The following is a 56,697-nucleotide window of genomic DNA, read 5'->3' on the forward strand; positions in this document are numbered from 1 at the left end:
TTCTAGATTTTTCTACAGCCAGCTCAGCCACAGCCTGAAACGAAGAAAGGCCGGGAAGCGACGCTTCCCGGCCTTTTTCAATGCAATGACCCGCAGGCTACTTGCCGCCGGGCAGGGCCGAGGCCGGGGTCTCCTTGCGCCCGAGCTGGGTCGAGAGGCTGTATATCTCGTGCGGATCAAGGATGAGGACCACTGAACCGTCGCCCATGATGGTCGCGCCAGAGAGGCCCTTGAGGTTGAAATTGTTGAGATACTGGCCAAGGGGCTTGATGACGATCTCCTGGCGTTCCAGCAGCCGGTCCACCACCAGCCCGAGGCGCCTGTCGTTGTCGTGGATGACCACCATGGGCAGCACGTCGCGCTCGGCCATGGATTGGGGCAGACCAAGCAGCTCGGCCAGCTCGATGACGCCGAGCACCTCGCCGCGCAGGGTGACGGCCTTGCGGCTGTTGACGTCCGAGAGCTTCTCGGTCTCGATCTTGGTGGTCTCGGAAACCGCGTCCAGGGGAATGGCGAAGGTCTCACCCGCCACCTGGACCATGAGGGCGTCGATGATGGCCAGGGTCAGGGGCAGGGTCAGGGTCAGCTTGGTGCCCTTGCCCACCTCGGACTGAGTGTTGACGCTGCCCTTGAGGTTCTTGATGTTGGTCTTGACCACGTCCATGCCCACGCCGCGGCCGGAGATGTCCGTGACCTTCTCGGCCGAAGAGAATCCTGGGGCGAAGATGAGGTCCAGGGCCTCGCGGTCGTCCATGGCGTTGGCCTCCTCGGGCGTGATCACGCCCTTGCGGATGGCCACCTGCTTGAGCTTCTCGGGGTCGATGCCGCGCCCGTCGTCCTCCACCTCGATGGCCACGGAATTGCCCTTGTGGTAGGCGCGCAGCCAGACATGCCCCTTGGGCTTCTTGCCCGCCTGGATGCGCTCCTGCTCGTCCTCCAGGCCGTGGTCCACGGCGTTGCGCACCAGATGCACCAGCGGATCGCCGATCTCCTCGACCACGCTCTTGTCGAATTCCGTCTCCTCGCCTTCCATGATCAGTTCCACCTGCTTGCCGCTCTTGCGGCTCAGGTCGCGCACCAGTCGCGGAAAGCGCGAGAACACGGTCTGCACCGGGACCATGCGGACCTTCATGATGGTGTCCTGTAGATCGTCCGAGATACGGGCCATGGCGTAGGTGGTCTCGGTCAATTGCTGAGCGACCACATGCACGTCCTCGTGACCATCCTCCAGAGCGCGGGCGAGCATGGAATAGCGGTTGCGGTTGATGATCAGTTCGCCGATGACGTTCATCAGGTGATCGAGCTTGTGGTGATCCACCCGGATGGTACTCGACGCCTTGGGCTTGGCCTGCTGGGCGGCCGCCGCGCCTGAGCCGGAAGCGACTGTGCTTGGAGTGTTTGACATGGGTGCCTTGGCCGCCGGACGGGCGGGCTTGGGTGCGGGTTTGGACGCCCCCTGTGCCGGGCGCGTCTGGGGCGCGGCTGCGACGTCGCCATCGTCGTCGGGCTCGTCCTCGAAATCGGGTTCCGCCCGGGCCGGGGGTGCGGGCTTTGGCGCAGGCGCGGCCTTGGGGGCGGCCGGTGCGGACCTGGGGGCAGGCTTGGAAGCGGGCTTGGCGGCAGCGACGACGAGATCGCGCGTCGGATCTGTCACGGCTTCGCCCGAGATGTCGGCCATGGCCTTGAGCAGCATGTCCTTGAGGATGGCGAACTCCTGGTCGAGAATGTCGAGCATCAGGCTGAAGTCGATGTTGCTCTTGCGCCCCTGGTCCACCAGCCCAACGGTACGGGCCGAGTATTCCTTGATCTCGGCCAGGCCCATGTAGCCCGCCGAGTTCTGGATGGTCTGGAAGGTACGGAACAGGCCATCAACGATGTCCGGCTGCCCAGCGTCCTCGCGCAGCATGGCCAGGGCCGTGGCCGCGCTCTCAAGCTGCTGCTTGATGGTCTGAAGGAACAGGGCCACATCCTCGGGATCGTAGTCCGAGGGTGAGGCAGTGGCACCCTTGGCCCCTGCGTCGGGTGACGGGGCCGCCGCGTGCGATGCCTCGGCCGCAGGCGCAGGAGGTGTCGCCGCCCTGCCCGGATCGTGGTGCTCGCCCTTGATGGCGGCCAGGGCCTCGGCCACCACCGCCACATCGCCCTCCTCGGTCACCTTCTGAAGCAGCTGCGCCATGACCGAGGTGTCCACCGGGGTGACGCGGTTGGTTTCCACATCCACCTTGCCCACCAACTCCTCGATCAGATCCACCGAGGAGAGGAGCAGGTCGATGAGCCCCTGGCCGCACTCAATGTCGCCCTTGCGGACCTTGTTGAGCAGGGTCTCGGCCTCGTGGGTCAGGGAGTTGAGTTCCTTGAACCCGATGATGCCGCTGTTGCCCTTGAGATTGTGAAAATAGCGGAAAGTGTCGTTGATCATCTCCTCGCTGTCGTCCGGATGGCCCTCCAGTGCGAGGAGGCAGCGGTTGAGGTTTTCAATGATCTCCGTGGCCTCCTCCAGGAAGTCAGCGAGGTGGCCTTCGCCCACGGTGCTCAGTCCGTAGGGGGCGTCGTCGAAATCGGGATCGGGCTGGGGGAGAAACGATACTGTCATGGCGACCCTTTCCGTGTTGACCGCCTGGGGCGCGGGTTGCGGTTCGGAAGCGACGTCCTCGGGCTGGAATTCTTCTGCGGCGACGTATTCGACGACCGGCTCCGTGATTTCGGACTCATCGCCCGAAGCCGGGTTGGGCATCGCCTTGGCCAGGGGCGCGTCGCCTTCGTCGAGGGTGCCGGCCAGGGCGGCCTCGATCCTGGCGATGATGGGGGCGGTGTCCACGTCGCCCTCGACGCCGCGGTTCTCAAGGTTGTCCACCATGGTGCGCAGGGCGTCGGTGGCCGAGAGGATCAGGTCCATGATCCCGCCGGTGACACGCATGGACCCCTGGCGCAGCTCGTCGAGGATGCTTTCCGCCTTGTGGGCCAGACCGTTTATCCTGTTGAGCCCGAGAAAGCCGGACGCGCCCTTGAGGGAGTGCATCGGGCGGAAAATCTCGTTGAGCAGCCCGAGGTTGTCGGGTGCCTTTTCCAGTTCGAGCAGATTGGGCTCGATGGTCTCCAAGTGCTCTTTCGCCTCAACAAAAAAATCGGCTAAGATTTCTGGATCGAGAAAATCCTGGCTCATCAAGTTCCCTTTGGCGGCGGCCGTCTGTCAGCGTTTCAGGCGCAGCTTTCCATTACAATGTCGTGCATTTCCCGGCTCGCGGGTCATCCAAGCAGCATCTTGACGTTGCGCACCAGCTTTTCGGGCTGGGCGGGCTTGACCATGTACAGGTTGGCCCCCACGGTCAGGCCGGTCTGGATATCCTTGTCCTGGCCCTCGGTGGAAAGGACCACGATGGGGATGTCCCTGTATGCCTCCTGCTCGCGGACGGTCTTGATGAAGGTCAGGCCGTCCATGCGGGGCATGTTGACATCGGAGACGATGAGATCGACCTCGGCGGCGCTATAGAGCTTTTCGAGGCCGTCCAGCCCGTCTTCGGCGGTGGTGACCTTGAACCCTTCCTTCTTCATGATGAAGGCGACCAGGTTGCGCACCGTCTTTGAGTCGTCCACTATCAGAATATGCTTCGCCATGATTCCCCCTTGGTCCAGTAACACGGAATCCGTCGTTTTATCAAATCCTCCGAAGGGCGCTGCTCTCCCGCCCCGCGGCCATGGTGCCTACCCCTCTTTCTTGTAGATGATGGCACCCGGAAAATGGATGGGCTTGAAGGCGCGAGTAATGTTGTGCAGCGACTCCGAATGCCCGATGATCAGGTATCCGCCGGGAAGCAGGTTGTCATAGAATGCACTGATGACCTGCTTCTTCATGGCGTCGTCGAAATAGATGATGACATTGCGGCAGAACACGATCTGGGAGCGCTCCACCCGCTTGAGCTGCGCCCTGTCGCGCAGGTTGATCTGGCCAAAGGAGACGAGCCGCTTCACCTCCGGCTTGACGGCGTACAGTCCGTTTTCCGGCTCGAAATAGCGCTGCACGATCTCCTTGGGCGTGGTGCGCAGGGTGTAGTCGTTGTACTCGCCCTTGCGCGCCGATTCGAGCACCCGGTCCGAGAGGTCGTTGGCCGTGATGCGGATGTCCCAGTTGGCGACATCGGCCCGGAGCAGCTCATGGATGATCATGGCGATGGTGTAAGGCTCCTCGCCAGTGGAGCAGCCTGCCGACCAGATGCGCAGCTTGCGCCCGCTTGCCCGGCAGCCCTCCAGCACATCGGTGAGCACCTTTTCCTGAAACACCTGCAACTGAGGCGGATTGCGGTAGAAGCTGGTCTCGTTGGTGGTGATGACCTCGAAGAGCTTCTTCATCTCCCCGACCTTGCCAGCGTCGAAACGAAGATAGTTGTAATACTCGTCGAAGTTCCTGAGATTGAGCTTCTTCAACCTGTTTCCCAGCCGGTTTTCCAGCAGGTACTTGCGGTTGTCGGCAATGTATATGCCGCACTGCTCGTAGATGAAATCCCGCAGGTTGGCGAACTCCTGATCGGTGATCTTGAGTTCCTTGCCAAGGGCGATGGTCTTGGAAAAAAGCGAGGACATCGGGTCCGCCTACTCCTGAGCTTCCTGCATTCTGGCGATGGCCTCCTCGGCGGCGTTGATCAGCTCGTACTCGTCGCCGTTGGCGATGTCCAGCAGGGCGCGGAAGGCGGTGGGACCTCCGATGCCGCCCAGGGCCTCGATGAGCTTCATGACCACGAACCGATTCGGATTGTCGAGCATGCCGATCAGGCGCGGCACGGCCTGGGCCGAACGGTGTTCGCCCAGGGCGTCGATGGCCCTGATCTTGACCCAGTCGTCCTCGTCATTCAGGGCGTCGATCAGGTAGGGGACGGAACTCTCAGAAAAACACTTGCCAAGGATTTCAATGACCGTGAGGCGGACATCCTTGCTTTCATCGCCCAGCCTGGAAAGGACCAGGGGCTGCCAGTCGTCATTCACGTCGCATTCCGAGGCCAGGGCCTCCAGGGCCACCTTGCGGATGTCGGGCACGGCGTCGTCAAGGGCCCGCTTGAGAATATCGAGGTTGGCCGAGACGCCGAGCTTGCCCAGGGCGTAGACAGCCATCAGCCGATGGATCGGCTCGGGGCTCTCGTACATGGCCGCGAAACGGTCGCGCACCCGGGGGCCGTTGATGGCGATGCACGCCTCCAGGGCGGCCTCCTTGACATCGTCGTACTGATGATCGAGCAACGGGAAGATGCGGTCTGCCACCTCGGCCAGCCGCAGCTTCTCGCCCAGCAGATAGACCGCGCTCTTGAGCACGGTGCCGTCGGGGTGCTCATCGAGAATCCTGATGAAGAAATCCTTGGAGTGCTCGTTGCCCCGCTCGGCGGCCACGCCCACGATCTGGCGCTGGATGGGCAGGGACACCTTCCAGAAGGCCTCCATGAGCACGCGGCAGACCGCGTCGTCGCAGCCGCAGGATTCGGGCGAGATCATGGAGAGCACCTGCACGGCCACATGGGCCATGCCCTCGTCCTCGCCGAGCATGCCGGCCTTGAGGGCGTCGGTCATCCCGATGACCGCCAGACCGCCGATGATGGTGGCCAGCCGCTCCTGGTCACGGTCCTGATCCAGCCGGGCCGCGATGCGCAGGATGCCCTCCGAGGCCTCCTCGCCGCCCACATGGGCCAGCCCCTGGATGGCGGCGTCCTGTATCTCCACATCCTCGTCGCGCAGGGCCACGAGCAGATACTCGCGAAACCGCTCGCGCTCGGTCACGCTGAGCAGGTTCAGGGACTTGCCGCCCAGAATCTTGACCACTGCCTTGACTATCTTGTTACGCAGGGCCGTGGGCGACTCGTCCATGCGCCGCAGCAGCATGGTCACGGCCTTGATGTCGCCCAGCTCGCCCAGAGAGTCGATGATCATGGAGGCGACCAGGTCCGAGGCGTGGTCCAATGCCTTGACCAGCGCCCCCACCGAGCTTGCGTGGCCGATCTTGGTCAGGGCCTCGATCACCGAATACTGTACCCACTCCTCGTCCTCGATGGCCTTGTTCAGGCAGGGCGCGGCCTCGGCCATGCCCAGTTCCCCCAAGCTCACGGCCGCCTGATAGCGGACATTGACCTCGGGATCCTTGAGCAGGGCATCGCACAGGGGCTCGACAGCCAGCGGGCTGGCCGTGGAGCCGAGGATGTCGGCCACGAAAATGCGGATGTCCGGGTCGTCGTCGTGGATGAGGGTGACGAGGGAGGGCATGTCCTGCCCGCCCACCTCGCGCAGGATGTCCATGGAAAGATTGCGTACCGGGGCCTCGTCGGAGCGCAGCAGCGGCAGCACCGCCTGCACGGTCTCGCGCCCGCCGATCTTGCGCAGCGAGCTGTCCGCCGCCTCCTGCACGCCCAGATGGTTGGTCAGCAGCAGTTCCGCCAGCAGCCCCACGGCCTCGACACAGTTGTCTTCGCCCGCGCGAAACGCGCCCTCGCGGACAATTTCCTTGTCATCGCTCTTCAGCAGCGAAAGATAATCGGTGCACCCCGCCATGTGGTCAACCCTCCCCAGAAAATGGATTCGCCGGTCAGACCGGCGTGCAATCACTTGTACAGATTCGCGATGATCGCCTCGGCCATGTCGTCGAGATCAACAACTTCGTCGGCCAGGTTTTCATCAACGATGGCCTTGGGCATGCCGTAGACCACGCAGGTGGAATCGCTCTGGGCCAAGGCACGCCCGCCGCGTCCCTTGAGCTCGCGCACGCCCTCGCAGCCGTCGTTGCCCATGCCCGTCAGGATCACCCCGAGCCCGCGCTTGCCCACGGCCTGGGCCACGGAACTGATGAGCACGTTGGCCGAGGGCTTGTAGAGGGCGTCGGCGGGCTGGTCCGTGACCACCACGTCCACCCGGCTCACCCGCTGATCGAGGACGATGTGCCTGCCGCCGGGAGCCACGAAGGCATACCCGGGCCGGAGCACGTCGCCGTTCTCCGCCTCCTTGACCGTGAGCTTGCTGACACCGTCGAGCCGCTTGGCAAAGGGGCCGGTGAAGGCCGCAGGCATGTGCTGGGCGATGACGATGGCGGCCGGAAAATCGGCCGGAAGGGACGAGAGGATCTTCTGGACCACGGGCGGCCCTCCGGTGGACACGCCGATGGCCACCACATCGCGCAGCGGCCTGCCAGCCGGGGTGACGGCCTGCCTGGGCGCGGCGGTCGCGGCGGACCTGGGTGCGGCCCCCCGGGCCGGCACATGGCGCATCTTGCGCGCGGCCACGGTCTTGACCCGGGCAATGAGGTCCTTTTCGATCTTGACGATGTCGAGGGAAACCTTGGAAAGCTGCTTGGGGATGAAGTCGACGGCACCCAGTTCCATGGCCTTGAGGGTGGCCTCTGCGCCCTCGGTGGTCAGCGAACTGACCATGAGCACGGGCCTCGGGGCCTCCATCATGATCTGCCTCAGAGCGGTCAGGCCGTCCATCTTGGGCATCTCGATGTCCATGGTCACCACATCGGGGTCGAGGCGGCGCACCATCTCCAGACCCTCCAGCCCGTCGCGCGCCGTTCCCACCACCTTGATTCCCGGGTCCTTGCCAAGCATCGTGCTGATGGCCTTCCTCATGAAGGCGGAATCATCCACGACAAGAACTTTTATCACCAATGCATCTCCTTAGGGTTCCCGGCCACGGCGCTCAAGGCGTTCCCGGCGGTGCGAAGCCGTCATGATCATACCCGATGCCGCCCGTGACGGCCACCGCGCAAACGTGACGTTTTCCGCTCAATCTTCCAAACGGGAATGATAGGCGTATTTACCTGTTTTGTCCATCGCCTTGCGCCCTTCTCATTTTTTGCCTTGCCTTTTCACACCCGCTGGGCTAAACACCCCTCTCACGCCAACGGGATGTGGCTCAGTCTGGTAGAGCGCTGCGTTCGGGACGCAGAGACCGGAGGTTCAAATCCTCTCATCCCGACCAAAGAAATACAGGCACTTGCGAATGGTTTTCGCGAGTGCCTTTTTCTTGGTCACATTGCCTGTCCTATTGTAATGAAATGCCCCGCTTTGGGCGGTTTTCGTGACAGACTTGTGACCGTCGGAACAAGGCAGGAAGCAAATCTCAATATTCCAACATATTACACCTAAACATTTCTATTGACTTATTCCCCACTTAGGAAGATTTAGCTGTCTACAGGATGCCCCTCCCGTGGTTGGGCTTTTTTTGTGTGTTTTGGTGGGGTCATCCGATCAGAGGAACAAACACGATGTTTATGAACAAGGTATCACCCGGCCAGGGGGGCGCGAGCGTCGGCCGCGCGGGGTATGCCATGGCTTCCGGCAACGCCGGGGGCTCCGTCTGGATGAAGGGATTTCTGGCCGTGAGCATCATGGTGCTCCTGGCCCTGCTCGTGTTCAACTGCCTGCTGTATGCGGGCAAGGTACACCTGTCGCTGTCCATGCCCCTGAGCGCAGTCTGGCGGGCCGGGGTCTATCTGTTGATCCTGACCAACCTCGGCGTGCTCGCGTGGCGGGTCTATCTGGTTCTGCGCTACCGCCCGGCGGCCCACTGCGCCGACGAGGCGCTGGTGTCCTGCACGGTCATCATCCCGGCCTACAACGAGGGCCGACAGGTGCTCGATACCCTGCGCAGCGTCATGGCCAGCGACTATCCGGCCGACAAGATGCAGGTCATCTGCGTGGACGACGGCAGCAAGGACGACACCTGGCTGTGGATGCTCAAGGGCGGCGAGGAGTTCGGCGACCGCGTCGAACTGATCCGCTCGCCCAGGAACCAGGGCAAGCGCCACGCCCTGAACGAAGGCTTCCTGCGCGCCACGGGCAGCGTCCTGGTCACCATTGATTCGGATTCCGAAATTGAGCCCACGACCCTGCGCTCCATGGTCAGCGTCTTCTGCCGCAATCCGCGCGTGGGCGCCGTGGCGGGCAACGTCCGGGTGCTCAACACCCGCCAGGGCGTCATCCCCAGGATGCTCGACGTGGCCTTCACCTACTCCTTCGACTTCATCCGTGCCTCCCAAAGCACCTTCAACACGGTCATGTGTACCCCGGGCGCCCTCTCGGCCTACGATGCCGCCCTGGTCATGAAGGTCCGCGAGGCATGGCTGCGCCAGACCTTTCTGGGCCAGCCCGCCAACATCGGCGAGGACAGGGCCATGACCAACCTCATCCTCAAGGAAGGGCGGCTGGTCCACTTCCAGAGCGATGCCGTGGTCTACACCAACGTACCCGTCAAATATCGCGGCCTGTGCAAGATGATGCTGCGCTGGGCGCGCTCCAACATCCGCGAGACCATCGCCCTGAGCCGATTCGGCTTCACCCGGTTCCGGCCCGAGCCGGTGCTGGGCGCCCAGGTGGACCTCTCACACCAGTGGCTGCGCCTCACCTGCAACGAGTTGCTCAAGCTCGGGCTTGTCTCGTCCCTGATCAACTGGCCGGGCGTGACACTCTACGGCCTGATGGTCGGCATGTTCTTCGCCTCCATCATGCCCGCCTTCCTCTATTTGCTTAAGTATCGCTCGCTGGCCTGCCTCTGGGCCTTTCCCTACACGGTGTTCATGCTCTTCGGGCTGACCTGGATCAGCCTCTACGCCCTGTTCACCCCGCACAAGAACGGCTGGCTCACCCGCGACCTCGCCACCGCGCCGGTCGGGGCGGACGCCGTGCAGGAGCGACAGTGGCAGGATGAAGCGGCCTGATTACTGCCCCGCGACCAGCCGAAACAACGTAACACAAAACCCCCGCCTGCCTCACGCATGCGGGGGTTTCTCGTGCCCGGCCCGGGCCGGAACACCGCCAGGGCTCGGACAGGCCGCGCCAGGACGCCTATTCGGTGCGATTCCTTGAAGGCTCTGCGCCATTCTCCGCGGTGGCATCATCTGTTTCGGCCTCACTGGCCCCGGCCTCGCCGGATTTGATGTGGCCAACCGAATCATCGCAGGTTCCCGCGCCATCGGCCCCGCTCCCCCCGCAACTGCTGCCGCAGCCGCAGCCGCAGCCCGACTTGCCGGAAAGCCTGCCCGTCATGCGCAGATAAAGATAGACAGCGGCCGCCGCCACGATGATGAGTACAATCACTGTATCCATGCACTGCTCTCCTTTGGTTCGCCCATGGCCCAACTGGTGGCAGGATCCTTTGCGCACGACCGTCCCGGCCCGTGCCGGGCTTTCACTCCGAGACCGTGTGTGCCCCTTCCCGCATGGGACGCGGCGGCCCGGACCATCCGGACCGCCGCGCCCGCCAGAGGGGGCTGCGCGGGTTGCGGGATGGTTACTTCATGTCCACGGCCTTGACCCAGATGACGGCGTCCTGGGACAGCTCCTTGCCGTTGTGCTCGGTGTCCGGGCCGATGCCCAGGGCGGCAAAGCCCCACCATCCGGCCTTGGGGATGCCGAAGGTGATGTAGCCGTTGTCGTCCGAGAAGATGGTCTGGGTGACGAAGGCGTCGTGGGGATATTCGACGGAAGAGGCCTCGGGCATGGAGTTGGTCTTGAGGTCGGGCATGTGGCTCATGAACTCCACCTCGACCTCGGCACCGGCCACGGGCTTGCCCTCGGAGAGTACCTGGCCCACGAAGACGTTGCCGGTCCACATGGCGTAGGGCTTGATCAGAGGCACGATCTCGCAGGGCAGGCCCACGGGATCGGCCCAGTTGCCGGGCACGCCGCCCACGTTCATGACCACCTTGGTGATCTGCTGCATGTAGATGTCTTCTTCCTTCTCGTAGTAGTAGCCGGGCTTCATGACGATGACGTAGTCACCCATGGAGCGCACTTCCTTCCTGGGGACCACGCCCGCGAAGGCCGGGGCCTTGGAGCCGGGATTGGACCACTCGATCTGCTTCAGGTAGCCCTTGAGGTCGATCTTCTTGGGCTCGGAATCACCGCGCTGGAACATGGCGTAGAATTCTTCCACACCACCCATGTCCATCATGTGTCCGGCTTCGGCGGGATGGGTGAACAGGATGCGCACATCCATGTCTTCGGCCTGCTCCACCGCGATCTCCGGGGTGTAGACCACCATGAAGTGGGCAAAGGCCGAGCTGACGACGGCAAGCACGCAGACAGCGGTCAGAAGCATGATGAACCGTTTTTTCATGAAACCTCTCCTTGGGATGAAATCGAATGTTATTATCAGTCAAGCCATATGAAAATGGCGCGTGACGGCACGGCCGCCGCGCGCCGTACTTCCCTACTCCACGATATTGGCGCCGTCGATGACCACGCCGTGCCCCTCGCCCGCGTCGAAGACCACGGTGTACGCACCCTCGGGCTTGTCAAAGGTGTACTCGCTGTCCTGGTTCATCTTGCCTTCCATGAGCGCATTGCCGTCAGGACCTTTGACGATCATGGACACACCGGCTGCGGACGAGCCGTCGGAAAACCCGCCCTCGCAGGTCACGGTGCCGTCGCCGTTGTCAAAGCAGCTCATGAGCGGGCTGTGGGCGTACGCCTGGACAGACAGGACCAGCAGGCCTGACAACAGGCCGAGAACCAACAGTTTCTTCATTTTCTTACTCCTCCTTAAGAGCAATTTTCTTTGCAAGGTTCCTTCCCGTCCTCTGATGCGGCCCGGGCTTCTTCTCGTGACGGTATCATGGCCATGACCACGGTGACGGCCACGCACAGGGCGTAGAAGGCCCACATGGCCTGGAATCCACTCAAGGCGAGCATGCTCCCGCCGGTGAAGACAAGGGTGGCCACCAGCAGGCCCAGCAGCGACTGGTACCCGATGGAGAACATCATCCACTTGGTGGAGTTGGACTGGTGGCGCACCATGATCGAGGTGGGGATGCACGGCGGATACAGGGCCATGAAGAGCATCAGGGCCAGGGCGTGCAGCGGGGTGAACCCGGCCTCTTCCTGCTTCATGCTCTCCTCCACGGACTGGCCGGAACCGTCGATGCCGTAGATGGCACCCAGGGTGGCCGCGCTGTTTTCCTTGGCCGCGAAGGCGGACAGGAGCGCGATGTTGATACGCCAGTTGAATCCGGCGTACTGGGTGACGGGCTCGATGGCGCGGCCGACCACGCCGAGGAAGCTGCCCTCGAACCGCTCGGTGCGCATCTCGCGCCGCAGCTGCTTGCGAACAGAGACGACTTTGCGAAGCTCCCGGTTCAGGGTGCGCCCGGAGTCGCCCTGCCGCCTGACCACGGCCGAATAGACCGGATTGGCGGTATCGAAGCGCTCGTTGATGGTGTCGGACACGGCCTGATCGGTCACGCCCACCTTGGCCTGCCTGAGGGCCTCGTCAAAGAGGATGATGCCCAGCACGTCGTCGTGGGTGATCACGCCCTTGTATTCGGTCTTGTCCACCTCGACCATGAAGGCGTCGATGGCGGCCTTCTCCTCGGCGGCGTAGTGGGCCCTGCGCGTGTCGCTCAGGCCCGGGAAGTTGATGAGCACGAAGATGACCACGGCCACGGCCGCCACCACGGTGATGATCTTCTTCACGAAAAGCCAGGTGCGCTCGATGGAGCGACGCGCCACCCCGCCCATGGTCGGCACATGGTAGGGCGGCATCTCCATGATGAAGGGTGCCTGTTCCTTCTTGCGCAGGATGGTCAGGGAGAGCGCCTTGGCCACGGGCAGGGCCATGAACAGGGTCACCGTGGCGATGAAGAACATGGCCAGCCCGCCCATCTGCGGGAAATAGGCGTCGATCAGGATCAGATACAGCGGCACCTTGGCCAGGCAGTTCATCATGGGCACGATGAGGATGGTGGCCAGCCGGGCGCGCTCGTCGGGGATGGCCTTGGTGGCCATGACCCCGGGGATCGCGCAGCCGCCCACATACACTCCGCCTAGGATCATGGGCAGCGTGGACTGGCCGTGCAGGCCGAAGCGCCGGAAGAGCCGGTCGAGGATGAAGGCCATGCGCGGCATGTATCCGCTGTCCTCCATCGCGGCGATGAAGGCGAAGAGCAGCAGGAAGATGGGCAGGTAGTTGAGAATGGCGGTCATGGACTTGACCACCCACTCGCCCAGGGAGCGGACAAGCGGGTCCTCGGCAAAACCGGCCGCAGGCAGCATATCCGAGACAAAGGTCTCGATGCCGCCCCAGAGGGGCCACACCTCGGCCGCCAGCCAGCCGCCAAAAACGATGGAGACCTGATACAGGGCCAGCAGGATGAGCACGAGAATGACCGGGCCGAGGAAGCGATGGCAGATGAACCGGTCCGCCCTGTCCGACAGGGAGCGCCCCCTGCCCTCCTCGACCGCCACCACCTCGCGCGCGATGCGCCCTGCGGCGGCGTGCCGGGCATAGGCAATATGGCGCTCGATATCGCGCCCCTCGCCTTCGAGGAACCCGGCCCGCGCCAGGACCACTGCGTCGAGCACGCCCTGCGGGGCCGAATGGACGCGGCGCAGCAGGACCTCGGCCTCATGATCGTTCTCAAGCAGCTTCACTGCCAGCCAGCGCACGGGATACTGGGCACCCAGGGTCGGGTCTCCGGCCAGCATGGCTGAAATTTCATCAATGCGGGATTCGAGGGGGCCGTAATCCACCACGAACGGGGCCACGGTCTTCTCGGCGTGGGCATGCTCCACGGCGATGCGGACGGCCTCCTTGCCCTCCCCCTTCTTGGCCACGGTCGGCACCACCGGGACGCTGAGCAGTTGCTCCAGCTTGGCAATGTCCACGCTCTGGCCGCGCCGGGTGGCCACGTCCATCATGTTCAGCGCCACCACTGTGGGCACTTCCATCTCAAGGAGCTGGATGGTGAGATAGAGGTTGCGCTTGAGATTGGAGGCGTCGGCCACATCGATGACCACGCCGGGGTTGTCGTTGAGCAGGAAATCCCGGGCCACCCGCTCTTCCAGGGAATAGGACGTCAGGCTGTACGTTCCGGGCAGATCCACCAGTTCGACGCGCATGTCGCCCAGGGAGAAAAAGCCCGTCTTCTTCTCGACGGTCACGCCCGGATAGTTGGCCACATGCTGCCGGGCTCCGGTGAGCATGTTGAATACGGTCGATTTGCCGCAGTTTGGCTGTCCCGCCAAGGCGACCAGAAGACTCGAACTCATTGGCGTTCCACCTCGACATACCTGGCCTCGTCGTGCCGGATGCTTACATTGTACCCGTCAAGGTGCAGCACCACGGGATCGACCAGCGGCGCGTTGCGCACCACTTCAATGTTCGCGCCCGGGCAGAAGCCCAGGTCCATGAGCCGCTGCCCGAGTGGTCCGGCGGTGTGCAGATCCACCATGACGCACAGCGTGCCGGGCTTCATCTCATCCAGTGTCATTCCCTGTTCCCCCTTGATCCGGCCAGACCGGATCCGTTGCAAGTGATATTCGCGCCGCGGATCGCCATTTTGCACCATACTGCGGTTTTGCGATCATCCGCGGCCTGTCAAGCAACCAGCACCCGGGCGGCCACGCCACGCTCGACCATGATCCGTCCCTCACCCACCGAGACGATCAGCGGCCCGCTGCCGTTGTTGAGCACATCCACCTCAATGCCGGGGATGATGCCCATGGATTCGAGCCTGGCCCTGGCCTTGGCCCCGGCATCCACGGCCAGCACAAGGGCCGCCCCCCCGTCCGGCACTCCGGCCAGCGTTCTTCGCGAAGACATAGTCACCCCCATCACGATCCCAGATTGCGGTTGCAATTGATAATGAATTTCGGTATCAGGAATAGGCTTTGGGGCGCAAGAGGTCAACAAAAAGTTGCAATTGAGACGCAGTGTCACCAAAACCTCTGAACGACAAGCCCGGAAGCAGGCGAGATGACACTGCCATCGCCATGATGCCCTAGGATACCTATTGGGAGACACTGGAGAGGACGTGAAAGAGGCACTCAAGACATTCAAGAACTATCTGGCCACCAACAGGCTCAAGCTGACACAGCAGCGGCTGCTCATCTTCAAGGTGTTCCTGAGCCAGGATTCGATGCTGACCTCGGAGGGATTGCTTCGGAAGGTCGCCGAGATGGACGACACCATCAGCCGGTCAACAGTCTACAGGACGGTCAGACACCTGCACCAATCCGGCGTAGCCCGCTGCATCCGGCTGGCCGACGGCACCACCCACTATGAGCCCATGGGCGACCACCACAGCCGCATGGTCTGCGAGCGGTGCGGCCGCCAGTTTCCGCTGATCAACCCCTACCTCGACTGCCTCCAGCGCGAGTCGGCCCGGCAGCAGGGGTTCACCCTCTTCCACTTCCAGACAGTGCTGCACGGCCTTTGCCACGACTGTACCAATCAAACCAGTGGCGTCGCGGACCGCGCATGGGACGCAGTTCACGACGCGACACGGGAGAAACAATGACCACACGCAGCTCCATTGCCAGCAACAGGGACGCTCGCGCCTTCCTCGGGCGTGGTATCCGCTCCATGTTCGCGATCAGGAAGGACGAAAGCGCCACCCCGCCGGTGGACACGGAATCGGAACGCAGGAAAGACCAGGAAAATCCTCCTGCCCGGAAGTGATCTCCGCCCCCGGAAACAGGGCCGGGCCCTTGCGGGCCCGGCCGGGCTCCATCCGCCTGCGGGGGGAGGATGCGGCGGATAACCCGAAAGACGATGCGGCGCGCCCTACGCCGCAGCCCCAGAGCAGGCTGGGCAGATGCCGAAAAGAACCATGCGGTGCCGGGTCAGGGTGAAGCCGTTCTCTTCGGCAAGGGCCGCCTGTCGGCGCTCGATGGTCTCGTCCACGATCTCCACCTTGCGGCCGCACTGGGCGCAGACCAGATGGTCGTGGTGGGCGTGGCCGTAATGGTGCTCATAGAGGGTCACCCCCTCGCCCAGGTCAAAGGCGTCGGCCAGGCCGGATTCAACAAGCAGCTTGAGGGTCCGGTAGACCGTGGCCTGACCGATGTCAGGCGCCTGTTTCGACACGCGGGAGTAAAGCTGCTCCGCCGTGAAGTGCCCCTCGTTCTCAAGGAAGCTCTCCACGATCACCCTGCGCTGGTGGGTCAGGCTCATCCCGTTGTCGCCCAGAAACTCAATGAACACCTGTCTTGCCGATTTCATCGTCCTCTCCTGTTTCAAAACTCTCAAAACCCGGCCGCAGCCAGAAAGCGCGCCGTGACCACGCCGCTGGCGATGTGCTTCCTGGTGGCATCTGTCAGCTCAAGCTCGCAGACGATGTCCAGCGGCACGCTGTCGTAGGCGGCGGTCAAGACCATCTCGAAGTCGCGACGCAGCCGGGAAAAAGCCTCTTCCACGTCGCCGAAGGTGGCCCCGGGGCCCCGCCAGGGCAGGGTCAGGGTCTCCCCATGGCTCTTCATCACATGGCTTGGCGTCATCAGCCGATGCCAGCCTGGCAACGCCCCGGCCCGCTCGTCCTGGCCGGGATGACAGAAGGAGCGCCAGGCCGATGGCGGCCGGACCACGGCCTTGTCCAGCACCACCTGGGGCACCGCCAATTCGATCTCGAAGGGCTCCAGTTCGATGGAGTAACTGAGCACGGGCCGATGATAGCCGCGCCGTTTCCTGATTTCCCATTGCATCTTCATGCGCCATCCTCCCTGTCCGCCACCTCGACCATGTCGCCGAAGGGGGGGACGGTCCCGCCGCCGCCCACGCGCGCCCAAAGTACCGGATACTCCGGCTCGCGCTCGGGAAAACGGGGGCACTCCATGTCCGTGAGATACACGAGGCATGCCGGGACCATGCCCTCGGCCTCCACCCAATCAAAAACCGGTCGATAGTCGGTTCCGCCGCCGCCCACAGGCTCGATCTCCAGGGGGAGATCAGCCCGGCTGAAGATGCGGACCGAGGTCAGCCCCGCGTCGCAGCAGAGCACATGGACCGTGGTGTCGTAGGTTTCAAGCAAGCCGGAAAGCTCGGCCACGAACTGTTCCAGCTCCCGATCGTCCACGCTGCCCGAGGTGTCCAGGGCCAGGACCACCTCCGGGAGCCTGCGATGCGAGAGGGACGGCAGGATCACGTTCATGTGCAGAAAACGCCTGTTGGGCGGGGTCCAGCTGTAGTCGTCCCTGGCCCGCTCGCTGATGTACCGGGAGAGCAGCTCGCGCCAGTCGAGCCGGGGCGTGAGCAGCTCGCGCACCAGCCGCTCCAGGCCGCCGGGCAGCTCGCCGGACTCACGCGCCTGGCGCACGGCATTGGCCAGGGCGATCTCCCATTCCTGGTCTGTTTCGTCGCCCGATGGCCCGCCTCCGGCGTCAAGGTCGCGGGAGTCGCGCACCTCGCCGCTGCCGCCCGGATCACCGGACATCTCGGATTGCATCTGCGCCTCCTGATCGCCATCATCGTCGCCCCCTTCGCCGCCCCCGTCGCCATCGTCGCCAGCCTTTCCCGCACCATCGCCACTGTCGGCGGGCTCGCCGGGCTCGCCTTGCTCGTCAGTGTCGCCGGGGCTGGGCAGGACTTCGTGCTGCTCTTTCTCACCCGTTTCGCGGCCATCGCCGGTGCCCTCCGAGGGCATGCCGTCGCTGCCGCGCACGGCGGCCAGCTCGGCATAGATGGCGTCCGCGCTCATGCCCCGGTAGACGGAATCGTCCAGATGGCCCGGCGGCAGGGTGAACCCCGCGTCCAGAAGCACCCAGTTGATGGCGTGGTCGCAGGCCGCATTCCACAGCCCGGCATCGCGCCCGTTGCGCCGAACATGGTGCTGGCAGGCTGGATGCATGACCGTGTGGGCGAGCATGCCCAGCACCTGGGCCTCGCTCAGGCCCTCGACAAAGGCCGGGTTGTAGGCAAGGACGCGGCCATCGGTCCAGGCCGTACGGCAGGAACGATCCTCCCGTGGCTCCATGCGCATGCACAGGGAACCGAAAAAGGGATGGTCCAGCAGCAGCGAAGTCCGCGCCCGGACCACTTTCTTGCGGGCCGCGTCCATGGTTAAAAGAGCACATCCGAGTTGGCCGTGGCCCAGTCGGAAAAGGCCGGGCACTCCACCACGCAGGGGGCAGTCCTGACCGAATCACGCACCAGGAGCACAGCGAACTCGGCGGGCAGCCGCGAGGCATAGGTGATGATGCTCCCGGCGGTGTCGGCTCCGGCCTTCCTGGCCAGGGCGCCGCACAGGGCATACAGGGTGGCCGGTTCCTCGGGGATCTCGGCCACATCGGGGCGGTCGATGACCGCGTCGGGGTCGGGCAGTTGGCGATGGATGCGGGCGAATCCGATGAACTCGGCCGCCGCGCCAGGCCCGACCGCGCCGCGCAGCAGATCCGCCTCCACCTCCGGGGCCGGTCCGGCCGCGAGCATCCGGGCAGCGAACTCCCAGGACCGGGGCGAAGGAAACGCCTTGTCGTCGCGCTTGGGGTCAAAGCTGTGCAGCAGATTGGGCCGGTAGCGGACAAAGGCGCGAACTTCGTCGGGCAGCCCCTGCGCCGCGGCCCAGTCGAGCCACTGGTCCACGTCTACCTCGAAGTCGAGATGCACGAACCGGTTGGAAAGGGCCGAAGGCATCCTATGGGTCACGGCCCGGTCGCCCTCGCGGTTGCCCGCCGCGATCACGGTCCACCCCTCGGGCAGCTCGTATTCGCCCACGCGCCGGTCCAGGATGAGCTGGTAGCAGGCGGCCTGCACCAGCGGCGGCGCGGCGTTGAGCTCGTCGAGGAAGAGCACGCCCCGGCCCGAGACGGGCAGGAAGGCGGGCGGGCACCAGCGGGCCGTGCCGTCGGCCGAGACCGAGGGAATGCCGCGCAGGTCCACGGGATCGAGCAGCACGGCCCGCAGGTCGGTCAGCTCGCATTCAAGCTCGGCGGCCACCTGGGCCACCACCTGACTCTTGCCCACCCCGGGCGGGCCCCAGATGAACACGGGCTGGCGGATGGGAATGAGCGTCCGCAGGGACGCCTTGATCTGGCTTGGGGTCACTGTTCGCCTCTCATTTGCTGACGGGTCAATCCACGTATTCCACGAGGTTGAACCGAATGTTTTGCACGTCTTCCATGAACTCCTCGCCGCACTCCATGGCGGTCTCGTTCTCCTCGTGGTAGCGCCAGTTGACCACGATGGTGCGGCCCTTGGCGGCCTCGGAGTCGAGCATGTCGAAGAGGTCCATGAAGGTCTTGGAGGAGGAGCTGTTGAAGTAGAGTATCTCCATGTTCAGCTCCACCCGATCGTTGCGGGCATCGGACAGGAACCGCTCAAGCCAGTCAAAGACCGGGCCATAGAAGCCTGAGCAGTTTTCCGGGTAGGACTCGCCCCGAATCTCCAGGATGCGGGTCTCGGGGTCGAAATCTATGTGCGGGGACGACTTGGTCGCCTGAACGCTGAAACGGGTCATGGCAAACTCCTACTGGGCCACTACTTTCATGGAAAAAAACGAGGTCTCGCAATCCAGAGGAACAAAGTCGTAATCCATGGGCCGCGACGACTGGCGGGCCATTTCGATGAAGCCGAGGCCAGCGCCCTTGGAATCCGTGTCAGGCAGGCTGCGGCGGCGTTCGCGATAGTAGGCCTTGAGATCCTGCCTGCCCATGGCGCGCAACGCCTCAAGCTGGCTGGCCAGCCTGTCCACATCCTCGGCGCGCACCTTGTTGCCGCAGGCCACGAAGAAGCTGCCGTCGCTCTCGCGACCGACAACAACCTGGCCATGGGCCATCTCGCCCAGTCCCTCGCAAGCGTGAAGGGAGCGCTCGGACGAATAACGCACGATGTTCTGCATCTGTTCCACCAGGATGGAGAAGACACGCTGCACGCTGGCCATGCCCGCGTCCTCGGCGCGCATCTTCTCGCGCATGAGTCCAGCCAGCCCCTCGACCATGGTCTGGGACACCGGCCCGTTGAAATAGAGGATTGTGCCCTTGGCCCTCATTTCTTCGTAATATTTGTACAAATTAGATGCCATATCATCCTCCGTCACTGTACCTCGAAGCCGAGTACGGTCATGTCGTCGCGGCGGGGCTCGTCGCCCTGATAGGCCTTGACCAGGTCCAGCAGATCCTGGCCGATCCCGCCCACGGGCCGATCCGCCCGTTCTTCCAGAAACCGCATCAGCCGACTTTTGCCAAAGGGCAGCCGCCGGGGGCCGCCCACCTGATCCACGATGCCGTCGGTGGCCATGCAAACCCGGATTCCGGGCGACAGCGCCAGCTCGACATCGGTAAACAAGAAATCCCGCGGCGAGCGGACATGGCCGAGGCCGCAACGGTCGCCCCGGATGCGACGGGCCCTGCCCGCTTCAACCACATACAGGGGCGTGTTGGCCCCGGCGAAGACAAGGCGATGCGCCCCGGGCGAAATATGGCACAGGGCGCAGTCCATGCCGTCGTCGGAACGGGCCTCGCCCCCCTTCTGACCCAGGGCGTCCTTGATCAGGGTGTTGGCCCTGGCCAGCATTCCCGCCGGAGAAGTATCCCCCTCGACCAGCGCTTTTTCCAGAAGCGACTGCACGATAAGGGTCATGAACGCGCCGGGCACGCCATGGCCCGTGCAGTCGATCACCCCGACAAAGAAGCCGTCGCCCCAAGGCTTGACCCAGTAGGCATCGCCGCCCACCACGTCTCGTTGGCACCAGAGCAGAAAATGGTCGGGCAGCACGGCCGCAAGCTCTGCCTCGTCGGGCAGGAAGGCGGCCTGGATGTGCGAAGCGTAGTCGATGCTTTCAAGGATCTGGTTGCGCGCCTCGGCCAGGGCCTGCATGGCCGTGGCAAGCCTGTGCTGGCGGCTGGCGATGGCATGGCCCATCCAGTGCATGTTGCGCTTGAGGTTTGCGAAGTCATGCCGGTCCTCTTCATCGGGCGGCGGCTCGGTCATGACGTACTCACCGCGCTTGAGCAGCTGGCACTGGACGTTGAGTTCGCGGATATTGCGCAGGGCGATGACATGGCTCAGCCACTTGGCCAACGGCACCACCAGGATGATGCCGACCACCAGAAACCCGACCATGAAGTTGATGACCCCCTCCTGCGCGCCGGAATGCCAGAGCACCAGGGCGGTCAGGGGAAAGGCCACCATGGACGCGCAGAGCACGGCCGTCATCTTGGCCTCGACACTCATGGACGAGGCGGCCCGGAGCAGACCCGAGGCGGCGCGCATGGTCAGCCCTCCCCGCCGTCCGGGCAGGCCGGACCGTGTTCCGCGCTCCTGCGCGGGCAGACCGACCGGCGATAGACCTCCACCCGGTCCCGGCCGTTCTTCTTGGCTGCGTACAGGGCGATGTCCGAATACTTGAGCAGCGAATCGATGCTGTCCTGCGGCCCCTCAAGCGAAGCCAGACCGATGGACACGGTCATGCGCAGCGGCCCGGCCAGGGACTCGACCACGGCCGCTCGCACGGCCCGGGCCACCCGGGCGGCCACGGCGCAGGCGTCCTCCACCGAGGCATCGGGCAGCAGCACGGCGAATTCCTCGCCGCCAAGCCTGGCGACCACATCCACCTCGCGAACCGACTCGTCGAACAGGCGGGCCAGCTCCACGAGAGCGATGTCACCCGCATCGTGGCCGTGGGTATCGTTGATCGCCTTGAAGTGGTCCACGTCGATCATCAGCAGCGCAAGGTCGCACCCCTTGCGTCTGGCCCGGTTCAGTTCACGTCCGGCCAATTCCATGAAATATCCGCGGTTCCACATGCCGGTCAGGCTGTCAGTGCGTGCCAGACGGCACATTTCCTCGATCATTGCCTTGCGCTCCGTAACATCCACCAGCACGCCGACAACGCTCCCGGGGCCTGCTCCGTCCGCCGCCACCACACTGGCGCTTATCTCGACCCACAAGGCGTCCGAACCCGGGCCGCAAACGCGGGCCTCGTAGCGCCGGGCGTCTCCCGAGACGAGCAGGGCCTCGTAAATCCGAAAGTCGTCCGGGTCACTGAAGATGCGGTGCAGCACGCCCACCTCGGCCACGAACGCCTCCGGACCCCCGCAGCCGAACATGGCCGCCATGGCCGGGTTGACCTCCACCAGACGCCCGGCCGAATCGCACCGATAGATGCCCTCGGTCACATTCTCGAAGATGCTCCGGTATTTGCCTTCGCTGGCGGCAAGATCGCGGTTGAGGTTGCTCAGGGTCTGCTGCATGCGATCACCCATGGTGACCAGTCTGCGGCTTTGGCGATAGAGCTTCTCGTACTCGGCCACCAGCACGGCAAAGGCGCTGGCGTCGCACTGCCCGGCCTCTCCGCCCAGAGCCTCACGGGCTATGGCCAGCACCCGTTCTTCCCTTCTGAACACTTCCTTCTGCATGGTTCCCCCTGGCGGCGTGTCGCCCGGAAAAGTGATATTGAAATTCATTTTCATTGTCAACGCAAAATGCGGGCAAGAAATCCGGTGCGACGAGGCGGGAAGCAAGTGGCGCGAGGCGCCGTGCCGGGCCGGAGTGCCAAGGCGAATCTCCGATGCCGCCCGCGGCCAGCTACTGGAGCAACTCCCAGGCGGGCGGCCAGCGCATCAGGAACCATGCGCGCGAGTGTCGAGGTGGCGTGTCATGCCGAAAGAGCTATGAAGGGGCCGTGGCGGTTTCGGCACTGCGGGAATGAATATTTTTTGGAAACAGCTGACGTAGAGCGAAGAAAATTGACCACTTGCCGCATCGCACCGTCAAATACCCCTTCACTTGACCGGGATTATGGCATATGATGTCAGTTATGATTCTCACAGAATTTCCCCCCTGCCCGACGGCATCGTCCCGCACGGGTTTTCCATGGACCCTGGCCGCGCTCCTGATATTGACGGCAACCTTGGGCCTGGGCCTGACACTCGTCCTGCGGACGCCTGCTGCGGCGCAACCCGCGCCCATCGCCGAGGTGGTCTCGGCCGGGAAGTCCTGGGACACCTTCACCAATACCGACGGCACTGGACTCTACCACGAAATCCTGGACGCGGTCTTTGGCCTGCACAACATCCCGGTGCGCCACGAATACGCCGCCTCGGAGCGGGCCCAGGAGATGGTCAGCCTGGGGCAGGCCGACATGATGCTCTGCGCCGACAGGGCGGACCCGCCCCTGGTCATGGCCCGCATGCCCATGTACGAAAACGCCTTCCACGTCTTCTTCAACCGCGACCGCATCGGCCAGTGGCGGGGGCCAGAGAGCCTGCGCGACAAGATGGTCCTCAGCCAGCCCGGCTATTATTCGAGGGCCAACTTCCCGGTGCCGGTGCGCCTCAAATTCGTGACCAACGGTGCCCAGGCCCTGGGCATGATCCTGCTGGGCAGAGCCGATTTCTATGTGGACGACATGGCGCTCATTGGCGAATCGGTCCGGGACAACACCATTCCATTTGACATGGACGACTTCGACATCCGCCAGGCCGGGGTCCGCTCCTACCACCCTCTCGTCAGCATCTCCGAGCGCGGCGCGATGATCATGGAGCTATACGACCAGGGCATACGCACCCTGCACACCCGGGGCGTTCTCAAGGAAATATACGACAAATGGGGACACCCCTATCCGGATTTCGACAGCCGATGACGTGAATCTGGGGTGATACGGGCTTCTCCTTTTTCCCATTCTTGGCTATATTGCGACAAAATGGGCATTCTGCCCGAGACTTCATCTCATCGTGACAAGGAATAATCCCATGCCCGCCATATCCACCTCTGTCTTCGAACTGCTCAAGATCGGCCCAGGGCCGTCGAGTTCCCACACCATCGGCCCCATGCGGGCCGGATTCGATTTCATGGAGCGCGTCCGACAACTGCCCGAAGCTGACCGGCTCGGCGCGGACGGGATGGAAGTCCGACTGTTCGGCTCGCTTTCGGCCACCGGCGGCGGCCACGGAACCCCCAGGGCGATCATGGCCGGACTGCTCGGCCACCAGCCCGACACCTGCCTGCCAAACGTCCTGGAACAGTTCGACGACGAGGCACCCCCCTTTGCCCTCGACCTGGGGGGCAAGACCCTCCCCTATCGCACCGGTGACATCATCTTCGACGCCGTGCAGCACGACTACCCGCACAGCAACACCATGATCTTCCGGCTGCTCAGAGGGGGCGACACCGTGCTTGAGCGGGTCTACTTCTCCGTGGGCGGCGGCTTCCTGCGCTGGGAGGGATGGCAGGAGCCTGAGCGCGGCCAGCCCGCCTACCCCTACGAGACCATGGGCCAGGTCAAGGAGCATCTGCGCGCCAACTCCATGCGCCTGCACGAACTGCTGCTGGCCAACGAACAGGCCATCACCGGCATGACCGAGGAGCAGATATGGGCCGGGCTCGACCGGATCATCGAGATCATGGAAGGCGCGGTGGAGACCGGCATCGTCACCGAGGGCGTGCTGCCCGGCCCCATCGGGCTGCAGCGCAAGGCCCCGGTCATGTACCGCCGGGCCAAGAGCGAATATTTCCAGGGCTCTGGCTTTCTCAAGGCGGTCAACGCCTATGCCCTGGCCGCCTCCGAGGAGAACGCCGCCGGGCACTGCGTGGTCACGGCCCCCACCTGCGGCGGCGCGGGCGTGCTGCCCGCCATCCTCTACACCATCAAGCGCCACATGGGCGCCTCGCCGGATGAGGTCCGCCAGGGGCTGCTGGTGGCCGCCTGCTTCGGCTTCCTGGCCAAGCACAATGCGTCCATCTCCGGGGCCGAGGTGGGCTGCCAGGGCGAGGTGGGCGTGGCCTCGGCCATGGGTGCCGCCTTTCTGGCCTATGCGCGCGGCTATCGCTTCCAGGTCACGGAAAACGCCGCCGAGATCGCCATGGAACACCACCTGGGCCTGACCTGCGACCCGGTGGGCGGCTATGTCCAGATACCCTGCATCGAAAGAAACGCCATGGGCGCGGTCAAGGCCTTCAACGCCTACCTCATCGCCTCGACCCTGGACGAATCGTACCAGAAGGTGGACTTCGACAAGGTCATCAAGGCCATGGCCCAGACCGGGCAGGACATGTCGCGCAAGTACAAGGAGACCTCGCTGGCGGGTCTGGCCATGAGCATGACCGAGTGTTGACCCCAGCCAGGCACCGCGCCATGGCAAGCGCGACGACGCGCCCGGCTGAAACGCACCATGCGCCGAAATCGGCCCCGGCTCTGCCTGAATTGATTGCCCAGCGACGAGAATTCTGCTAGGAGTCCACTGGCCTTGAGGCAGATACCATTTCCGGGGAGAAAGCGTGATTTCCTTCAAAAATGTCAACAAATGGTTTGGGGATTTCCAGGTCCTCAACAATATCAACCTCGACATCAGAAAAGGCGAGGTGGTGGTCATCTGCGGTCCGTCAGGCTCGGGCAAGTCCACCCTCATCCGATGCATCAACCGGCTCGAACCCATCCAGGACGGCACCATCACCGTTGACGGCATGGTCGTCTCGGACCCGGCCACCAACATGACCCTGCTCCGGGCCGAAGTGGGCTTCGTCTTCCAGCAGTTCAATCTCTATCCGCACATGACCGTGCTGGAAAACATCACCCTCGCCCCGTCCATGGTCCGGCACATGAACAAGGGCCAGGCCACGGCCATCGCCATGGAACTGCTCAAGAAGGTGGACATCCCGGACAAGGCCGGGGCCTATCCCTCCCAACTTTCCGGCGGCCAGCAGCAGCGCGTGGCCATCGCCCGCGGACTGGCCATGCAGCCCAAGATCATGCTCTTTGACGAGCCCACCTCCGCGCTTGACCCCGAGATGATCAACGAAGTGCTCGATGTCATGAAATCCCTGGCCCGCGAGGGCATGACCATGATCTGCGTCACCCACGAGATGGGCTTTGCCCGCGAGGTGGCGGACCGGGTCATCTTCATGGACGGCGGCCTGCTCATCGAGGAGAACACCCCGGTGGAGTTCTTCAACAATCCAAAGAGCGACCGGACCAAGGATTTCCTCAGCAAGATCCTCAGCCACTAGGCTTACTGGATAGGCCCCGGCGGGCGCGGTGCGCGTCGCGGGCGCTTGGCACATTCAACCGTTGAAGGAGTGGTAAATGAGAGTCCTCAAAATCAGTGTTCTGGCCGCCCTGCTCGTCATGGCCGCCAGCGTGGCCTTCGCCGGCCCCACCTACGACCGGGTCATGGCCGACAAGGTCGTCCGCGCCGGCGTATCCAACCAGGGCATCCCCTTCGGGTTCATCAACGACAAGAACGAGTGGGTCGGCTTCGACGTGGACATGGCCACCGAGATCGCCAAGCGCCTGGGCGCCAAGCTCGAAATGGTCGTGGTCAACAACAACACCCGTATTTCCTTTGTCCAGACCGACCCGCCCAAGGTTGACATGGTCCTCTCCAACATGACCCACAAGCGCGAGCGCGACAAGAAGATCGACTTCTCCATCACCTACTTCTTCGACGGCCAGAAGTTCCTGGCCCTCAAGGGCGCGGTGAAGGACGTCAAGGACCTGGCCAACATGCGCGTCGGCTCCATGCAGGGCACCACCTCCATCATCAACGCCACCGAATACCTGAAGAAGCTCGGCAACCCCGATCCCAAGGTCACCGGCTATGACGGCGAGGTCGCCATGTTCGAGGCCCTGCGCTCCGGCCGCGTCCAGGCCATCACCACCGACTCCACCATCCTCCTGGGCTACGCTGCCAAGGAGCCCGGCAAGTACGAGCTGGTGGGCGACTTCATCTCCGACGAGCCCTACGGCATCGGCCTGCCCCAGGACGACTCCGCGTGGCGCGACACCATCAACTTCACCATCCAGGACATGTGGGCCGACGGCACCTACATGACCATCTACAACAAGTGGTTCGGTCCTGATTCCGACTACCCGTTCCCCATGACCGAAAAGATCGAGATGTGGCCGTAGGCCGCACGGCACAAGCCCAACCAGGTCCCGGAGCGTAACGCTCCGGGACCTTTGCTTCGGAAAAACAGATGTTCAAACGCCATTTCGACAAAATTTGGGTCCAGAACCTCGCCCTGCTGACACTCCTCGGCCTGGCGTTCTACTATTTCGCCTTCGTCTTCGAGTTCAAGTACGATTTCGACTGGACCATCTTCGTCAAGGAAGGCCAGTACGGCCACATGGGCAAGCTGCTGCTGGGCGGCCTGAACACGACCATCACCATCACCCTCTACTCCACGGTCATCGCCCTGGTCCTGGGCACCCTCTTCGGCTTGGCCCGGCTCTCAAAATTCAAGCCGGTCTACTATTTCGCCACCTGCTATGTGGAGTTCTTCCGCAACACGCCGCTGCTCATCCAGCTTTTCTTCTGGAATTTCGCCCTGCCCTACGCCTTTCCCGTGGAGCTGCGCATGCAGCTCTTTGAACTCAACTTCGAGTTCTGGATGGCCACCATCGGCACCGGCATCTTCACCGGCGCCTTTGTGGCCGAAATCGTGCGCGCGGGCGTCCAGTCCATCCCCAAGGGGCTCCTTGAGGCGTCCTATTCCTCCGGCCTCAACTTCAGCCAGACCCTGCGCAAGATCATCCTGCCCCTGGCCTTTCGCGAGATCATCCCGCCCCTTGGCAGCGAGATGCTCAACAACATGAAGAACACCTCACTGGCCATGACCATCGGCGTGACCGAGGTCTGCTGGGCCATGCAGGAAATCACCGCCCTGACCTATCACAGCTTCGAGGCCACGGTGGCCGCCACCATCATCTATCTCTCCCTCTCGCTGATCATCGCGGGCGTGCTCAACCTCGTGAACATCAAGCTGAAGATCATGCCAAGCGGACGCAAGCCGCTGATGCGAAAGGTGGCGGACACGATCTTCGCGCCGCTCGGGCTGCTGGCCCGAGGCGTGGAATACGTGCTGTGGCATCTGCGCCGCCCGGCCGACGCCTCAAAGACCGTATCGCCCCTGCGCCGCCTGCTGCGCAGATCGCGCAAGGGATTCGTGCTGGCGGCCAAGGCCGCCTTCGTCCTCCTGCTGGGCGTGGTCCTGCTCAAGGCCCTGGTGGCCGTGGCCGGGTTCAACTTCCAGGTCATCGCCGACAACTTCGTCACCCTCCTGATCTGGCGCTTCCCCGGCGGTTCGGAGACCGAATTCTTCATGGGCCTGGGCGGCCTCGCGGGCGCGCTGCTCATGGCCGCCATCGCCATCTCCGGCAGCTTTGTCATCGGCCTGTTCGTGGGCATGGGCCGCACCTCGCAAAACCGCGCCCTGCGCGTGCCCTGCACCATGTATATCGAACTGATCCGGGGCAACCCCCTGATCATAGTCATCTTCTGGATGTACTTCTTCATCCCCATCATCCTGAAAATCGACCCGCACGTGTTCTGGTCGGCCACCATCGCCCTGACCGTCTTCTTCGGCGCGTACATCGCCGAGATCGTGCGCGGCGGCATCGAAAACATCCCACCCGGGCAGGTGGAGGCGGCCAAGGCGTCCGGCCTGAGCTACTTCCAGACCATGCGCAAGATCATCCTGCCCCAGGCCCTCAAGCAGATGCTGCCCGCCCTGGTGGGCATGTTCATCGCCGCCTTCAAGGACACCTCGCTGGCCTACATCATCGGCGTCATGGAGCTGACCCGGGCGGCTTACGCCATCAACAACCGGATCATGATCCACCCCTTCGAGATATACACCACCGTGGCGCTCATGTACTTCGTGTTCAGCTACCTGATGAGCCTATACGCCAAGCGGCTTGAGCGCAAGCTCAGCCCCGAAACCGTCAGAATCGAGATGTAGCCCGCGCCGCAACAGCAGCAAGACAAAGGAGAAAATCCATGGGCAAGACCATCATGCAGCGCCTGAGAAAGGGCGAGGACCTCGTGACCGAACTGACCCGGGTCTGCCGAGAAAACGCCATCACCCGGGGATCGATCCAAGTCATCGGGGCCATGGAGCAGGCCAGCCTGGGCTACTATCACCAGGACACCCGCAAATACGAGACCCACGCCATCGACCAGCATGTCGAAATCCTGGCCGGCATCGGCAACGTCTCGCTCCTCGACGGCGAGACCTTCGTCCACCTCCACCTGACCCTGAGCGACGCCACCTGCCAGTGCATGGGCGGCCACGCCATGGAGGGCAACATCATCTTCGCGGCCGAGGCGATCATCACAGAAATCCCGGGCGAGGCGCTCAACCGCGTCTTTGACGAGCCCACCGGTCTCAAGCTCTGGGGCTGACCCCGGACCCGGCCAGGACCATCAGGCCCTCCCCCGCGGAGGGCTTTTTCTTGCCCTGCGCACCAAAGACACTTTTGTCGCTGGTGCGCAATTTTCGTACACCATCACTGACACCTCGTAGTTTTTCATGTTACAAATCAGCGTTTTGTGATCTGGCACACGGCTTGCGTTGACATGGGCAAACACCTGCAACCCGGAGGATTCCCATGTCCCGCATCATGCTCGCCACCACCGCCCTTGCCCTGGCCCTGACCACCACGCTGGTTCTGGCCGCGCCAGCCCTGGCCTCGCCGCCTGTTCCGGCGGACATGCTCCTGGCACCGCCGCCCTTCATCGAGGCCACCCGCGCCTCCGTGCCCTTCTCGCACGAATTGCACGACAAGGCGGGCGTGGCCTGCGTCACCTGCCACCACACCTGGGACGGCAAGGAAGAGATAGGCAGCTGTTCCGTGGCAGGCTGTCACGACCAGCCCGGCAGAAAGGGGGAAACGACCTTCTACTCCGCCTTCCACGCCCGGGACAATGACGCCAGCTGTCTGTCCTGCCACAGGTCCATTGTCCAGGAGGGGGGCCAGGCACCCATAGCCTGCAAGGACTGCCACATCAACTGACCGCACAAGCACGAAGGCCCGCTCACGCGGGCCTTCTCTTTCCTCGGAAATACGAGACGGCAACTCGGTCAGGACACGCGCAGGGCCTCCTGCACGGCCTTGAGGGCCTTGACCTTGGACAGGGCACTGTAAAGCTGGTCCAGATCCTTGACCTCCACCGTGAACTCCAGCACCGAGGTGCCGTCCACCTTGGACTCGAAGCTGCCCGAGTCGATGTTGACGTTCTGCTCGGCCAGCAGGGTGCATATCTTGCCGAGCATGCCGGTCTTGTTGAGACACTTGATCCGGATTCTGGCCGGATACGGCTTGTCCTCGACGCCCTCCCAGTTGACGCCGATGAGCCGCTCATCCTCGAAATTCTTGACGTTGTGACAGTCGATGCGGTGAACTGTCACCCCCCGGCCCCGGGTGATGTAACCGATGATGGGCTCACCGGGCAGCGGATTGCAACAGCTGGCGAAGCGGACCAGGACGTTGTCCACGCCGGAAATCTGCAACCCGTCCGTCTTGGGCTTCTTCTTCGCCTCGGGATGGCTGGCGGCGGCCTCTTCGCGCTCCCGGGCCTTGCGTATGTCCGCGCTCTCGCCGTGGATGACGGCATAGAGCTTCTTGACCACCTTGCGCGGCGTGAAGCGAGAGAAGCCCACCTGGGTCAGCAGATCGTCCACGCTTCCACAGTTGAAGCTTTCCACAAGCTTGTGGAACTCACCCTCCTTGATTGTCTTCTGGACATTGATGCCCACCCGGCGGCCTTCCTTTTCCAGCAGCTCCTTGCCCAGGGCGATGGCCCGCTCGCGCTCCACGGTGCGGATGTACTGCTTGATTCGGGTGCGCGCCTTGGCCGTCTTGACGAACTTGAGCCAGTCGCGGCTGGGCATCCGGTTCTTGTCGGTGATGATCTCCACCGAATCACCGTTCTTGAGGGCGGTGTGCAGCGGCACGATGCGGCCGTTGACCTTGGCCCCGGCGCACTTGTCGCCCACCTCGGAGTGGATGGCGTAGGCGAAGTCCACCGGGGTCGCGCCCTCGGGCAGCTCCTTGATGTCCCCATTGGGCGTGAAGACGTAGACCTCTTCCTGGAACATCTCGAGACGCAGCGAGGCCATGAACTCGCGCGGGTCCGAAAGCTCGCGCTGCCAGTCCATGATCTGCCGAAGCCAGGTGTAGCGTTCGGCGTCGCGGGTGTCGGCGCTCCTGGCCCGCTTGCTCCCCTTACCCACCTCCTTGTACTGCCAGTGGGCGGCCACGCCGTATTCGGCGATGCGGTTCATCTCCTCGGTACGAATCTGCACCTCGATGCGCTCCCCGTCCGGGCCGATGACGGTGGAGTGCAGGCTCTGGTACATGTTGGCCTTGGGGATGGAGATGTAATCCTTGAACCGGCCGGGAACGGGCCGCCAGATGGAATGGATGAGCCCCAGCACCGCGTAGCAATCCTTGATGGATTTCAAGATGATGCGAAAGGCGATGAGGTCGTATATCTCGTCGAAGGTCAGCCCCTGCTGCTCCATCTTGACGTGGATGGAGTGCAGGTGCTTGGTGCGGCCATAAACGCGCCCCTTGATCTCGTTTTTCCGAAGCATGTCCACGATCAGGTCGATGACCTTGTCGATGTAGGGCTCGCCCGCGGCGCGGTGCTCTGAAACGGCCTGACTGAGCTGATCGAAGACATCGGGCTTGAGATAGCGCAGGCAGAGGTCCTCAAGCTCGGTCTTGACCCGGTGCAGGCCCAGCCGGTTGGCCAGGGGCGCGTAGATATCCTGGGTCTCCTGGGCGATGAGCCGCCGCTTGACCGGTTTCATGAACTCCAGGGTGCGCATGTTGTGCAGCCGGTCGGCCAGCTTGACCATGAGCACGCGGATGTCCTCGGCCATGGCCAGGATGAGCTTGCGGATATTCTCGGCCTGCTGCACGGCCTTGGACTCGAAGTCCATCTGGCTGATCTTGGTCACCCCGTCCACGATGTCGGCCACGTCGGAACCGAAGAGTTCCTCGATCTCGTCCACTGAAGCCTGGGTGTCCTCCACGGTGTCGTGCAGCAGCCCGGCGGCCACGGTGGCCTCGTCGAGTTGCATCTCGGCCAGCAGATAGGCCACGTTCATGGGGTGGGAGATGTACGGCTCGCCCGAACGGCGGACCACGCCGTCGTGGGCCTGGGCGGAAAATATGTAGGCCCGCTGGATCAGGTCCAAGTCAGGATTCTCTATGTAAGACGCCACCTTGTCGGTGATCTGGTTGATACGAATCATGGGGCCTTCTTGATCCTAGGGCTGCATTTGCAGCGACTTCGGTATCCACCACTGGGGGAAGTTGTAGGTGATGCCCGCCGGAGCGGCCTCGATGTTCTGCACCCGGGCCTGGACGATGGGCAAGGATTTCGGCACATACAGGAAGCAGTAGGGCACGTCGTCGTGCAGAATGCGCTGCACCTCGTCGTAGATGGGCTTGCGCTCCTTCGGATCGACCAGCCTGCGGCCCCGCTCCAGCAGGTCGTCCAGCACGGGGTTGACATAGCGGGTGAAGTTGAGCCCCCGCTCCACGGCCTGGGACGAATGCCAGACGCTGTAGATATCCGGGTCCTGAAGGATGTTCCAGCTCAGGATAACCGCGTCGAACCGCCCCTTGTCCACGAATTCCTTGATGAAAGCCGCCCACTCCACAGTGCGCAGCTCCACCTTGATGCCCACGTCCGCAAGGCGCTGCTGGATGATCACCCCGGCCTTGATGCGCTGGGTGTTGCCCTGGTTGGTGATGATGGAGAAGGCAAAGGGAACGCCATCCTTGTCCAGCAGGCCGTCGCCGTCGGTGTCGGCCCAGCCCGCCTCGGCCAGCAGCGCCCTGGCCCGCTGCGTGTCGTATTCACGCGGAACGACGTCCTCGTTGTATTGCCAGGTGCCCGGCTTGTAGGGCCCGTTGGCCATCTCGCCCAGGCCGAAGAGCACGCCCATGACGATCTCGCGCCGGTCGATGGCGTGATCGATGGCCCGGCGCACCCTGACATCCTGAAAGAATGGATGCTTCATGTTGAAGCCGAGGAAGGCATAGCCGGACGCCAGGTATTCGAACTTGTGGAAGCTGCCGTCCCAGCCCGGCCCGGTGGTCTGGAAAAGGTATTGCAGCGGGGTCAGGTCCATGGTGTCGAGGTTGCCCGCCTTGAGTTCCAGGAACTGGGTGGAAAGGTCCGGGATCATGCGGTAGATCACCCTGTCGATATGGGGCCGCCCCTCGAAATAGTCCGGGTTGGCCTCCAGCACGATACGTGTTCCCGGCGTCCACTCCCTGAGCTTGTACGGCCCGGCCCCCAGGGGCTGGCGGCTGTACCGGGTGTCCAGCAGATTCTCGCCCTCCAGGGCGTGTTTGGGCAGGATGTCCATGGCCCAGGTGATGAGCGCCTTGGCAAAGGGCTGGTCGTACTCCACTTCGAAGGAGAACGGGCCGGTCAGCCGGAACGCCTTGACCGCCTTGAAATTCTCCGCATAGGCCGTGGGCGTCTCCGGGTCGATCATCAGCCGGTAGGTGAACTCCACGTCCTCGGCCGTGAGCGGTCGGCCGTCGAACCAGCGGATATCCTCGCGCAGGGTGAACCGGAGCAGTCGTCCTTGGTCGAGCACCTCAAAGGATTTGGCTGCGTGGGGCACAACCTCGATGTCCTTGTCGTACTTGATGAGACCGACATAGATGCGCGAGGCCACGGCGTGGGAGGCCGAGGTGGTGGAGAGCATGGAGATGAGGTTGTCCGGCTCGCCGAGCATGGCCTCGACCAGGGTGCCCCCGTCCTCGGGCTCGGCCGGGATGGTCGCCAAATCCACCGGCCGGACGGGCGTGGCCGGTCCGCCGCCCTCGCCGCAGGCGGCGACAAGGGACAGGACCAGTGCCATGAGCAGGAACGTGAGGACAGGCAGTCTCATTTTTTCTTGCAAAACTACAGGGCTTGGACCATATAATCGGGAGAGCGTCGGCCACTTCGGTCACTATGAACCATCGAAACCGAAAAGCCAAGTGAACGAAAGGCCGCGCAAAGGTTTTTATTCAACTTGCCCAATGCTGTGGATACGTGTATGCACACGTGTTCAGCGATACCGGCAAGCGACAGAGAGTGCCCGAATGAGCAGCGGCGAAGAACAAATAGTCAAGTCAATCCTCCAGAACTTCATCGGCGACAGCATCCCGGAGTACATTCTGGAGAGTGCGCGGGAAGTCGTCGCGGCCAATGGGGTCTCCAAGCTCGACCTCAAGAAACGCGACCAGTACTGGGACATTGACGGACAGGTGCAGGGAGACGACTTCCAGAATTACACCTCGGAGATCGGCGTCAACCTGAGCGACCGGAGCGTCAATTTCTATTGCAACTGCCCTGACTCCTTCTCCGGTGTCTGCCGCCATGTGGCGGCCACTGCGGTCAAGCTGCTCAAGTCCCTGAACTCGGAATCCGGGGAAAAGGCCCCGATCACGCGCACGGACTGGCGCCAGACCTTCCGCCCATTCTTCGCCACCGAGCTTGAGCCCGAGGCCGGACGGCACTATCTCATCTACCGCATATTCCCCGAACTGGGGCGGCTCCAGGTGGCCTTCTTCCGCGCCCGCCAGAACAAGTCGGGCATCTCCCAGGTGCAAAACGAAGTCACCCTGGCCCAGATCGTGGAAAACCCGGACTGGTGCGACACCTCCCCGGCCCTGCCCGGCGTGGCCGAGCAGATCGGCCACTACCTCGACTACTGGGGCCACCGGGTCGAGATTCCGGCGGGCCTGCACTCCTGGTTCTTCCGCGCCGTGAAGAACGAATATTACCTCTTCCTACGCGAGACCGACCAGCCGGTGAGCATCGAGTCCAAGACCATGCAGCTCAAGCTCTCGCCCACCTTGAGCGAGGACGGATTGATGTTCGACATCCTCCTTTCCCGGGAGGACAAGATGCCCTTCTCCATCACCAACGAGGAGGAAATCTATTTCTACGGGCGGCTGCCGCTGTGGGTCTATTACAAGAACGCGTTCTACCCGGTGCAAACCGGCCTGGACCCCAAGCTGGTGCAGGGCATGGTGGAGAAAAAACCCATCGTGCCCCACGCCGATGTGTCCGAGTTTCTCGACCGCGTCTGGACCCGCATCCCGGTCTCGGATCTCTACGGCCAGGAGGACTTCCTGGAGCGCGTGGGGCCGATATTCCAGGATGCGGAATACAACCCCAAGCTCTTCCTAGACGAGGAGGGGAGCCTGCTGGTGCTCAAGGTCCAGAACATCTACGAGAACGAGCAGGGCGAATTCATCATGCCCGGTCCCAACCCGGATTTGCAGACCGGCAGTTATCACGCGGAAGGCAAGAGCTACCTCATCCGCCGCGCCCAGGAGGAGGAGGCCAATCTGCTGGCCGAATTGCAGGACATGAATTTCCAGCCCAGGAGCAACCACATCTGGTTCATGGAGCAGGAGGAGGCCATCAATTTCCTGCTCGACCACTATCCGCAATTGGTGGAGGCGTACCGCGTCTACGGCGAGCAGAACCTGACCCGCTACAAGGTGCGCACCACCCAGCCCGTGGTGGTGGCCGAAGTGGAATCGGACGAGGAGGACAAGTGGTTCAACCTCGAACTCTCGGTGGAATACGACGACCAACGCGTGCCCATCGACGTGATCTGGGAGGCGTGGACCAAGGGCAAGCGCTACGTCCAGCTCAAGGACGGCTCCTACACCAGCCTGCCCGAATCCTGGCTCCAAAAGCTCGGCCACAAGCTCAAGGCTCTGGGCTTTGACCCGGAAAAGGCGCCCAAGAAGCAGTTCAACCAGTTCGAGGCCCCGGTTCTCGACAAGATACTCGAAGACCTGCCCCAGGCCCACACCGACGCCTATTTCGTCAAGCTGCGGGAAAAAATAAACAACTTCAGCGAAATCAGGACCGTTGAGCAGCCAAAGAAGCTTCAGGCGACCCTGCGACCCTACCAGCTCCAAGGCATGAGCTACCTCAACTTCCTGCGCGAGTACGGGTTCGGCGGCATCCTGGCCGACGAGATGGGCCTGGGCAAGACCATCCAGACCCTGTCCTACATCCAGTCTTTGGTGGACTCGGGGATCACCGGGCCGAACCTGATCATCGTCCCCACCTCGGTGCTGCCCAACTGGGAGCGCGAGGCCCAGAAGTTCGTGCCGGAACTCAAACGGCTGACCATCTACGGAGCCAAGCGCGACGACCTCTTCCAGCACATCAAGGACTCGCATCTGGTCATCACCACCTATGCGCTGCTGCGCCGCGACCTGGATGAACTGCTCAAGTACGAATACGCCAGCGTCATTCTCGACGAGGCGCAGAACATCAAGAACCCCAACACCATCACCGCCCGCTCGGTGCGCAGGCTCGAAGCGGGGCTGCGCGTCTGCCTCTCAGGCACGCCCATCGAAAACAACCTCTTCGAGCTGTGGTCGCTCTTTGAATTTCTCATGCCCGGCTTCCTCGGGTCCCAGCATTCCTTCCAGCGCGGCATCGTCAAGCCCATCAAGGACGGGGACGAGGAAACGCTCGATTACCTGCGCTCCCGCGTAAAGCCCTTCATCCTGCGCCGCACCAAATCCGAGGTGGCCAAGGACCTGCCGCCCAAGATCGAGACCACCCACTACTGCGATCTGGTGGATGAGCAGCGCGACCTCTACAACGCCCTGGCCAAGAAGCTCAAGGATCAGGTGCTGCGCGACGTGGAGGAAAAGGGCATGGCCAAGAGCCAGATGTCCATCCTCGACGCCCTGCTCAAGCTGCGCCAGATCTGCTGCCACCCGCGCCTGCTCAAGCTCGACATGCCCGGCGTGTCCACCAATCTGCCCTCGGGCAAGTTCGACGCCTTCAAGGATCTGGTGGTGGACATCATCGAGGGCGGGCACAAAGTGCTGGTCTTCTCCCAGTTCGTGCGCATGCTCCACATCATCCGCAACTGGCTGCAGATCCGCGAGATTCCCTTCGCCTACCTCGACGGCTCATCCAAGGACCGCTTCGAGCAGGTGGACCGGTTCAACGACAGCCCGGACATCCCCATCTTCCTCATCTCGCTCAAGGCGGGCGGCACGGGCCTCAACCTGACCAGCGCCGATTACGTCATCCACTATGACCCGTGGTGGAACCCGGCCGTGGAGAACCAGGCCACGGACCGCACCCACCGCATCGGCCAAAAAAGGCAGGTCTTCGCCTACAAGATGATCTGCCAGAACACGGTGGAGGAGCGCATCCTCAAGCTCCAGGAGCAGAAGAAGGACGTGGCCGAATCCATCATCCCGGGCCAGTCCGCCCTCAAGGGACTGACCCGCGACGACCTTGAAATGCTCTTCGAGATTTGACGCGCACCTCCAGCGGCAAAGCAGGAAAGATTCCCGTTTACCGTGCCGCCCTGCTCTGCTACCTCTGTGACCGGGGCGCGGCCCCGGGTCCGCAACGCCGGACACCCACATCGACAGGACACGACGCATGCACGCGATGGACAAGCTCTTCAACGGGGTCACCTACGTCTTCGACCCCCTGCACCACTTCTGGGAGAAGGACTCCACCCAGCGAGCCGTGGGCGGCGGGCTCATCGCCGTCTTCGTCCTCGCCCTGATCACCATCGAGCTGAACCGGCAGGGGCTGCTCACGGGCCGTCTGGCCGAGATGACCCCCACCAGCCACTACATGGCCATCAACCTGGCCTTCACCCTGGTCCTTGTCCTCGAGGTGGTCAGCCTGATCTTCACCCTGCCCTGCTCCATCTCGAAATCCGTGGGCAAGCAGTTCGAGATCCTGGCCCTGATCCTGCTGCGCAGCGCCTTCAAGGGGCTGGCCGATTTTCCCGAGCCTCTGACCATCGTGGGCTATGAGAAGGAATTGCTGGTCATCCTGGCCGACGGCGGCGGGGCCGTGGTCATCTTCGCCCTGCTCGGGGTCTACAGGATGCTGCGCCAGCGCATGCAGGAAACAGGCATGGCCGGGCCGACCCTGTTCCGGTTCGTGGCGGCCAAGAAGCTCGTGGCCCTGTTCATCCTGGCCATCTTCATCGGCATGGCCGTGGAAAACTGCCTGCTCCTGGCCTCGGGCCGGATGCCCCACGCCTTTTTCGAGAAATTCTACACGGTCCTGATCTTCAGCGACATCATGCTGGTGCTCATCGCCCAGCGCTTCCTGCCCGAGTTTCGCGCCGTCTTCCGTAACTCCGGCTTTGCCCTGGCCACCCTGCTCATCCGCGTGGCCCTGACCGCGCCGCCCTACAACAACGTGCTCATCGGCATCGGCGCGGCCGTGTTCGCCTGCGCCCTGACCCTGGTCTACAACACATTCTACTCCACCCCGGTCAAGCGCACCAAGGCCCCCCGCTAAGCATCCCCGCCAGCCACAAACAAAAAGGGTGGCCGAAACCACCCTCTTCGTCTCGCGATCCCGTGCCGCCGTGTCAGCAGCGCGGGGGCTTCCCGACACTCGCCGACACGCCCGGTCAGAAGGGCACGTCGTCCATGCCGCTGGCCTCGGAGGGGAAGGCCGGGCCCAGGTCCTCCTCGGGCTCCTGCTTGCGCGTCTGGGGCCGCTGGCCCTGGCCCGCGCCCTGCTGCTGATATCCGCCCTGCTGCCCCTGCTGGCTGTGCTGCTGGTATCCGCCCTGGCCCTGCTGGTCCTGCTGATAGCCGCCCTGCTGGCCTCCGGCGTGCTGGCCATCCGGAGCGCGATCAAGCCCCTGCACGTTGTCAGCCACGATCTCGGTCATGTAGCGGTCCTGACCGGTGGTCTGATCCTGCCACTTGCGGGTCTGCAACTTGCCCTCCACCAGCACCAGCCGCCCCTTGGCCAGATAGTTGCCGCAGAACTCCGCGGTCTGCCTCCAGGCCACGATATTGTGCCACTCGGTGCGCTCGACCTTCTGGCCGGTCTGCCGGTCCCGATACCCCTCGTCGGTGGCGATGGAGAATTTGGCCCGGGCCTGTCCGTTGGGCGTATAGGACAGCTCGGGATCGCGCCCCAGGCGGCCTATGAGGATCACTTTGTTCATACTTCCAGCCATATCAACTCCTTACATATAAACATTCGCTTTGGCCTTATCATCTATCAAAAATTGCGGGCAATGTCTTCCAGGGCGTCGAGGCATCCTTCGAGTTCATAGGAGAGGGTGTCCGCCTCTGCGGGCTGGCGGGCTGCCAGGGCATCCTGAACCTTGAAGCGCAGGGCCTCGGCCTCTTCCGCCCTCTCGCGCAGCGGCTCGCGCTGCTCCTTTGGAATGAGCCCGGCGCGCACGGCGTCGAACACGGCCTGGGCCAATTCCATCACCCCCTTGCGCGGGATGGCGTCGCCGCCCTCGCCCCAGACCAGTTTCCACAGGGCGGGCCAGGTCTTTGCCACCTCGTCCTCGCTGAAGGTCGATGCCGAAACGCGAATCTGCAGTAACTTGCCCATGGTCCCTCCCGGGTGCGCGGTTTATGGCCGCAGGCCACCTTGCGCGGGCCTGCGGCCAAAACGATCATTCCTCTTCCCACTCGCTCTGGATGCGGGCGACCACATCCTGGATGACCGACAGCTGGTCCTCGGGGCAGACGCCGATGAGGGGCTCGCCCTCGTCCACGTTGTCGCCCCGGCCGAAATACACGGAATAGATGATGCCTTCCGGGCCTGAGTACGAAAGCGGCGTCTCTCGCTTCATGCGGGAAACAATCATCAGCTCCATGCCCTCGCGCACCTTGACCGAGCGCTTGCCCGAGACCTTGAGCTTCTGGTCCACCTCGGGCACGAAATAGTATTTGGCCCTCTCCGGGGCGCGGAAGAGATACAGCGCCTTCTGCAGGACCAGTTCGATAACCTCCTGGCGGGTCAGGAAGTGCTTGATGGTCACCAGCGGCTCACCGGCCTCGACGAATTTCCCTTCAAGCTCGGTGCGGATCATCCCGACCTCGCCCTTCTCGGGCGCGTGGATCGGCTTTTTGTTCTTCTCGCGGGTCAGGTGTCCGAGCAGGGTTCCGGGCTTTTCCTTGTATTCGCCGAAGCGGCCGTGGACACGATCGCCCGCCTTGAGACCGGTGAACTCCACCACCCCGGTGTGGGGCGCATGGATGACGATTTCGCGATAGGGCGAAGCTTTGACGGTATCGAGTAATTCCTTGATATTCAGCACGTACTCTTCCTTGATTTCGATTTTGGTGGCAGGCGCGCCCCGGCGGGCGGGCTAGCGATAATAAAGGTTGCGGCCACCCATGGTCAAGAGGGCCTGGTGCAGGTTCTTCCGAACCTCGCGTCGGTCCCAGATGCCGTGAATATGCCCGCGCGACAGCGCGTGGTAGGCGCTGTGATAGTCCGGGGCCACGGCCATGCCCGTGGTCTCGGCAATGACGCCCGGCCCGGCAAAGCCGATGTTCGACGAGTGGACCGCGAACTGATAGGGCGAGCAGCCAAGGAAGCTGGCCACCGGCCCGGCATAGGAGTTGGTGTCGTAGAGCACGAGGTAGAGCCCGCCTCCGTCGATGTAGCGGCGCACCGCGATGGTACAGCGCGGCATCTGGATGACGCCGTTGACGCCCTCCTGGATGCGAATGCCCGCCGTGCCATGCACATAGGCGATGAAGGGCTGGCGCTTGCGTCCGGCCCGCTCGGCGGCGCGGATGAACTTCTCACCCTCGGCCGCGCCCACGCTGCCCCCGCGAAACGGCGCGCACAGCACGGCCACCACGGTCTCGACCCCGTTGATGGCCGTTTCAAAGGTGATGCAGGCGGACTTGAGGCCGGTGCGCTCCTTGGCCTGATCGAGTTTGGCGTCGAACTGCTCGTAGCCCAGCGGATTCATGGATTCCAGCCGCTGGTTGAACTCCCGGGAACGGTCGTAGTCGAAGACATTGTGGAGATACCACGGGTATTCCATGGGAAAATGGTGGCCGCAACTGGGGCAGACCCCGGCGAAATCGCCGTACAGATCGGGCACCCACAGATCCGGGCAGTGGTGGGTGCGCACCTGGGGACAGGACACGGTCCTGTCTTCCTGGCTGCGCGGGCTGATCCACGCCCACTCGCTGCCCACCAGACAGGCTCCGTCCTCGGGGCAGGAGAGCCGCGTCAGTCTGTCCCTGACCGCGTCGCCCTTTTTCTGCTGCTCCACATTGGTCACGGGCAGGATGCTGTCCATGATCCGCTTGAGCGGCATGAGCAGCTTTCGCCGCACGATGTGGGCCTCGGCCCCCAGGTCTTCAAGCATGGCGTCCAGCCGTTTCTTCTGCCGTCCCAGCAGATCGTAGCGCAAAAAGGAATTGGCCGCCCAGACGGTGCCTCTGGCCGAGGCGGCCATGCGCTTGATCAGCCCGGTGCCGTCCAGGCAGGCGTGGCGGCTCATGGCCCGGAACTTTCGCTGGCGCAGGTCTACCAGCCGGTTCGAGGCCGAGCTGGAGAGATTCCAGCGCATGAAGACGACCTCGGCATCGCCGACACTGGCACGCACGGCCATGGCCCGGAACAGCTTCATGGACCTGACCTCGCTGACAGCCTCGTTGGTGGCCTGGATCAGCTCGCGCCGCAGGTCGCGGAAAAAGTCATAGTGCGTGGGCCGCGCCCCCAGCGGCGGCTCCTGAAGCACCCGGTCCACATAGCCGTTTTCGAGATTGTCCAGGGCCGTGATGCGCAGCTGGCGGGCGCATTTCTCTATGAGTTCCGGCGTGGCCCGGCTGTCTGTCCGCAGGCCGCCCTCGATGGCCGCCGCCCCCTCGGGCGAGATGACCGAATAATAGCCATGGGAGAGCATGATCCGCCGGTCGGCAAGGCCCACTGCCTCGGCCCCGCCGGAGCCGCCTTCGGAAAAGACCGCAACCACCGGTGCCCTGAGGGCGGCCATCTCATAGAGATTCCTGGCGATTTGCTGAGCCGCGCCGGGCCAGTCCTCCACCGGGTAGGCCCCGGGGGTGAAGACAAAGGTGTGGATCGGGATGTTCTCCGTCTCGGCCACCTTCATGTAGTGCAGGGCCTTGGCGTTGCCCCAGGGCTTGACCGAGCCGCCGTTGCGATACGCCTCGCCGTGGCCCTTTTCCTGCCCGATGACCATGACCATCTGGTTGACGATCCGCTCCCCCACCCGCCTGGAGAAATAGGCCCGGGCGATGAGCATGCTCGGGTCGATGTTGAACTCGCCCCGCCCGCCGATTTCGGTATAGTTGTCGTAGACGTTTTCCAAGATGTCCTTAAGACAGATGCGCTGCGGGTGGCGCACGATGCGCACCCGGTCCATGGGGGTGAGTTGGGTGTCGAGCTTGCGCTCGGAAAAGGCGAAGAGGTCTTCGAGCCGGGACAGTTCCTCGGCCTGCACGCCGCCGGGGGTGGCGGCATCGCGATCAAGCACCTCGCCGAGCTTGGCCGTGAGCAGGCGGATGTGATCGTCCTCCTTGCCCCCGAAAATGTCGCGGATGTAGGCGAGGCGGTCCTTGATGTCCTGGATTCGTCTGTCTGTGTCCATGGTCAGAACTCCAGGATTTCACCGGTCATTCCGGCAAGATACCGGATATTTGTGTAAAACGCGCCCTCCCTGCCCGAGACCGTGCCCTCAAGAACCAGCTCGTCGAGAAAGCGCAGGCCGCGCGCCTTGGCCTCGTCAAGGTCGGTGCCCCAGACAATGGCCAGGGCGAGGTTGGGGTCGTACTCCATGGGAATGTCGTAAGGCGCGTCCGGCGGCACCTGGGTGAAGACCCGGAGCCAGTCGTGCTCCTGCCAGGAAAGACGGGTGACAGTCCCGGCGCAGGGGGTGAAGCGGTTGTCGGTGTTCTCGGCCACGATGCGGTACTCGATGCCGACCCCCTCAAAGGCGATGTCTTCCTGGGAATAGCCCAGGGACTGGCCAAGGGCGAGGCGTATCTGCTCGGTGATGATGTCCACGGGCTGGCCCTTCACACGCGAGATCACGGCCGAGACACCGTTTTCCACCTGGATGCGCGTATTGACCTCCATGAGGAAGGGCTCGCCCCTAGGGGTGACGATCCACTCCCAGGTGCCCACGTTGTCGTACCCGGCCTCCCGGGCCATGGCCAGGGAGTAGTCGGTGATGTCGGCCAGGGTCCTGGCCGCGTCAAAGGTGTAGGGCACGACCCCGGGCGCGAAACCGGGGGCCACCTCCACCCTCTTCTGCTTGCCCGTGCTCTGGATGGAACAGTTGCGCGTGCCGAAATGGACGTGGTTCCTGCCGCCGCGCTCGGAGACCACCTGCACCTCCAGGTGGTTGAAATCAAAGATGCGCTGCTCGATGAGCACGCCCTCGTCGCCGAAATTGCGCTTGGCGTAATTGCGGATGCGCCGGAACACGGAGCGGAACTCGTCGAAGCTGCCCACCTCCTCAATGCCCATGCCCCCGCCGCCCGCCGAGGCCTTGACCATGATCACACCGTCGATGATGCCCTGAGTCGCCTGGAACTCGAAGAGGCTGGCCGCTATCTCGTCGGCCTCCATCTCGCTGTACACCGGCCTGTCCGAACCGGGCACGGTGGGCACGTCCAGGCTGCGGGCGATGCGCTTGGTGTTGATCTTGTCGCCCAGGTCGCGGATGACCCACCACGACGGGCCGATGAACTCCATGGGCCGGTCACGGCGCACCACCCGGCGGGCGAAGCGGAAATCCTCGGCAAAGAAGCCGTAGCCCGGATGCACGGCCGTGGCTTTGGCCGCATCGGCCACGGCGAACAGCTCGTTGGCGTCGAGGTAGGAGTGGATGCGATAGACGGCTCCCTCGCCGCCCAGTTCCCGGGCCAGCCTGACGTGGCCGCTGTGGACATCCTCAGGCGTGTGGACGCAGACAAAGTCGAGGCCGAGCCCCACGCAGGCCCGCATGACCCGCATGGCGATCTCGCCCCGGTTGGCGATAAGAACCTTGTGCCCGGTTCCAGACATAGGCGACCGGTCAGCCTTCCTGCTCGCGCTGTTTCTTGCGCAGTTCGATGAGCCGCTTTTGCACCTCAAGCACGAGCTTGTCGAGCTTGACCTGCTTCTGGCGCTCAAGGTCCACGAAGTTGATGCCCACGATGCCGTTGTCGAGCACGCGCATGACCTGGGCCGTGGCCGCGGCGAGGAATATCTTCTTGCTGATGAGCAGATCGACGTCCAGCGGCTGCCCCTCCTTGAACCCCTTGGCCGGATCAAGGACGGCGAACCCTGTGGCGCTCAGGTCCTTGACCTCGAAGACTTTGTCAAGGGCCGGAAATCGCGCTGTCAGGCCGGGAACCTTGGTTCGGAAAGCCTTGCGGAGCTGATCGTCGCCGCTTGGTATGTCTAAGTCGAATCCCATATCCCCCCCGATGGTTGCATTCACGATTCGTCAGGCCGGAAGCCTAATTGCCGGTGACCCGTTTTTCAAGCACGAACTCCACCCGCCGGTTCCTGGATCGATACTCCTCGGACGTGTTTGGATAGATGGGGTTGAGGTAGGCCAGCCCAGTGGCGGTCAGCCGGGTGGATTCGATGCCCATGTCCAGCAGCTGGCGCAGCACATTGACCGCACGCAGGGCCGATATCTCCCAGTTGTCCACGAAACGCGAGTTCTTGCTGGGATTGATATTGTCCGTGTAGCCGATGATCTTGATGTTCTGGTCGCGGTGCTGGATGAAGAAATCCTTGAGCGCGGCGACCACCTCGACGCCCCGGGGCGATAGGGCCACCTGACCCGAGCCGAACATGACGTCGCCCGGCACCCGCAGGGTGATGACCCCGTCCTCGAAGTTGGCCGAGACCAGCCCCTCCACGCCCTTCTTGGTTTGCAGGGTCTTGACCTCGGCGAACACCTTGCGCTGCGACTCGATGATCTGGCGGCGCATGATGGCCTGATCAATGAGCACCCCGGCCTCTTCCTGGGTGATGCGGCTGGTGGAAATCTTGTCGAGCTTGCCCTGCAGGGCCTGGGTCACGGACGAGAAGGTCTTGGAAAACTTCTCGGTATCCAGGGTGGACATGGAATACAGCAGCACGAAAAAGACGAGCAGGAGCAGGGCCAGATCGGCCAGGGTCGTCAACCACTCCGGGCCGGAATCGTCCTCTTCCTCGCGGATGCCAAGGATGTCCTCGTAGTTTTCGCTCATCAGCGTGTCTCGCGCTCGTGCGGAGCCAGGAACGACGACAGCTTCTCGTACACGAGCCTGGGGTTGTTGTTCTCCAGGATGGACTTGGCCCCCTCGAAGATGACCTCAAGGTGCAATTGTTCCTGTAGGGTCCGCGCTTTGAGCTTGGCCGCCATGGGGATGAAGATCAGGGTGGACATGGCGCTGCCGTAGAAGGTCGTCAGCAGGGCCACGGCCATGGCCGGGCCGATGGACTTGGGATCGTCGAGCTGCGACAGCATCTGGACCAGACCGATGAGGGTTCCCATCATTCCGAAGGACGGGGCCAGCGCGGCCAGCCGCTTGAACACGTCCTGCCCCACCTGATGCCGCCTGCGCATGGAGCTGATCTCGATGGCCAGGGTGGTGCGGATCAGGGCCGGGTCGGCGTTGTCCGCGATGAGCTGGCAGGATTTCTTGAGGACCATGTTCTCGGTCTGGACGTTCTCCAGGGCCACCAACCCCTCTCGGCGGCTGATCTCGGCGACCTTGACCATGATGTTGACCACGTCGCGGACCTTGGTCTTGCGCTGCACGAACATCTTGAACCCGGCGTTGAAGCCCTGTATGACCTCTTCAAACGGGAAAGCCACCATGATGGAGGCCAGCGTTCCGCCGAAAACGATCATCATGCCGGGAACGTTGATGAAGACATCGACAGCCCCGCCGATGACGATGGCGCCGATGATGAGTGACAATCCGACGGCGAGGCCAAGTAGCGTCACGATATCCATAATATCTGCCAGTCCTTGGGTTCTGTTCGGTCGATCAGTGGGCAACCTGTCCCCGATCCGGCCCGCAGTGCTCGCCGGATATGGGGAGTCCGCATGAAATACCATGAGATGGTACGACAGTCTGCCGCATACATACACGAAAAGCTAGGCAAAATTCAAGCCGGGAGTGCGGGGCTTGTCACCGGCACCGGCCTGGGCGGGCTGACCGAGGCCATGGAGAACCAAAAAAGCCTATCCTACGGCGATATTCCCGGCTTTCCGGTCTCCACCGTGGCCAGCCACGCGGGCCGTCTCGTGGTGGGCACCGTCGAGGGAACGCCGGTCATCGCCCTGCACGGCCGCCACCACCTCTACGAAGGGTTCGACGCCCGACAGGCGACCCACGCGGTGCGCACCCTGGGCGAGATGGGCGTGGGCGTCCTGATCCTGACCAACGCGGCGGGCGCGCTCAACCCCTCCTTTGCCACGGGCTCGCCCATGCTCATCGAGGACCACATCAACCTGACCGGCACCACCCCGCTGCGCGGCGACAACCACGAACCCTGGGGGGAGCGCTTCCCGGACATGTGCGAGGTCTACGATTCCCGGCTGCGCCGACTGGCCGTGGACAAGGCGCTGGCCCTTGGCATACGCCTCGAACGGGGCGTCTACATGCAGGTCATGGGTCCGAACATGGAGACCCCGGCCGAGACGCGCATGTACCGCGCCATGGGCGCGGACGCCATCGGCATGTCCACCTGCGTGGAGGCCATCGCCGCCCGGCACATGGGCATGCGCCTACTCGGCCTCTCCTGCCTGACCAACAAGAACCTGCCCGACTGCATGCAGGAGGCGTCCCTGGAAACCGTCATCGCCCGGGCCGGGGAGGCGTCTGCGGCCCTGTCTGCCCTGATCAGGGCAATCCTAAAGGAAATCCGAGAGTTGACCGATGAGGCTTGAGAACCACCACGCGACCGGCTCCCGGCACGCGCGGTCAACGACAACCAGCGGGCATCGCATGCACAAGACATCCCTCGTTTTTCTCGTCCTGGCTGTCCTCCTCTCGGCCCAGGGCTGCGGCAACAGGTTCTGGGAGGACACCAAGCGTGCCACGGGCAAGACCTACGACTACGTCTTCGACACCGCGCCCACATCCCGCTCTTTCCACGACCAGGCCGCCGTGCCCATCGAGGAGATCAACTTCCGGGCTGCCAACGTGCTCTACGCCAACGTCGGCAAATACGAGCTGTCGTCCAGATCGCCGATCTACGCCAAGCGGTTCACGAACCACGACGACCCGACTGACACGACCATCTTCGGCACCGTGGTCATGGAGCAGGTGGTGGACAGACTGGTGCAGCGCGGCATGGTCATCACCGGCGGCGACCCCAAACCCACGGACTACTTCCTGCCCAAGGGAATCGAGCCCGAGAAATACGCCAAGCCGACCACGGGCAGCCTCGAACACCTGCCGCCACGGGCGGCCATGCTCTCCGGGGCCTATGTCATCGGCGACAACTTCGTCTATGTTTCCGCCAAGATCACCCGGCTCGACGACCGGGCCGTGATCTCGGCCCACACCTGGACAATCCCCATCACGGACAACGTCCGCCAGCTCCTGCCCCAATTGCGCAAGGACGACGGGCTCGACCCCACGGTCAAGACCTCCTTCAACTAGACCCGTAGCAAGCGAAAGGGGCACCGGTCGCCCGGTGCCCCTTTTTATTCGCCATCGTATCAAACGCTAGTCGCGCTCGGAGTCTTCCACGCGCCAGACTTCTCCGGCGTCGTCGCCCCATTCCTTTTTGGCCAGCCGGTGGCCGAGGTTGAAGGCCTTGACGTTCACGGCCCGAATCTTGGCCGGGAGCGAGGACTCCAGGCTCTTGCGCATGACCGACTGGCTGATGAACGGCAGCAGGTGCGAAAGAGCACCCAGGACCACGGTGTTCATGGCCTGGGCCACCCCCACCTTGTCGCGGGCCAGGCTGGTGAAGGGCAGGCCGAGGAAGCGGTTGGTGGGCGGCTGTTTGACCAGATCGGACTCCAGCACCAGAGCGCCGCCCGGCTTGAGATAGGGATAGTAGGCGTTGCACGCCTCCTGGGAGAGGGCCACCAGCAGGTCGAGGCTCTCGGCCTTGGGATAGCTGATGGGCTCGGAGCTGATGACCAGATCGCACCGGCTGGACCCGCCTCGCGCCTCGGGGCCGTAGCTCTGGGTCTGGGTGACGTTGTATCCGTGGCCCAGGGCGAGTCCCTGGCCCATGACCCTGCCCAGGGTGATGATGCCCTGGCCGCCAAGGCCGGAGAAGCGGATCTCGAAACGGTGGAGTTGCTGCTGCTGTTTCATCACTTGCCCCCCTTGGCCCGCATCTGCGCTTGCAGGGACAGGTAGCGCTCCTCGAATCCCGAACGGTCCTCGGCCACGAACACGCCGATGGGCAGCCGGTCGGTCCGCTGCTCTTCGGTCATTTCTTCATAGCGATCAATGGGCACGGCGGCCTTCTTGAGCCACTTGTACATGTCCACCGGGGTCTTGTAGCGATTCTTGCGGCCGTACTGGGTGTGGCAGGGCGTGATGGCCTCCACCACGCTGAAACCGGGCCGGGAGATGGCCTCGACCATGATCTTCTCGAGCCGCTTGACGTGAAAGACCGTGCCGCGCGCCACATAGTTGGCCCCGGCCCCCCTGGCCAGCGCCACGGTGTCGAAGCTGGCGTCGAGCTGGCCGTAGGGGTTGGTCATGGTGGTCGATCCCTCGGGCGTGGCCGGGGAGCTTTGCCCGCCGGTCATGCCGTAGATGTTGTTGTTGAGGATCAGGGCGGTGACGCCGATGTTGCGCCGGGCCGCGTGGATCAGGTGGTTGCCGCCGATGGAGAGCGCGTCGCCGTCGCCCATGATGCAGATGACGTTGAGCTTCGGGTTGGCCATCTTGATGCCGGTGGCAAAGGTCAGGGCACGGCCGTGGGTGGTGTGGACCGTGTTGAAGTCCACATACACGGCCAAGCGGCCCGAACAGCCGATGCCCGCCACGATGACCACGTCGTCCTTGGGAATGGCCAGCGTGTGGATGGCCCGGATGAGGGTGCCCAGCACGATGCCGTGGCCGCACCCGGCACAGAGCACGTGCGGGAACTTCTTGTTGTGCCGCAGATACTGGTGGATGATCTCGTTGCCTGTGATTTCGTTCATCTGGCTACCCCTGCATGATGACCTTGAGGATTTCCGAGGGAGTGACGATCTGGCCGTCGATGCGGTTGATGGTCCTGACCGAGGCCCGGCCCATGTTGACGCGCTTCACCTCGCGGGACATCTGGCCCATGTTCATCTCGGGCACCACAAGGGTGCGGGCGTGGGCCAGCACCTTTTCGGTCTGCCTGCGCGGATAGGGGAACAGGGTCTTGAGCTTGAGCAGCCCGGCCCGCACGCCGTTTTCGCGCGCCTGACGCACGGCCAGCTCGGCCGAACGGGCCACGCTGCCGTAGGCGATGACCACCACATCGGCATCGGCGGTCTCGATGGTGTCCACCAGTTGGATGTCGTAGAAGAACTGGTCGATCTTCCGGTGAAGACGCTCCAGGAGTTCCACGATCTCCTCGGGCCGCTGGGTGGGGAACCCGTTGCGGTCGTGGACCAGCCCGGTGACGTGGAAACGGTAGCCCGAGCCCAGCGGCGGCATGGGCGGCACGCCGCGCACTGTCTCCTCGTAGGGCTTGTACCACTCGGGCGGCATGCTCGGCACCGTGCGCGAGAAAACCTCGAACTCGCCGGGATTGGGAATCTCGATCTTCTCGCGGGTGTGGGCCGTGACCTCGTCGAGCAGCAGGATGACCGGGGTGCGGTACTTCTCGGCCATATTGAAGGCCGTGATGGTCATGTCCAGACATTCCTGCACATTGGATGCGGAGAGCACGATGATGGGGTGGTCGCCGTGGGTGCCCCAGCGCGCCTGCTGCACATCGCCCTGGGCCGGGCTGGTGGGCAGCCCGGTGGACGGCCCGCCGCGCATGACGTTGACCAGAACCATGGGCGTCTCGGCCATGATGGCGTAGCCCAGGTTCTCCTGCATCAGCGAGAAGCCGGGGCCGGAGGTGGCCGTGAGCACCTTGCGCCCGGCCAGGGATGCGCCGATGATGGCCCCCATGCTGGCGATCTCGTCCTCAAGCTGAATGAACACGCCATCCTCGGTAAGGGGCAGCCGGGCGGCCATGATCTCCATGATCTCCGAGGACGGGGTGATGGGATAGCCGCCGTAGAAGGAACAGCCCGCCAACAGCGCGCCCTCGACCACGGCCTCGTTGCCCAGCGCGAAGATTTCCTTGCGTTTTCTCGGTCTGGCCATGGGTTACTCCCCCTTGTCCGTTGTTTTGGCGGAACGACGCCTGGGGAGCTTGTCCGCCTCCACGAAATCCTTGTCCTGGACCACGATGGCGAAGTCGGGACAGTGCAGCTCGCAGAATCCGCAGCGGATGCAATCCTGCTCACGCACCACGGTGGCCTTGCCCTGGCTGCTCAACTCCAGCACCCTGCCCGGGCAAAACTCGACACAGATGCCGCACCCCTTGCACCAGTCCGGGTATACGGTGATCTTGCTCTTACCCTTTTTCTTGTTGGCCATAGCTCCTTCCAACGCTTGACAGCCCTGGGCGGGCGAACCGCCCGCAGTTCATGAACGCACTGACATCACCCCGGAATATCAGGGCAATATCACCACAACCCGACACAGACGCCTCCCCCTGCCGCCCTCAAAGGGTTGGCCATGAGATCGGCAACAAAAAGAAACAGATACGCCAGGAGCCGGGGGCCGACAGAATAAGCGTCGGCAACACCGGCCCCGGGGCGACGTTTCTCCACCCGTATACGAAGAAAAAGAAGAAATCTAGGAAAACTCCCGGGCAATTATGCACAGGGCATTGACCACGCTGGCAGCCAGGGCGGACCCGCCCTTGCGTCCCTCGATGGCGATGAAGGGCACCGGGCGGCTCATGAGCAGCGCCTTGGACTCGGCAGCGTTGACAAAGCCCACGGGCATGGCCACCACCAGGGCCGGGGCAGGCATGCCCGCGTCCAGGTGCTCCACCAGCCGGATGAGGGCGGTGGGCGCGTTGCCCACCACGAAGATGTCGGGATGAATCTCGTCCACAGCCACATCCACGGCTGCCGTGGCCCGGGTGATGTTTTCGGCTTTGGCCCGGGCGACCACCCGCCCGTCGTTCATCAGGCAGTGCACGGTCGCGCCCAGGGGTTCGAGCCGACGCACCGGGATTCCCTGCCGGGCCATCTCGGTATCGGTGACAATTTTCGCCCCGGCACGCAGCGCCTGAAGCCCGGAGTGGACCGCATCGGGATGAAAACGGACCAGTTCGAGCAGCTCGAAATCCGCCGTGGTGTGAATCATGCGGCGCACGATCTGCCATTTATCACCGGAAAAAAGACGCGGTTTCGGTACCTCGGCGTCGATGATTCGCAGAGATTCGGCTTCGATTTCGTCCGGGGAAAAGAAATTCTGGAGCGGAAAATCCATCAAAAACCCTCCGGGTTTTTGGCGGAAACGATACCCACAGAGGCCGATGCGCCGATGCGATTGGCCCCGGCTTCGAGCATGGACAGCGCCTTTTCATAGGTGGATATGCCTCCGCTGGCCTTGACGCCTACCTCTGGCCCCACTGTGACGCGCATGAGCCGGACAGCCTCCACCGTAGCCCCGCCCGGACCGAATCCGGTACTCGTCTTGACGAAAACCGCGCCGGAATCCACGCAGATTTTGCACGCCAGAACGATTTCAGCATCGCCAAGCAAGGCGGTTTCGAGGATGACCTTGACCGATGCCCCCTGCGCTGCCTTGACCACGGCAGCCACATCCTCGGCCACGAGGGCGTGATCGCCGTCCTTGAGGGCGCCGAGGTTGAGGACCATGTCGATCTCCCGCGCGCCCTGCTCCACGGCCATGGCCGTTTCCAGCGCCTTCACGCCCGAGGGCGAGGCACCCAGGGGAAAACCGACCACCGACACCGGCACAGGCGACTCCCCGGCCAGCCGACGGCTGACATGGCCGACGCGCGCGGAGTTCACGCACACCCCGTAGAAGCCGAAACGCACGGCCTGGGAGCAGAGTTCGTCCAGCTCCCGGGCCGTGGCATCGGACTTGAGCAGCGTATGATCAATGAAACGGGCGAGCTTTTCCTGAGTCAAGACCACCTAGCGCCCCCTGGCCTGATAGCGCGACAGGTGGGCCTCCATGCGTCGGCTGATGGATGTCAGCACGTAGCAGATACAGAAATAAAGCGCGGCAATGGTGATCCATATCTCGAAGGAGGCGACCATCTCGCGGTTGTCCACCTGGACGCCGGTGCGAGTCAGCTCGTTGACGCCGATGACCGAGGCCAGGGAGGTATCCTTGGTCAGGGAGACGAACTGGTTGACAAAGGACGGGATCATGTTGCGCAAGGCCTGGGGCAGGATGACGTAGCGCATGGCCTGATAGCGGGAGAGCCCGGAGCCGCGCGCGGCCTCCATCTGCCCACTGGGGAGAGCCAGCACACCCGCGCGCACGATCTCGCCGATGTAGGCACCGGTGAAGATGATGAAGCAGACGAGCGTGGTCGAGAAGGCGGGCAGTGACTTGCCGAGCACCACCGGGGCCAGGAAGAAGAACCAGAAGATGAGCAGCAACAGCGGCATGCCGCGTATCACTTCAATGTAAGCCACGGCCGGATACTTGATCCACCACCGCTTGGACAGGCGCATCAGCCCGGCCGCAAGGCCGATCCAGAAAGCGCCCAGGATGCCGAAAAAGGCCAGGATGATGCCTGCGGCCATGCCGCCCACATCGTGGACAAAGGGAAACACCCCGTCCACGGAAGCGCGCCCCCAGAGGAAATAATCAAAGTTGTCTATGACGACGTTCCAATGCATGCCCGGCCTCCCCTAGTAGCTGACCTGGATCAAGAAGTGCTTGTTGTACATATTGATGCAGAAGGACACGAAGAGCGAGATGACCAGGTAGATCAGCAGGGCTGCGGAAAAAGCCTCGAATGGCGCGCCATAGTAGGACTCCACCTGGCTCGCCATGAACATCAACTCGGTCACGCCGATGACCATGCACAAGGATGAGTTCTTGATCAGGTTGAGGGACTGGGAAATGAGCGGCGGAACAACGATGCGCAGGGCCTGCGGCAGAATGACGTACCGGTAGGCCTGGATGAACGAGAGCCCCACCGAGCGGGAGGCTTCGAGCTGCGTCTTGGGAATGGAGAAGATGCCCGAGCGGATCTCCTCGGCGATGAAGGCGGAGGTGTACACGGTCAGGGCAATGACGCCGGTGATGAACTCCACGTTGAAGAGCATCCATTGGCCCGCGAACTCGTGCCCGAACAGGGTGAATGGGCCGGGAAACCAGTGATAGAGCGCATTCATCCACTTGTTGATGGATGCGGGAATGACGAAATGGGATGCGTTGTACCAGAAGAATATCTGCACCAAAAGCGGCGTATTCCGGAAAAATTCGGTGTAGGCGAGGCTGAACCATTGCAGCAGGCGAAACGGCGTCATCCGAAAAACGCAGATGATGATGCCAAGCAGCATGGAGCAGACAAGGGAAATGGACGCGATCTGCAATGTGGTGACAAACCCCTCCCACATCCAATGGGCGGGCTCGCCGGAGAGCATGATCTTCCAATTGAAGTTGTAAGACAAGGCGGTATCCGTCGGTTATGGGTCAGAAAAACGGGAAAGTCCGGGAGTGCCGAGGCACTCCCGGACGGACGAATCAGGCCGTAATTACATGGGCCACAGCTCCATCTGCCAACCGGCGGGCAGATCGTAACCCATCCACTTCTTGAAGGTCGCATGATAGGTGCCGTCGAGCCACATCTCGTTGAGGCACAGGTTGACGAAGTCGCGGAACTTGGATTCGTTCTCGGGAACGCCGAGGCCGTAAGGCTCGGAGGAGAAGAACTCGCCGACGATCTCCCACTTCTCGGGATCGACATCGCCAGCCTTCAGGCCGGCCAGGATGCCGGAGTCGGTGGTCACGGCCACGACCTTGCCCTGCTTCAGAGCCATGAAGGCCTGCGGGTACTCGTCGTAGGAGATGACCTGGGAGGCGGGCTGGGCGTCCTTGATGTTCTTCTCGGAGGTGGAACCCTTGACGGTGCCGACCTTCTTGTTGGCCAGATCGGCGGTGGACTTGATGCCGGAGCCCTTCTCGACCAAGAGCTTCTGGCCATCCATGAAGTAGGTGATGGAGAAGTCTATCTGCTCGTCGCGGGAGAACTTGTGGGTCATGGTGGCGGCCACGATGTCCACGGCACCCTGCACCAGCATGGGGATGCGGTTGTTGGAGGTGACGACCTTGAACTGGATGTCCACGCCCAGCTTGTTGGCGATGTAGCGGACCACGTCGATGTCGAAACCGACCAGGTCCTTGGTGTTGGGATCAACGAAACCGAACAGGTTGGTGGAATCCCTGACACCGGCCACGAGCACGCCCCTGGCCTTGATCTCTTCGAGCTTGTTGGCGTGGGCGGCGGACACGCCGACGATCATGGTCAGAACCAGAGCCAATACGACTACCAAACGTTTCATACTTCCTCCTCTCTCTTTTCAAGTGCACAATCGGATATCGGACCTAAAGAATTTCCTTCAGGAAGTTCTTTGTACGCTGGTGCTGGGGGTTCTTGAAAAACTCATCGGGCGGGGCCTGCTCCACCACCACGCCGCCATCCATGAAGAGCACCCGGTCGCTCACCTCGCGGGCAAAGCCCATCTCGTGGGTGACGCAGAGCATGGTCATCCCCTCGCGGGCGAGATCCTTCATGACGTTAAGCACCTCGTTGATCATCTCGGGATCAAGGGCGGAGGTGGGCTCGTCGAAGAGCATGACCTTGGGTTTCATGGCCAGGGACCGGGCGATGGCCACCCGCTGCTGCTGCCCGCCGGAAAGCTCGGCCGGATACTTGTGGGCCTGATCGTGAATGCCCACGCGCTCAAGCAGGGCCAGGGCCAGTTCCTCGGCCGCGTCCCTTGGGATGCTCTTGACCTTCATGGGGGCCAGGGTGACGTTTTTCAGAACCGTGAGATGGGGATACAGATTGAACTGCTGGAAGACGATGCCGATTTCGGCGCGCAGGCTGTTGATGTTGATGTCCTTGTCGTGGATGTCCTTACCGTCGAAGAGGATTGTTCCCTTCTGGTATTCCTCCAGCCGGTTGATACATCGAATGAAGGTGGATTTTCCCGAGCCGGACGGCCCGCAGATGACCAGAACCTCCCCCTTGTTCACCGATTCGGTGATGCCCTGAAGGACGTGAAAATCGCCAAACCATTTATGCAGCTTCTGCACTTCAATCATTGCCATGTAGGATACTCCGCACGTGAATTGGGCAAAAAAAATGGACCCGAAAAGACTGCAAGCCCCCGTTGGCCAGGCTTTCCGGGCATCGTTTTCGCCTGTATCTTGTTATCCGAATCCACCTGAAAGTCAAGGCCCTTATCGTTTTACCGCAGCCGGGAACCCCTTCCAGAGTGATTTGCCGTTGCACAGAATCCTGCCACAGCGTATGAAACGACATCCCTTTTTCTCCCAATCCGCCTCGAACCGGAGCAAACATGACCAATACGCCACACTTTTGCCATCCCGGATCACTGCCGAAAAATCTTGCGCCCCGTTTCGCCGTGTCCGCCATGGGTCTGCTCTGCCTGCTGCTTGCCCTGGCCGGATGCGGCGGGGAAAAGGAAGCCGCGCACCGTCCGCCCGCCCCGGTGACAACCGTCCAGGCCAAGGCCATGGACACCCCGGTGACCATCAAGGCCGTGGGCAACGTCAAGGCATCCAACTCCGTGACCGTCAAATCACGCGTGGACGGCCACATCATGCGCATCCATTTCCTGGATGGCGACATGCTCACCGCCGGGCAGCTGCTCTACACCATAGACCCGGAAACCTACATCTACACCCAGCGGGGCGCCCAGGCCAGTGTGGCCAGCGACCGGGCCACCGCCGAGTACGCGCGCAAGGAATACCTTCGCTACAAGGATCTTTACGACCAGAACGTGATCTCCCGCGACGAGTACGAGGTCAAGCTCACCGCCTACGAGACCGCGCGCAAGGCCATGGAGGCGGATTCCGCCCAGGTGGATATCGCCAGCCGCAACGTGAAGTTCACCCAGATCACCTCGCCCATCAACGGCATGGCGGGCAGCACGCTTCTCGACGAGGGCAACCTTGTGGGCGCGGACAAGGACGAACTGGTGGTCATCAAGACCCTGGCCCCGGCCGACGTGCAGTTCTCGGTGCCCGGCTTTGAACTGCCTCGCATCCGGGCCGAATACGTGGACAACCAGCTGACGGTCCTGGCCACGCCTGCCCTCTCCGGGGCCGAGCCCGCCCGGGGCGTGCTCACCTTCATGGACAACTGGGTCAACCCGGACACCGGCATGATCAACCTCAAGGCGCGCTTCCCCAACCAGGATACCGCCCTGTGGCCCGGCCAGTTCGTGACCATCGACCTCATCCTCTCGATCAGGGAGAACGCGGTGCGCGTCCCGGCCCAGGCCGTGCAGCGCGGCCCGGACGGCAGGTACATCTTCGTTGTCGAGGATGGCAAGGCCAAGGTCAGGCCCGTGGTGCCCGGCCTGCGCGTGGACGAGGAGGTGGTCATCGACTCTGGCCTCGCCGCCGGGGAGACCGTGGTCGTCGAGGGCATGCTCCGGCTCTTCCCGGACGCGCCCGTGGCCATCAAAAACGCCCCTCCGGCGCCCGGCACTGACGCCAACGCCACCAAAGGCCAGGAGAACTCCTGATGCAGGTCACCGAACTCTTCATCCGCAGGCCGGTCATGACGGCCCTGACCATGCTGGGTCTGCTCTTCTTCGGCATCGTCTCCTACCTGCACATGCCGGTGAGCTACCTGCCAGCGGTAGAATTTCCCACCATCCAGGTCTCTGCCTCCATGTCCGGGGCCAACCCCAAGACCATGGCCTCCAGCGTGGCCTCGCCCCTTGAGCGCGAGTTCTCCTCCATTGCCGGACTCCAGTCCATGAGTTCGGTCAACTCCATGGGCTCCACCACCATCACCCTGCAATTCGACCTCGACCGCAACATCGACGGCGCGGCTCTGGACGTGCAATCGGCCATCGCCCGCGCCTCAAGCAACCTTCCCCAGGAGATCACCGACCCGCCGAGCTTCCAGAAGGTCAACCCGGCGGACACGCCCATTCTCTATCTCTCGGTGCGCTCGGAAATCCTGCCCATGTCCACGGTCAACGACTACGCCAAGACCTTCCTCACCCAGACCATCTCCATGATTCCCGGCGTGGCCCAGGTGCTCATCTACGGCGAAAAGCAATACGCCGTGCGCATCCGGCTCGACCCCCGCGAGCTGGCCTCGCGCAGCCTTGGCATCGACGAGGTCAGAGACGCCGTGGCCAAAGCCAACGTCAACCTGCCCCTTGGCACCCTGGAAGGGTCCGAACAGT

55 protein-coding genes and 1 tRNA gene (1 of these 56 only partly in view) are annotated in these 56,697 nt (G+C 63.1%); 17 read left to right on the forward strand and 39 right to left on the reverse strand.

The genetic code is table 11. From position 1 onward, the window contains the following. Positions 1–97: 97 nt before the first annotated feature. The 5 genes from QQS14_RS07990 to QQS14_RS08010 form a co-directional block, all read right to left on the reverse strand. Positions 98–3,163: a chemotaxis protein CheA gene (locus tag QQS14_RS07990; protein ID WP_285906452.1), complete on the reverse strand. Its 3,066-nt coding sequence runs from the start codon at positions 3,161–3,163 to the stop codon at positions 98–100. Positions 3,164–3,246: 83 nt separating this feature from the next. Further along, on the reverse strand, positions 3,247–3,615 hold the full coding sequence (locus QQS14_RS07995) for a response regulator (protein WP_285906453.1): 369 nt from the start codon (positions 3,613–3,615) through the stop codon (positions 3,247–3,249). An 87-nt stretch (positions 3,616–3,702) separates the two neighbouring features. Next, positions 3,703–4,578 carry a CheR family methyltransferase gene (locus tag QQS14_RS08000; RefSeq protein ID WP_285906454.1) on the reverse strand — a complete coding sequence of 292 codons (876 nt, stop codon included), beginning with the start codon at positions 4,576–4,578 and terminating at the stop codon, positions 3,703–3,705. 9 nt (positions 4,579–4,587) lie between these two features. Beyond that, the gene (locus tag QQS14_RS08005; protein ID WP_285906455.1) at positions 4,588–6,525 is read right to left on the reverse strand and encodes a HEAT repeat domain-containing protein; all 1,938 of its coding nucleotides are present in this window, start codon (positions 6,523–6,525) and stop codon (positions 4,588–4,590) included. A 50-nt stretch (positions 6,526–6,575) separates the two neighbouring features. Beyond that, complete coding sequence (locus QQS14_RS08010) at positions 6,576–7,631, reverse strand: protein-glutamate methylesterase/protein-glutamine glutaminase (RefSeq protein ID WP_285906456.1); 1,056 nt, start codon at positions 7,629–7,631, stop codon at positions 6,576–6,578. Between the two features lie 239 nt (positions 7,632–7,870). Here QQS14_RS08010 and QQS14_RS08015 point away from each other — a divergent pair. Both QQS14_RS08015 and QQS14_RS08020 read left to right on the forward strand, forming a co-directional pair. Next, positions 7,871–7,947 (forward strand) — tRNA-Pro (locus tag QQS14_RS08015). 349 nt (positions 7,948–8,296) lie between these two features. Then, complete coding sequence (locus QQS14_RS08020; RefSeq protein ID WP_285906457.1) at positions 8,297–9,685, forward strand: glycosyltransferase family 2 protein; 1,389 nt, start codon at positions 8,297–8,299, stop codon at positions 9,683–9,685. Positions 9,686–9,812: 127 nt separating this feature from the next. Here QQS14_RS08020 and QQS14_RS08025 read toward each other — a convergent pair whose 3' ends face one another. The 6 genes from QQS14_RS08025 to QQS14_RS08050 all read right to left on the reverse strand — a co-directional run bounded on the left by QQS14_RS08025 (position 9,813) and on the right by QQS14_RS08050 (position 14,568). Beyond that, positions 9,813–10,073, reverse strand: a complete 261-nt coding sequence (locus tag QQS14_RS08025) for a FeoB-associated Cys-rich membrane protein (RefSeq protein WP_285906458.1) — start codon at positions 10,071–10,073, stop codon at positions 9,813–9,815. A 184-nt stretch (positions 10,074–10,257) separates the two neighbouring features. After that, on the reverse strand, positions 10,258–11,085 hold the full coding sequence (locus QQS14_RS08030; RefSeq protein WP_285906459.1) for a DUF4198 domain-containing protein: 828 nt from the start codon (positions 11,083–11,085) through the stop codon (positions 10,258–10,260). 93 nt (positions 11,086–11,178) lie between these two features. Further along, positions 11,179–11,496: a hypothetical protein gene (locus QQS14_RS08035; RefSeq protein ID WP_285906460.1), complete on the reverse strand. Its 318-nt coding sequence runs from the start codon at positions 11,494–11,496 to the stop codon at positions 11,179–11,181. 14 nt (positions 11,497–11,510) lie between these two features. After that, positions 11,511–14,015 carry a ferrous iron transport protein B gene (gene feoB, locus QQS14_RS08040; protein ID WP_285906461.1) on the reverse strand — a complete coding sequence of 835 codons (2,505 nt, stop codon included), beginning with the start codon at positions 14,013–14,015 and terminating at the stop codon, positions 11,511–11,513. Next, positions 14,012–14,236 (reverse strand): FeoA family protein, encoded by a 225-nt coding sequence (locus QQS14_RS08045; RefSeq protein ID WP_285906462.1) that lies wholly within the window; start codon positions 14,234–14,236, stop codon positions 14,012–14,014. The genes feoB and QQS14_RS08045 overlap by 4 nt, the downstream gene beginning before the upstream one ends. 107 nt (positions 14,237–14,343) lie before the next feature. Beyond that, on the reverse strand, positions 14,344–14,568 hold the full coding sequence (locus QQS14_RS08050; protein ID WP_285906463.1) for a FeoA family protein: 225 nt from the start codon (positions 14,566–14,568) through the stop codon (positions 14,344–14,346). Positions 14,569–14,779: 211 nt separating this feature from the next. On the opposite strand from QQS14_RS08050, the gene QQS14_RS08055 reads away from it, so the two are divergent. Next, a complete protein-coding gene (locus QQS14_RS08055; protein WP_285906464.1) occupies positions 14,780–15,265 on the forward strand; it encodes a Fur family transcriptional regulator in 486 nt (161 codons plus the stop codon). Then, the gene (locus QQS14_RS08060; RefSeq protein WP_285906465.1) at positions 15,262–15,426 is read left to right on the forward strand and encodes a hypothetical protein; all 165 of its coding nucleotides are present in this window, start codon (positions 15,262–15,264) and stop codon (positions 15,424–15,426) included. Before QQS14_RS08055 ends, QQS14_RS08060 begins: the two co-directional genes overlap by 4 nt. Positions 15,427–15,531: 105 nt before the next feature. Here QQS14_RS08060 and QQS14_RS08065 read toward each other — a convergent pair whose 3' ends face one another. From QQS14_RS08065 to QQS14_RS08100, 8 genes are read right to left on the reverse strand one after another with little or no spacing between them, the layout of a single operon-like run. Then, on the reverse strand, positions 15,532–15,969 hold the full coding sequence (locus QQS14_RS08065) for a Fur family transcriptional regulator (RefSeq protein WP_285906466.1): 438 nt from the start codon (positions 15,967–15,969) through the stop codon (positions 15,532–15,534). A 23-nt stretch (positions 15,970–15,992) separates the two neighbouring features. After that, positions 15,993–16,454: a hypothetical protein gene (locus QQS14_RS08070; RefSeq protein WP_285906467.1), complete on the reverse strand. Its 462-nt coding sequence runs from the start codon at positions 16,452–16,454 to the stop codon at positions 15,993–15,995. Continuing rightward, positions 16,451–17,800, reverse strand: coding sequence for a vWA domain-containing protein (locus tag QQS14_RS08075; RefSeq protein WP_285906468.1), 1,350 nt, complete (start codon positions 17,798–17,800; stop codon positions 16,451–16,453). The genes QQS14_RS08070 and QQS14_RS08075 overlap by 4 nt, the downstream gene beginning before the upstream one ends. A gap of 2 nt (positions 17,801–17,802) precedes the next feature. Beyond that, a complete protein-coding gene (locus QQS14_RS08080; RefSeq protein WP_285906469.1) occupies positions 17,803–18,786 on the reverse strand; it encodes an AAA family ATPase in 984 nt (327 codons plus the stop codon). A gap of 25 nt (positions 18,787–18,811) precedes the next feature. After that, a complete protein-coding gene (locus QQS14_RS08085) occupies positions 18,812–19,198 on the reverse strand; it encodes a DUF1987 domain-containing protein (RefSeq protein WP_285906470.1) in 387 nt (128 codons plus the stop codon). 9 nt (positions 19,199–19,207) lie between these two features. Continuing rightward, a complete protein-coding gene (locus QQS14_RS08090; RefSeq protein ID WP_285906471.1) occupies positions 19,208–19,762 on the reverse strand; it encodes a SiaB family protein kinase in 555 nt (184 codons plus the stop codon). Positions 19,763–19,773: 11 nt separating this feature from the next. Then, positions 19,774–20,952 (reverse strand): PP2C family protein-serine/threonine phosphatase, encoded by a 1,179-nt coding sequence (locus QQS14_RS08095; protein ID WP_285906472.1) that lies wholly within the window; start codon positions 20,950–20,952, stop codon positions 19,774–19,776. Between the two features lie 2 nt (positions 20,953–20,954). Beyond that, positions 20,955–22,097: a sensor domain-containing diguanylate cyclase gene (locus tag QQS14_RS08100; protein ID WP_285906473.1), complete on the reverse strand. Its 1,143-nt coding sequence runs from the start codon at positions 22,095–22,097 to the stop codon at positions 20,955–20,957. Between the two features lie 401 nt (positions 22,098–22,498). On the opposite strand from QQS14_RS08100, the gene QQS14_RS08105 reads away from it, so the two are divergent. The 7 genes from QQS14_RS08105 (at position 22,499) to QQS14_RS08135 (ending at position 29,473) form a co-directional block, all read left to right on the forward strand. Then, a complete protein-coding gene (locus tag QQS14_RS08105) occupies positions 22,499–23,323 on the forward strand; it encodes a substrate-binding periplasmic protein (protein ID WP_285906474.1) in 825 nt (274 codons plus the stop codon). 109 nt (positions 23,324–23,432) lie between these two features. Beyond that, positions 23,433–24,794: an L-serine ammonia-lyase gene (locus tag QQS14_RS08110; RefSeq protein WP_285906475.1), complete on the forward strand. Its 1,362-nt coding sequence runs from the start codon at positions 23,433–23,435 to the stop codon at positions 24,792–24,794. 163 nt (positions 24,795–24,957) lie between these two features. Further along, a complete protein-coding gene (locus QQS14_RS08115) occupies positions 24,958–25,686 on the forward strand; it encodes an amino acid ABC transporter ATP-binding protein (protein ID WP_285906476.1) in 729 nt (242 codons plus the stop codon). A gap of 76 nt (positions 25,687–25,762) precedes the next feature. Next, on the forward strand, positions 25,763–26,587 hold the full coding sequence (locus tag QQS14_RS08120) for an ABC transporter substrate-binding protein (RefSeq protein WP_285906477.1): 825 nt from the start codon (positions 25,763–25,765) through the stop codon (positions 26,585–26,587). A gap of 68 nt (positions 26,588–26,655) precedes the next feature. Further along, positions 26,656–28,419, forward strand: a complete 1,764-nt coding sequence (locus QQS14_RS08125; protein ID WP_285906478.1) for an amino acid ABC transporter permease — start codon at positions 26,656–26,658, stop codon at positions 28,417–28,419. Positions 28,420–28,457: 38 nt separating this feature from the next. Next, entirely contained in the window at positions 28,458–28,862 is a 405-nt protein-coding gene (locus QQS14_RS08130; RefSeq protein WP_285906479.1) for a PPC domain-containing DNA-binding protein, read from the forward strand. A gap of 206 nt (positions 28,863–29,068) precedes the next feature. After that, a complete protein-coding gene (locus QQS14_RS08135; RefSeq protein WP_285906480.1) occupies positions 29,069–29,473 on the forward strand; it encodes a cytochrome c3 family protein in 405 nt (134 codons plus the stop codon). A 68-nt stretch (positions 29,474–29,541) separates the two neighbouring features. Here the strand turns inward: QQS14_RS08135 and QQS14_RS08140 are convergent, their stop codons facing one another. Together QQS14_RS08140 and QQS14_RS08145 are read right to left on the reverse strand one after the other, a co-directional pair. After that, complete coding sequence (locus tag QQS14_RS08140; protein ID WP_285906481.1) at positions 29,542–31,722, reverse strand: RelA/SpoT family protein; 2,181 nt, start codon at positions 31,720–31,722, stop codon at positions 29,542–29,544. Between the two features lie 15 nt (positions 31,723–31,737). Next, on the reverse strand, positions 31,738–33,381 hold the full coding sequence (locus QQS14_RS08145) for a peptide-binding protein (RefSeq protein WP_285906482.1): 1,644 nt from the start codon (positions 33,379–33,381) through the stop codon (positions 31,738–31,740). Positions 33,382–33,577: 196 nt separating this feature from the next. Between QQS14_RS08145 and QQS14_RS08150 the strand changes: the two genes are divergently transcribed. Then, positions 33,578–36,787, forward strand: a complete 3,210-nt coding sequence (locus QQS14_RS08150) for a DEAD/DEAH box helicase (protein WP_285906483.1) — start codon at positions 33,578–33,580, stop codon at positions 36,785–36,787. Positions 36,788–36,914: 127 nt separating this feature from the next. Then, on the forward strand, positions 36,915–37,796 hold the full coding sequence (locus tag QQS14_RS08155) for a hypothetical protein (RefSeq protein WP_285906485.1): 882 nt from the start codon (positions 36,915–36,917) through the stop codon (positions 37,794–37,796). 115 nt (positions 37,797–37,911) lie between these two features. Here the strand turns inward: QQS14_RS08155 and QQS14_RS08160 are convergent, their stop codons facing one another. From QQS14_RS08160 to QQS14_RS08195, 8 genes are all read right to left on the reverse strand, one after another. Then, entirely contained in the window at positions 37,912–38,472 is a 561-nt protein-coding gene (locus tag QQS14_RS08160) for a single-stranded DNA-binding protein (protein ID WP_285906486.1), read from the reverse strand. A 44-nt stretch (positions 38,473–38,516) separates the two neighbouring features. Further along, a complete protein-coding gene (locus QQS14_RS08165) occupies positions 38,517–38,861 on the reverse strand; it encodes a hypothetical protein (protein ID WP_285906487.1) in 345 nt (114 codons plus the stop codon). Between the two features lie 64 nt (positions 38,862–38,925). Then, positions 38,926–39,573, reverse strand: coding sequence for a biotin/lipoyl-containing protein (locus QQS14_RS08170; protein WP_285906488.1), 648 nt, complete (start codon positions 39,571–39,573; stop codon positions 38,926–38,928). Positions 39,574–39,624: 51 nt separating this feature from the next. Continuing rightward, entirely contained in the window at positions 39,625–41,889 is a 2,265-nt protein-coding gene (locus tag QQS14_RS08175) for an acetyl-CoA carboxylase carboxyl transferase subunit alpha/beta (RefSeq protein ID WP_285906489.1), read from the reverse strand. A gap of 2 nt (positions 41,890–41,891) precedes the next feature. Continuing rightward, positions 41,892–43,310, reverse strand: coding sequence for an ATP-binding protein (locus QQS14_RS08180; RefSeq protein ID WP_285906490.1), 1,419 nt, complete (start codon positions 43,308–43,310; stop codon positions 41,892–41,894). A 10-nt stretch (positions 43,311–43,320) separates the two neighbouring features. Beyond that, entirely contained in the window at positions 43,321–43,704 is a 384-nt protein-coding gene (locus QQS14_RS08185) for a PilZ domain-containing protein (RefSeq protein ID WP_285906491.1), read from the reverse strand. Between the two features lie 43 nt (positions 43,705–43,747). Continuing rightward, complete coding sequence (locus QQS14_RS08190; RefSeq protein ID WP_285906492.1) at positions 43,748–44,491, reverse strand: OmpA/MotB family protein; 744 nt, start codon at positions 44,489–44,491, stop codon at positions 43,748–43,750. After that, positions 44,491–45,243 (reverse strand): motility protein A, encoded by a 753-nt coding sequence (locus QQS14_RS08195; protein WP_285906493.1) that lies wholly within the window; start codon positions 45,241–45,243, stop codon positions 44,491–44,493. The genes QQS14_RS08190 and QQS14_RS08195 overlap by 1 nt, the downstream gene beginning before the upstream one ends. Before the next feature lie 93 nt (positions 45,244–45,336). Here QQS14_RS08195 and QQS14_RS08200 point away from each other — a divergent pair, with 93 nt between their 5' ends. Then, positions 45,337–46,182, forward strand: coding sequence for a purine-nucleoside phosphorylase (locus tag QQS14_RS08200; RefSeq protein WP_285906494.1), 846 nt, complete (start codon positions 45,337–45,339; stop codon positions 46,180–46,182). A 58-nt stretch (positions 46,183–46,240) separates the two neighbouring features. Continuing rightward, the gene (locus QQS14_RS08205) at positions 46,241–46,900 is read left to right on the forward strand and encodes a FlgO family outer membrane protein (RefSeq protein ID WP_285906495.1); all 660 of its coding nucleotides are present in this window, start codon (positions 46,241–46,243) and stop codon (positions 46,898–46,900) included. A 66-nt stretch (positions 46,901–46,966) separates the two neighbouring features. Here the strand turns inward: QQS14_RS08205 and QQS14_RS08210 are convergent, their stop codons facing one another. From QQS14_RS08210 to QQS14_RS08255, 10 genes are all read right to left on the reverse strand, one after another. After that, entirely contained in the window at positions 46,967–47,569 is a 603-nt protein-coding gene (locus QQS14_RS08210) for a 2-oxoacid:acceptor oxidoreductase family protein (RefSeq protein WP_285906496.1), read from the reverse strand. Then, positions 47,569–48,411, reverse strand: coding sequence for a 2-oxoacid:ferredoxin oxidoreductase subunit beta (locus tag QQS14_RS08215; RefSeq protein WP_285906497.1), 843 nt, complete (start codon positions 48,409–48,411; stop codon positions 47,569–47,571). The genes QQS14_RS08210 and QQS14_RS08215 overlap by 1 nt, the downstream gene beginning before the upstream one ends. A 4-nt stretch (positions 48,412–48,415) precedes the next feature. Further along, the gene (locus QQS14_RS08220) at positions 48,416–49,561 is read right to left on the reverse strand and encodes a 2-oxoacid:acceptor oxidoreductase subunit alpha (protein ID WP_285906498.1); all 1,146 of its coding nucleotides are present in this window, start codon (positions 49,559–49,561) and stop codon (positions 48,416–48,418) included. A 3-nt stretch (positions 49,562–49,564) separates the two neighbouring features. Then, positions 49,565–49,837: a 4Fe-4S dicluster domain-containing protein gene (locus QQS14_RS08225; protein ID WP_285906499.1), complete on the reverse strand. Its 273-nt coding sequence runs from the start codon at positions 49,835–49,837 to the stop codon at positions 49,565–49,567. Positions 49,838–50,098: 261 nt separating this feature from the next. Then, positions 50,099–50,743, reverse strand: a complete 645-nt coding sequence (locus QQS14_RS08230; RefSeq protein WP_285906500.1) for a precorrin-8X methylmutase — start codon at positions 50,741–50,743, stop codon at positions 50,099–50,101. After that, the gene (gene deoC, locus QQS14_RS08235) at positions 50,743–51,417 is read right to left on the reverse strand and encodes a deoxyribose-phosphate aldolase (protein WP_285906501.1); all 675 of its coding nucleotides are present in this window, start codon (positions 51,415–51,417) and stop codon (positions 50,743–50,745) included. The genes QQS14_RS08230 and deoC overlap by 1 nt, the downstream gene beginning before the upstream one ends. Continuing rightward, entirely contained in the window at positions 51,418–52,134 is a 717-nt protein-coding gene (locus QQS14_RS08240) for an amino acid ABC transporter permease (protein WP_285906502.1), read from the reverse strand. It lies immediately after the preceding gene. A gap of 12 nt (positions 52,135–52,146) precedes the next feature. Continuing rightward, positions 52,147–52,914, reverse strand: a complete 768-nt coding sequence (locus QQS14_RS08245) for an amino acid ABC transporter permease (RefSeq protein WP_285906503.1) — start codon at positions 52,912–52,914, stop codon at positions 52,147–52,149. An 84-nt stretch (positions 52,915–52,998) separates the two neighbouring features. Next, positions 52,999–53,805, reverse strand: coding sequence for an ABC transporter substrate-binding protein (locus QQS14_RS08250; protein ID WP_285906504.1), 807 nt, complete (start codon positions 53,803–53,805; stop codon positions 52,999–53,001). A gap of 43 nt (positions 53,806–53,848) precedes the next feature. Continuing rightward, a complete protein-coding gene (locus QQS14_RS08255; protein ID WP_285906505.1) occupies positions 53,849–54,577 on the reverse strand; it encodes an amino acid ABC transporter ATP-binding protein in 729 nt (242 codons plus the stop codon). Between the two features lie 251 nt (positions 54,578–54,828). Here QQS14_RS08255 and QQS14_RS08260 point away from each other — a divergent pair, with 251 nt between their 5' ends. Together QQS14_RS08260 and QQS14_RS08265 are read left to right on the forward strand one after the other, a co-directional pair. Next, a complete protein-coding gene (locus QQS14_RS08260) occupies positions 54,829–56,022 on the forward strand; it encodes an efflux RND transporter periplasmic adaptor subunit (protein WP_285906506.1) in 1,194 nt (397 codons plus the stop codon). Next, a protein-coding gene (locus tag QQS14_RS08265; protein WP_285906507.1) for an efflux RND transporter permease subunit crosses the window boundary here: on the forward strand, positions 56,022–56,697 show its start. It continues 2,393 nt past the right edge of the window; 676 of the gene's 3,069 nt are visible here — the first part of the coding sequence; its start codon is at positions 56,022–56,024; its stop codon lies off the right edge, out of view. The genes QQS14_RS08260 and QQS14_RS08265 overlap by 1 nt, the downstream gene beginning before the upstream one ends.

Origin of the sequence: Pseudodesulfovibrio pelocollis (assembly GCF_030282845.1) — a bacterium.
In the GTDB taxonomy this organism is placed as follows: Bacteria; Desulfobacterota; Desulfovibrionia; order Desulfovibrionales; family Desulfovibrionaceae; genus Pseudodesulfovibrio; species Pseudodesulfovibrio pelocollis.

Bases quoted from the DNA above. Each gene is read 5' to 3' on its own strand.
- QQS14_RS08090 (WP_285906471.1), bottom strand. From the start codon at position 19,762: ATGGCATCTAATTTGTACAAATATTACGAAGAAATGAGGGCCAAGGGC.
- QQS14_RS08255 (WP_285906505.1), bottom strand. From the start codon at position 54,577: ATGGCAATGATTGAAGTGCAGAAGCTGCATAAATGGTTTGGCGATTTT.
- QQS14_RS08135 (WP_285906480.1), top strand. From the start codon at position 29,069: ATGTCCCGCATCATGCTCGCCACCACCGCCCTTGCCCTGGCCCTGACC.
- QQS14_RS08105 (WP_285906474.1), top strand. From the start codon at position 22,499: ATGATTCTCACAGAATTTCCCCCCTGCCCGACGGCATCGTCCCGCACG.
- QQS14_RS08200 (WP_285906494.1), top strand. From the start codon at position 45,337: ATGAAATACCATGAGATGGTACGACAGTCTGCCGCATACATACACGAA.
- QQS14_RS08095 (WP_285906472.1), bottom strand. From the start codon at position 20,952: ATGCGCGCCGCCTCGGGTCTGCTCCGGGCCGCCTCGTCCATGAGTGTC.
- QQS14_RS08165 (WP_285906487.1), bottom strand. From the start codon at position 38,861: ATGGGCAAGTTACTGCAGATTCGCGTTTCGGCATCGACCTTCAGCGAG.
- QQS14_RS08035 (WP_285906460.1), bottom strand. From the start codon at position 11,496: ATGAAGAAACTGTTGGTTCTCGGCCTGTTGTCAGGCCTGCTGGTCCTG.
- QQS14_RS08110 (WP_285906475.1), top strand. From the start codon at position 23,433: ATGCCCGCCATATCCACCTCTGTCTTCGAACTGCTCAAGATCGGCCCA.
- QQS14_RS08155 (WP_285906485.1), top strand. From the start codon at position 36,915: ATGCACGCGATGGACAAGCTCTTCAACGGGGTCACCTACGTCTTCGAC.
- QQS14_RS08140 (WP_285906481.1), bottom strand. From the start codon at position 31,722: ATGATTCGTATCAACCAGATCACCGACAAGGTGGCGTCTTACATAGAG.
- QQS14_RS08130 (WP_285906479.1), top strand. From the start codon at position 28,458: ATGGGCAAGACCATCATGCAGCGCCTGAGAAAGGGCGAGGACCTCGTG.
- QQS14_RS08060 (WP_285906465.1), top strand. From the start codon at position 15,262: ATGACCACACGCAGCTCCATTGCCAGCAACAGGGACGCTCGCGCCTTC.
- feoB (WP_285906461.1), bottom strand. From the start codon at position 14,015: ATGAGTTCGAGTCTTCTGGTCGCCTTGGCGGGACAGCCAAACTGCGGC.
- QQS14_RS08100 (WP_285906473.1), bottom strand. From the start codon at position 22,097: ATGCAGAAGGAAGTGTTCAGAAGGGAAGAACGGGTGCTGGCCATAGCC.
- QQS14_RS08220 (WP_285906498.1), bottom strand. From the start codon at position 49,561: ATGGCCAGACCGAGAAAACGCAAGGAAATCTTCGCGCTGGGCAACGAG.
- QQS14_RS08240 (WP_285906502.1), bottom strand. From the start codon at position 52,134: ATGCATTGGAACGTCGTCATAGACAACTTTGATTATTTCCTCTGGGGG.
- QQS14_RS08180 (WP_285906490.1), bottom strand. From the start codon at position 43,310: ATGTCTGGAACCGGGCACAAGGTTCTTATCGCCAACCGGGGCGAGATC.
- QQS14_RS08030 (WP_285906459.1), bottom strand. From the start codon at position 11,085: ATGAAAAAACGGTTCATCATGCTTCTGACCGCTGTCTGCGTGCTTGCC.
- QQS14_RS07995 (WP_285906453.1), bottom strand. From the start codon at position 3,615: ATGGCGAAGCATATTCTGATAGTGGACGACTCAAAGACGGTGCGCAAC.
- QQS14_RS08120 (WP_285906477.1), top strand. From the start codon at position 25,763: ATGAGAGTCCTCAAAATCAGTGTTCTGGCCGCCCTGCTCGTCATGGCC.
- QQS14_RS08050 (WP_285906463.1), bottom strand. From the start codon at position 14,568: ATGTCTTCGCGAAGAACGCTGGCCGGAGTGCCGGACGGGGGGGCGGCC.
- QQS14_RS08185 (WP_285906491.1), bottom strand. From the start codon at position 43,704: ATGGGATTCGACTTAGACATACCAAGCGGCGACGATCAGCTCCGCAAG.
- QQS14_RS08025 (WP_285906458.1), bottom strand. From the start codon at position 10,073: ATGGATACAGTGATTGTACTCATCATCGTGGCGGCGGCCGCTGTCTAT.
- QQS14_RS08070 (WP_285906467.1), bottom strand. From the start codon at position 16,454: ATGAAGATGCAATGGGAAATCAGGAAACGGCGCGGCTATCATCGGCCC.
- QQS14_RS08075 (WP_285906468.1), bottom strand. From the start codon at position 17,800: ATGGACGCGGCCCGCAAGAAAGTGGTCCGGGCGCGGACTTCGCTGCTG.
- QQS14_RS08175 (WP_285906489.1), bottom strand. From the start codon at position 41,889: ATGGACACAGACAGACGAATCCAGGACATCAAGGACCGCCTCGCCTAC.
- QQS14_RS08020 (WP_285906457.1), top strand. From the start codon at position 8,297: ATGGCTTCCGGCAACGCCGGGGGCTCCGTCTGGATGAAGGGATTTCTG.
- QQS14_RS08125 (WP_285906478.1), top strand. From the start codon at position 26,656: ATGTTCAAACGCCATTTCGACAAAATTTGGGTCCAGAACCTCGCCCTG.
- QQS14_RS08005 (WP_285906455.1), bottom strand. From the start codon at position 6,525: ATGGCGGGGTGCACCGATTATCTTTCGCTGCTGAAGAGCGATGACAAG.
- QQS14_RS08195 (WP_285906493.1), bottom strand. From the start codon at position 45,243: ATGGATATCGTGACGCTACTTGGCCTCGCCGTCGGATTGTCACTCATC.
- QQS14_RS08065 (WP_285906466.1), bottom strand. From the start codon at position 15,969: ATGAAATCGGCAAGACAGGTGTTCATTGAGTTTCTGGGCGACAACGGG.
- QQS14_RS08215 (WP_285906497.1), bottom strand. From the start codon at position 48,411: ATGAACGAAATCACAGGCAACGAGATCATCCACCAGTATCTGCGGCAC.
- QQS14_RS07990 (WP_285906452.1), bottom strand. From the start codon at position 3,163: ATGAGCCAGGATTTTCTCGATCCAGAAATCTTAGCCGATTTTTTTGTT.
- QQS14_RS08150 (WP_285906483.1), top strand. From the start codon at position 33,578: ATGAGCAGCGGCGAAGAACAAATAGTCAAGTCAATCCTCCAGAACTTC.
- QQS14_RS08045 (WP_285906462.1), bottom strand. From the start codon at position 14,236: ATGACACTGGATGAGATGAAGCCCGGCACGCTGTGCGTCATGGTGGAT.
- QQS14_RS08085 (WP_285906470.1), bottom strand. From the start codon at position 19,198: ATGACCCGTTTCAGCGTTCAGGCGACCAAGTCGTCCCCGCACATAGAT.
- QQS14_RS08250 (WP_285906504.1), bottom strand. From the start codon at position 53,805: ATGAAACGTTTGGTAGTCGTATTGGCTCTGGTTCTGACCATGATCGTC.
- QQS14_RS08190 (WP_285906492.1), bottom strand. From the start codon at position 44,491: ATGAGCGAAAACTACGAGGACATCCTTGGCATCCGCGAGGAAGAGGAC.
- QQS14_RS08230 (WP_285906500.1), bottom strand. From the start codon at position 50,743: ATGGATTTTCCGCTCCAGAATTTCTTTTCCCCGGACGAAATCGAAGCC.
- QQS14_RS08205 (WP_285906495.1), top strand. From the start codon at position 46,241: ATGCACAAGACATCCCTCGTTTTTCTCGTCCTGGCTGTCCTCCTCTCG.
- QQS14_RS08000 (WP_285906454.1), bottom strand. From the start codon at position 4,578: ATGTCCTCGCTTTTTTCCAAGACCATCGCCCTTGGCAAGGAACTCAAG.
- QQS14_RS08225 (WP_285906499.1), bottom strand. From the start codon at position 49,837: ATGGCCAACAAGAAAAAGGGTAAGAGCAAGATCACCGTATACCCGGAC.
- QQS14_RS08210 (WP_285906496.1), bottom strand. From the start codon at position 47,569: ATGAAACAGCAGCAGCAACTCCACCGTTTCGAGATCCGCTTCTCCGGC.
- QQS14_RS08145 (WP_285906482.1), bottom strand. From the start codon at position 33,381: ATGAGACTGCCTGTCCTCACGTTCCTGCTCATGGCACTGGTCCTGTCC.
- QQS14_RS08160 (WP_285906486.1), bottom strand. From the start codon at position 38,472: ATGGCTGGAAGTATGAACAAAGTGATCCTCATAGGCCGCCTGGGGCGC.
- QQS14_RS08260 (WP_285906506.1), top strand. From the start codon at position 54,829: ATGACCAATACGCCACACTTTTGCCATCCCGGATCACTGCCGAAAAAT.